The organism is Ideonella sp., assembly GCF_044358605.1.
In the GTDB taxonomy this organism is placed as follows: Bacteria; Pseudomonadota; Gammaproteobacteria; order Burkholderiales; family Burkholderiaceae_C; genus Ideonella.
Genome location: NZ_JBIKNQ010000043.1, coordinates 1 through 46,310 on the forward strand (window position 1 = coordinate 1; position 46,310 = coordinate 46,310).

A 46,310-nucleotide genomic window follows, 5' to 3' on the forward strand; every position below is an offset into this window, starting at 1 on the left:
ATGAAAACCGCACTAAATCGATGAAATTCGGGCTCGATTTCCCGCATCACGAAACGCACTCAACTCAGACTTTAAGTCGGGCGCCAAAGCTGCATGATCAAGGCGGTTTTTCAGCAGCCTGTTAGGGGCCTGGGGCATCTACGCCGGCAGCGACTTCGATATTGAAGGTGCTGTTCGTGTAGCTCGCGCAGAGATTGGCGAGCCAGACCTTGACCGCATCTCGACCCTCAGTGACCTGCAGCCGATTCTGGCCAAGCGCCTGTACCAGCAGACCGGAACCATGCGTTGGTTCAACCGGACGTTGGTACGTCTTGATGGCATCGAGGTCACTGCTGAGTCGTTCAAGCACAAGCCCGGAAGTGTCGGCACGTTCGTCATGTGCCTGCCCTCCCTTGGGACCCGCACAAAGTCTGCTGAACACCGGGTCCGTCACGCCAGTGAAAGTGGCCCGTCGACGCTTCTGCTTGGGACGCCCAAGAACGCAGAGCGCATCGCCGAGCTGAGCCTGGAACTGGCTGCATCTGAGCGAGTCAGCAAGACCCATCCAGAGCTTCACGGAGACCCAGTCGCACGCCGCGAATTGGTTGGCCGCGTAGAAGCCGTAAGAGCTTCTCTAGAGGAAGAGTTGGCTGATGCATTCTCCACCTGCCTCTGGTATCGGGAGGGTGCTTCGGTGAATCCGAAGCACGACAAGCCACTGACGACGCTGGCATCTGAGATTTCGCAAGAGGTCTACTCCAAGACGCCCACCATCTTCAGCGAGCTCATCAATCGCGAGGAGCCCTCCAGCAACTCGGTCAAAGCGCGCAAGGACCTGATGTACCGGATGGTCAGCCATGGCCAAGAGGAACGTCTGGGCTACACCGGATTCCCGGCGGACGCGGGCCTGTACTACACCATCCTCAACAACCCAGGGCTGCATCGCGCGCTTCCAAATGGCGGCTGGGGGTTTACCGACCCCCACACCAGCCAGAAGTGGCAGAGTTTCCTCCCGTGGTGGTTCGCCACTCGTGCTGCCATGCTCGATTCGGGCAAGGTGACCACGTTGGCCAAGCTTTACCAGTTCTGGGCGGATGAGCCCTACGGGTTACGGGCAGGCGTCATGCCCGTGCTCTCGCTAGCCTTCTTCCTTGCGCACAGGTCGTCGCTTGCTCTGTACGTTGCCGGGGCCTTCACGCCAGACCTCAGTGAAGCAGTGGTCGACGAGTGGACTCTCGATCCTCAGCGCATTGCATTCAAGCACGTTGAGGCCTCGAAGGACCAGGTAAAGCTTGTCGACGCACTAGCTGCCTCGATGGCGCAGCGAACGAACTCAAGCATTGAAGCCGCGCCGCTGGATATCGCTCGTGGACTCGTCAGTATTGTCGTTGGCTTACCTGAGTGGACGAAGCGCACGTCCACCGTGTCGGAACGCGCCCAGCTTGTCCGAGCGATGCTTCTAAAGGCAAGCGATCCTCACAAGGTGCTGTTCGCTGACCTTCCAATCTTGTTGGAGGCCAACGATCCGGATGAAATCAACACACGCTTATCAGCTGTGACTGACGAGCTGGGCGCGGCGTACAGCGGAATGCTCGGCAAGGTGCGGCTGCACTTACTTGCAGCGCTGGATCATGAAGACCGTCCCTCGGTCGACTTGCGCGAGCGCGCCGCGTCTGTCAAGGGCATTACCGGTGACCTTCGCCTGGACGCCTTTGCAGCTCGGCTTGAACTCATCGACGACACGAACAGTGTCATCGAGGGGCTCATTAGCTTGGCCGTTAGTAAGCCATCAGCGCAATGGGTTGACCGAGACATCGACGCCGCTATGGGTGCACTAGCTCTGTGGGCTGTGGACTTCCGCAAGGCCGAGGCAATGGCCCCCTTGAGAAACCGTCCATCCACACGAAGGGTGCTGGGGCTGGTGTTTGGAGCCAGCCATGGCATGGATGTCACTGGGTATGTCGATATTGCAGAAAAGGACACACCAGCAGTCGACCGCATGGTGAAGGCTTTCTTCGCGAATACGATGGGCGAACGCCCCGAGGTTATCCTCGCCGCGCTTGCCGAGGCTGGCGCATTGACCTTGGGAAAGTTGGACAAGGAGAAGAGAAATGGCTGAGCGACACGTTCTTGGAATTTCGGGTGGGAAGGACTCCGCAGCGCTCGCCGTGTACATGAGCCTTCATCATCCGGAACGACCCATTGAGTACTTTTTTACCGACACAGGCAAGGAACTGCCAGAGGTCTACGAGTTCTTGGGCAAGCTGGAAGGCTTTTTGGGCAAGCCAATCACGTACCTGAACCCGAATCGGGACTTCGACTTTTGGCTCCGCACGTACAACCATTTTTTGCCGTCTCCACGGACACGTTGGTGCACGCGCAAGCTCAAGCTGGAACCGTTCAAGAACTGGGTGAAGCCATCGCTTGAGGCGGGTGACACGGTCTACAGCTACGTTGCAATCCGCTCGGACGAAGAGCATCGCGAAGGCATGGTTACTCAGCACGAGAACCTCAAGGTCGTCATGCCCTTCCGCGAGAACGGCTTAGACAAGGCTAGCGTCCTGGAAATCCTGGATGCGTCTGGCCTCGGGCTCCCAAAGTACTACGACTGGCGTTCACGTAGCGGCTGTACCTTTTGCTTCTTCCAACAGAAGATTGAATGGGTTCGCCTGAAGTCGACGCACCCAGAGGCGTTTGAAGACGCGAAGGCATACGAGAAGAATGCGCTGGAGCATGGCTCCCCGTTTACTTGGAGTCAGGGCGAGCCGCTGACGGACCTCGAGAAGCCGGAGCGCGTCGCCCAAATTGTCACTGACTTCGAAATCCGTAAGCAGCGAGAGCTTGCCCGTCGAAGGCCAAACCCTCTGAGAGCCATACCCATTGAGCCCATTGACATCGACGACCTCTACCTTGAAGACGAAGGTGGCGGTGCCTGTCTCGTCTGCCACAAATGAAAGTACCGGTCGGACGCGCACTCACTTGGTCGGAGATTGACCTGGCGCCTGAAACGCCGGGGGTCTACGCGTGGTACTCCCGCCTTGTCATCTCAAAGGCTGATATTGACGCCATCGTCAAGAGGGTCAACGAGGCCAAGCTGAGCGGCGACGCGAAGGCACGCGAGGAAGTTGAATACGCGCTGGATAGATTCATCTTCAGCCCCTACCGAGAGACTCCCTACCAAGTGGCGCTTCGCGGGCAGCTTAAGCCAAAGTTCAGCGGTGAGGTCGCCCACGAGCCTAGCAGGTCCGAGTCCTTGGTTGGTCGGCTGGCCGCTAATCCGGAGCGCTTCCGAGCCATCTCCGACATCTTAAAGACCGCTGCACCGTGGTTCACGGCCCCGCTGTACATCGGCATGGCTATCAACTTGCGCAGCCGGTTGAGGCAGCATAGAAATAAGATTGTCGAGCTACGCGACCTGCAGGGGCATGGCGCCATTGAAGACGTTGCCGAAGCGGGTTTTGCCAATCAGGTCGTCGCTCGGAACTTCGACCCCACGAACCTTTTTGTCCACATCGCAGAGGTCAGCGTCGATACCGGTGAGCACAACGACCTCGAGAACATCCTCAATCGAATCAATTACCCAATCTTCGGGAGAAACTGACATGGCAACAACACTCATCAGTGGAGGCAAGAGCGCGCTTGATGTGCACCTGAACGGGACCATCGGCACCTTCCGAGTGAGTTCAGAAGATGGGAAATCTGCAGGAGTTGAAGTCCGGTACCTGCTGACCCACGTTACGCTCTCTGAGAAGCAAGGGCAGGCGCAGTTGCTGAGTATGCTGGCGCCCGTTCGGGAGGTGTTCGACCTCAAGCAGCTCGGCTTCGACGAAATCATGCAGCGAGATATCGATGACGCCCGCGTTTCGCTGGAGCTCATTCCTTACCTGCTCGATACGTCGACGACGGGTCTCATCAAGCTGTTTCCGCCCATCGTGGCGGTTGCGCTCCCGCTGAAACCCAACAGCCGAGTGCCCGACGCGAATTACCGCAAAGTAAATCGCACGCTAGTGGACTCTCAGGAGCATGCTGGAATCAAGGAAGACCGCATCACGGCTGGTGAATTGGGCGAGGAGCAGTTCGAGTTCTTTCAGCACTACCGCAACGACGCTCCCCTTTCAGAGGGAGCTCACATGAGTCTGGCGCGGGACAATTGCACGTTGGCAATCGTTGACGGTCAGCACCGAGCGATGGCACTGCTGGCGCTGTATCGCAACCTGACCGGCGGTTGGTCGGATGCTCGCCGTAGCCCATATGAGGGCTACTACAAGGTCTGGCCAGAAAAGGAAATCCGCTCCTACAACTTGAGCGAACTCCAGCTTCCAGTTCTCATCTGCGCCTTCCCCCAGCTCGACGGGACCATGGCGCAAGACATTGATGTGGTCCGTGCTGCACGGCGAGTCTTCCTTACATTGAACAAGACGGCAAAGAAGGTATCCGACTCACGCAACAAGTTGCTGAACGATCAGGACATCGTCGCTGAATGCCTGCGGGCTACTTTGTCCTACATCAAGCAGTTGGACGCCAAGGACGATACTGGTTTGCGCATTTGGAACGTCGAGCTCGACCAGGAAGGTGACCGGGTCAAAATTGTTAGCGACGCGGCGTTCAGCGGCGTGAGCCACCTCTACCACCTGACGGAGCACCTTCTGATGAATGGCCATGCCCGTGGCATCGAGGCTCGCGGCAAGGTTGGTGCTCCGCGCAAGCGGCTTGACGAAGCGTTCGAACGGCTTGGCCTCAAGGACAATCTGACGTCGGACCAGAAGAACGTCAACACTCGGACCAACTACTCCGACGAAATCGCTGACATCTTCAGGAAGAAGTGGACCGACCTCTACGTGCCGGTCATCGACCGAGTCTTCGGCAAGGTTCACCCGCTCGCCGCCTACGCGCGCGCCACCATCAATCTCAACCAAGAGTTGGTGAGCAAGCGGGATGCTGAATTGGAAAAAATGCTCTTCGACGGCCAGGCTACGTCCCGAACCTTCGATGACTTCCGGGACGGCCTGAACCGTCGTGTGCAGGACAAAGAGCCCAACTGGACCACGCCAGAAATCAAGGAAACACTCGACCGCGTGAACGGGCTGATGGCCAGCCGGAAAGCGACCGTCGAGTCGATGAAGGCGACTAGAGCCCTGTTCATGCTGGATGCGATGAGTGGCCCCGCAAAGAAGCAAGTGATCCATGAGGGGACCGTTGCTAAGCCTGTCCGGGAAGCTATCGACAGGATGTTCGAGAACGTGTTTTCCACTGTTGCCTTCCAGACTGCGATGGTGTGCACCTATGCGGAGGCCATGCAGATTGCATTTGGCGGCATTCAGCATTCCACGCCAGCCTTGCTCGACGAGTACGTTGAAGCCATCAATGGCCTCTTGCGCCCGAAGAACATCAGTGAGCTGAAGGCTCTCATGCACACCTTCGAGGGTGAATTGGTGGTCGAGCCCTATGTGAAGCTGACCAGCGGAGGCCCAACATTCCGCCAAGTGGTGCTCCCAGGCGAATTGCAGCCGACCGAGTGGCCGAAGTACCGCTACTTGCTTCTCGAACTGTGGAAGCCAGCCGCACCGGAACTGCAGGCTGTGGTTGATACTGACCGCGCGCGTGCCCGTGCGTCCGTTGCCCAGGCACTCTACCGTCGCCGCATCGCGGACTACTGCGAGGAGCATCGCAAGGACGAGGCCGACCTTACCAAAGACGTCAAGGCTGAAATTCTTGCGAGGGCGACGGCTATGTACGAAGAGTTCCTCGCTGGCGTCGTCGGGCGCAAGGTTGCCCTCGACAAGGCATTGTTCGAGCCGCCGATTCCCGGCACTACCGCTGCATCGGCGGTGTCTTCTGACAGCGATTTGGGCGAGGCGGAGTAGGCTTGCTGGCGAAGGTGTCGGTCAATGCGGATCCCAGTGAAGTGCACGAAGAGCCCAAAGGTGACACGCGTCGCACCGTCAACTCTTCGCAATCGTGCAAATGATCTCCCGGGTCGTGACAGCTAGTGTCGACGCCTGATGGTTCCGGGAAGCCTTTGGGGTGGTGTCCGCACAGTCCGACGCAGTGCATCAGGTTTGAGTCGCAGCCAACAACACACCAAGCCGCATACTTCGACCGAGTAGCTCTTTGGCGCAGAATGATAGATGGGGCGGCGACTTGATCGACAATCCACCAATGACAAGCAAAAAACCCAAGGGACTCGGCTTGGGCCTCGAAGCCCTGCTCGGCCCCAAAGTCACCGACCTCGACGTCGAGCCGAGCAGCGGCGCGCAAAGTCCGTCCACGCTCAAAGTCTCGCAACTGCAGGCCGGCAAATACCAGCCGCGCACCCGCATGGACGAGGGCTCGCTGTACGAGCTGGCCGAGAGCATTCGCACCCAGGGCATCATGCAGCCCATCTTGGTGCGGCCGCTCAGCGGCAGCGAGGCCGGTGGTGCCGCCCAGTACGAAATCATTGCCGGTGAGCGGCGCTTCCGGGCCTCGCAGCTCGCGGGCCTGACCGAAGTGCCGGTGCTGGTCAAGGCGGTGCCCGACGAAGCCGCCGCCGTGATGGCGCTGATCGAAAACATCCAGCGCGAAGACCTGAACCCGCTGGAAGAGGCCCAAGGCCTGAAGCGCCTGATCGACGAGTTTGGCCTGACCCACGAGGCCGCCGCCCAGGCCGTAGGCCGCTCGCGCAGCGCGGCGTCCAACCTGATGCGCTTGCTGCAACTGGCCGAGCCGGTGCAAAAAATGCTGATGGCCGGCGACATCGACATGGGCCATGCGCGGGCCTTGCTGGCGCTGCCTGCGGCCCAGCAGATCATGAATGCCAACGAGATCGTCGGCAAAAAGCTCTCGGTGCGCGACGCCGAAAAGCTGGTGGCCAAGGCCCTGAACCCCGGCCGCCAGACCCCGCTGCTGCGGGTGGCCAAAGACAAATCCCGCGACATCGTGCGCTTAGAAGAGCAACTGGCCGATGCACTGACGGCCGCCGTGGAAATTCGCGTGCAGCGCAAAACCAAGCGCGGGGAGCAGGGCGAAATTGCCATCCGCTTCAGCTCGCTCGACGAGCTCAACGGCCTGCTCGACAAGCTGGGCGTGAGCGAACGCTGACAAAGTCAGAACTCGCTCAGGGTTTGGTCATGACTTCGCGGCGCCGAGCCGCAACACTGCAGTCCAGGGTGGCCAAGGGCTTAGGCCGGTGCCACCCCCACCTGGATGCTGTTGATGAAAGCCATGACCCTGTCCCATCGCACGACGGCCTCAGCCGCACTGGGCTTGCACGAGCCGGTGTCCTCCCTGTCCCCTGGCGCGCGCTTAGCCCACTTGACCGAGGCCTTCCGGCCCCAAGTTCGTCGGGCTGAGCCCGATGCCCTGTTTCGGCAGTTGACGCGCTCGGCCTTGCCGCCCACGGTGTTGGAGGCCTGGAGCCAACTGATGGGCCGTGTGGCCGACCTGCACGACCAAGTCGATGCCGCCCAAGAGGAGTTGGAAGCGCTGCGCATCGACGAGCAGGAGATTTGCCAAAGCTTGGACACTTTGGTCCATGCCCAGTGGGCCACCTTGCAAGCGCGCTTTGGCCACGTCAGCTTGGCCGCAGAGCCCTTGGGCACGCTCAGGGCAGCGCCCACACTGGCGGCCGAAGTGTGGTGCCAGATGCTGGAGTTTGTGGCCGGGTCCGCCACGCCCGGACAGCCGCGTCGCTTGCGGGTCAGCCGCCGAGACACGCAGCAAGGTTCCGTGTTCGACCTGCATCTGGATGAGCCCACGCGGCCGCCTCAAAGCGCGCGTCCAGCGGCAGACCCCGGCCGTCCACCGGGTCTGGACCAGTTGTTGATTCGCGCTGCCGCCGCAGCCAGTGGCGGCGACGCCCGCATCAGTGACTGCCCACAAGGGGCGCGCATCTTGTACGCCGTGATGAAGCCGGTTGAGCGGGCCCGTCATGGCACGGATTGCGAGGGTCAGGCCGCATGAGCGGGTCCCCCACCGTGGGCGCGGGCCTGGGGCACCAGGAGGAGCCCGCGATCACCTTGCTGCCCATGCTGTGCCCCCGCACCTTGCGGGTCATGGCGGCCCTGCTGCCCGAGGTGGACGATCTGCAAAGCGAGGCTGAGTGGGCCGCGCGGGTTGAGCATCAACTGACGGCCTGCGCCGAGGTCTGGGTGCCGGCCGTGCTGCCCAGCCAGTGGCGGCCTTTGCAGCAGGGCTGGTGGCACCGTTTGCTGGGGCAGTGGGCCCCTGAACAGCGCCACCGGCTGTGCCTCAAGATGTCCTTACCCTCTGCGGGCGCAGCCTTGACGGACGCACGGTCTGCGCAGGCCTGGGCCGATATGCAGGCGTATGGCGTGGGTTTGGTGTGGCATGACCTGGCCTGGCCGCAAGGCTGGCCCGACGCGCTGTGGCGAGACCTGAGGCCCGATGCCGTTGTTTTGGGTGAGCGGGCTCAAGCCCTGCTGCGCCGAGAGCTGGATGACGCGCAAGCAACCAAAGCCTTGGAGCGCCAAGTGCAGGCCATTCGCGCTCAAGGCCTGGCGGTGTGGGCTGGCCCGCTGGCTGATGCCCAAGCCCTCTACCGGGCGCAACAGTTGGGCTGCAGCGGTGTCTGGGGCGATCTGATCATGCAGCCCATGTCGGTGCAGAGCTTCATGCGCTTGCGCCCCAAGGCCTCTTAATCCCACAGGCTGTGGCAGAGCAGGCCCTTGGGCTCGGGCCAGGGCTGCCCTGCGGCGCCAGCGGCCAGGGTTTGGTGCACCCAGGGGACCGGCGCGTCCTGGGCTTGTTTCAGGGCGCGTGTCAGCTCACCCAGTGCGCCAGCCTGATCCCCCTGCTGGGCCAAGAATCTGGCCCGCACCACAATGGCCGGGGGGTACTCGTCGGCATAGTCTTCGACATCGGCCATCAGCCGCTCTAGCGTGGCAGCAGGCTGGGCTGTCGGGTGGCTCATCAGCAACCAAGCCAAGTCCAGCACTGTATCGATGGCCAGCGAATTGCCGGGCTCGCCTTGGCGCCACAACTGTTCCAGCACCGCAATCGCAGTCAGGGGCTCAGCTCGGGCCAGTGCCAGCGCGGCGTCCAAGCGTGCACCGGCCACGCTGTCGCGTGCGTCCATGTGCTGCCTCAAGCGCATGGCTGGGTCGTATAGCCCCTGGCTCAAGAGGTGTGCGCCCACCCGCGACTGGAACTCATGCAGGCTGGTGCGCAGGTTTTCGCACCGCGCTAGCCGAGCCAGCAGCCCCTGCTGTGACTGCAGGCTGGGGCCCTGGTGACCTCGCCGCCAGGCGATCTCTTCCCACAAAAATCCCAGGTAGTCGTCCGCCTGCGGCATGGGCAGCTCGGCGGCCCCACGGGCGCTGAAGTGTTGATCAAGCCGGTCCACTTCAGCGCTGGCGGCATTCAAGGCCCCGGCCGATATCAGGGCCTCAATGTGTGAGAACGCAGCCAAGCAGGCCAAATAGACATTGCCTGCTGTCTCAAACACCGCCAAAGCCTGGCGCGACTGAGCAATGGCCAAGGCAAAGCTCTTGCGTTCCACATGAATGCTGCTGAGCGCCAACAGCACACTGCCTTCGTGCACCTCACTGCGGGTGCGGGCCAGCAATTGCTGGGCCCGCTCCAAGGTCACCATAGCTTGGGTGAGCATGCCTCGGCTTTGCAGCACCCCGGCCAGATGGCAGCGGGCGCGAACCTGCAGCAACAAGTCACGGCTGCTGGCGGCCTGCACCACCGCCAATTCCATCTCTTGCGTCGCGAAGGGCAGCTCATGTTGAAAATGCGCGACCGAGCCACTCAGCAAGGCCCAGCGTGCCGGCCAAATGCTGCCTTGTAGGCGCATGGCCATGTCACGGCCTTCGTCCAGCCAACGCCGGGCAGCGGCCAGGTCTCCACTGATCTGGGCCACGCTGGCCTGCATATAGCGCGCCCGAACCTGCAGCGTCGGATCATGACCTTGCTCGGCCAAGGCCCGAGCTATGTCGGCTTCCTGACGACCCTCTCGGTAGCTCCCCAGTCGCCGCAGAACGTCTGCCAGCTCCACATGCACCAAGGCCGACGCCGGAGCCTGCAGGGCTGCTTGGGCCAGCAAGGTTTGCGCGGTGCGATAGTGGTCGGCCTGCATGGCGTGGGCGGCCCGTGCGAGCAACTCCAGCACGTCGGCGTCCAAGGTCTGCGTCGTCCCTGTCGCGGTGGGGTATTGGGTCAGCCACTGCATGGCATGGCGCGCCAGTTCAGCCACATCCGGGCCTTCCACCAAACCTTGCAGCGGAGCTGCGGGGCCGCGGTCGACGGTGATGCCCAAAGCCAGCAATCCCCCGCCGCCCCGATGCAGGCGCAAGGCCACCACATCACCCAGACCGAGCATGGCCCTGAGGTGCTGGCTGCGCAGGGACAAGGGCAAGTCCGCTTGGTCTGCCGCCCCAATTTGCTGAGCGTCGGCACAGTGTTGCTTGCCTTGCGCGTTGAACAAATGGCCGATCAAGGCCGGTAAGCCATGCAATGTCCAGCCGAGGCTTGCGTCGCCGGTGTCATTGACGGCGGGCAGCAGCCCCAGCAGGCCTGAGTTGACCGTCGCGTGGGGAACGGGGTTGGACTCGGGCAAGACGGCCAAGGGACGGCTGATGGCGGCCACAAAGCGATAGCCCACACCATGGATGGTGCGGATCACCTCGGGCTCGCGGCCATCGTCGCTCAAGGCCCGGCGCAGCTTCATCACTGCGCGCGCCAACACCGAGTCCGACACATGAACGGTGCCCCAAACCTGGGTCAGCAGCTCTTCTTTAGGCACCACGCGCTCAGCATGGTCCATCAGGTAGAGCAGCAGCTCAAAAGACTGGCGTTGCAGCTCTACGCGTTGGTCCTCGCACCACAGCTCGCGGGCTTGGCGGTGAACGACAAAACGACCGAAGTGCAGTGCAGGCATCAGTTCCTCACGGCTTCGGTCAGCAAGCTGCCTGTCTCAGGCCAAGCCTGCTCGTGTTGCAGGGCTTGCACTGCAGCACGCACCAGGGTCAGGGCGGACTCGGCATGCATCTGCATGGCACGGCGCAGCTCGTTCAGGGCGTCTTGGCGTAGGCCTTGGTGGTCCAAATAGCGGGCCCGCACCACGATGGCGGGCAGGTACTCGTCACACTCGTCGTCAATGTGGGCCATCAAGGATTCCAGCTTCAGGGGCAGCCCCTGGGACAGGGCCAGCCACACCAAGTCAATGGCCGCATCTATGCGTGCTGCGGCATGGCTGGGGCCGCTGTTCCAGGCGTCCTGGAGCACTTGCACAGCCCTGGCGGTGTCGTGGGCTGCCAAGGCTTGCATGGCGTCCAAGCGGGCTTGCAGCAGGGCGTCGCCGTCCAGTTGGATCTCTTTGAGCACCCGCGCCGCTTCTGCAGGCCGGTTCAGGGCCAAGCATTGCGAGAAGACGCGCAGCTGATAAGGCAGGAGCACCCCGCGCAGATACTCGGACTTCAACGCGGCCCTCAAGGCCGCCAAAGACTGTTCCAAGCCGCGTGCATGCTCGCCTCGCAGCCACAGAATCTGGCCTAAACGCATGGGGATCAGCAGGTCCACATCGGGCAGGGGCAACGGGCCTTTGTCGTGCCGCTGCAGGGCATCCTCCAGCAGGGCCTGGGCCTCGTTCTCGGCGCGGCTGAGCTGGCCCAGCTCCATCAAAGGCTCGATACGCATGGCCCGGCAGTACCACACGGTGTAGGCATGGCCGACTTGCTCATAGACGGCGCGGACCTGCTCAAACTGGGCCAAGGCCAGGGTGAAGTGGCGACGGCGCTTGTGGAGCGTGGCGCTGAAGAGTTGCACCGACGCCCGCGTAGGCTCAGCCTGAATGCGCGCCAGCAACTGATGAGCGCGCTGTAACAGCTCGGTAGCACGGGTGACCAGACCTCGCTCGCCCAACACATCTGCCAAGCGAAGCCGGGCGCGGACCTGCAGCAGCACATCGTCACTGCCTGCCAGCAGGCTCACCGCAGCCTCCAACTCAGCAATGGACCGGGTGCTGTCACCCATGGACTGAGCCAAGTGACCACTGAACAGCAAGCCCTCGGCACGTTCATGCCGGCCGGGCAAGGCCTGAGCCAGCGGCTCCGCCATGTCCATGAAGTGGCGAGCCCTCTGCAACTGGCCCGCCGCACCGGCCAGCATGGCCTGGTTCAAGCGCACCTTGAAGGCCAGGGCTGCAGGGCGCTCAGCCGGGGGCAGGGCGTGGATCAAGTCCCATGCCCGCTCGGCCGCGGCCTCGGCCAAGGCCAGCTTGCCGGTCAGGCGCAAAACACGCGCCCACTCCAGGTTGACCAAGGGCGACAGCGGGTTCAAACCCTGCGCCTCGTGCAGCAGGGCTTCTGCTTCGGCCAAGTGGCCGTGTCGAATGCTGTGGCTGCTGCGCGCCAACAGCTCCAAGGTGGTGGCCTCCAGGGTCTGTGCATGGCGAGGTGCGTTGGCCCATTGCGCGTTCAGCCAGGCCGCAGCCTGTTCGGCCAGGCCGGGCACGCTGGCGCTGACAAAGTGCTGCTCGGCCGCTTCAGCCAGGTCTGGGTTGGCGTGCAGGTGCAGGCTCAGTGAGCCAGCCGCACTGCCCAGGCGAGCCCGCAGCACCCAGGTGGCGCCCAGGGCCGCTCGCACATTGGCGGCACGCTCTGCCCAGGAGGCTTGGGGCAGGTCGGCCTGCTGCAAGGCCTGGGCGTCCACCAAACGCACATGGCCTTCGGCATCCAGCAGATGGCCTAGCAGGCTGGGCAAACCGTCTTGGGCCCAGGCCAGAGGTGGAGCGTCAGGCATCTCCAGCGGCAGCACGGCCAGGCAGATTTGGGGCGGGGCTGCAGACACGGCAGGCACAGCGGGCGAGCCCTGCGGCTGCGGAGGCACCAGCCAGCGGTAGCCCACGCCATGCACGGTGCGCAACAGGGCGGGGGGCTGCTGCTCGTCGCCAATGGCGCGGCGCAGCTTCATCACCGCGCGTGCCACCACCGAGTCGGTGACCTCGGCGTCCCCCCAGACCTCGCGCAGTAGCTCATCTTTGCTGATGTCCCGCCCCGCGTGGGCCAGCAGATACAGCAGCAAATCCAGCGACAGGCGTTGGATTTCTACGGCTTGGCCGTCGCGCCAGAGCTCGCGGCTGTGCGGATGAACCACGCAGCGGCCAAACCGCAGCGCAGCGTTGGCGGCTGCGGGGGCGGTGACGGAATCCACATGGGGGGCCTGCGGTGGCATGGGTGATCAGTGCGCTTTGCCTAGACGCCGAACCGGCGCTGGCGTGGGAGGGTCATTTTGACCGAGATCAAGCACCGAATTTGCCTGCTTATCGGCGCTTTAGTTGGGCTGCATCAGAGCGATCCTGACATCACAGAGCCGCTGGTGAGTGAGCAAGCAGTACCGCCGGAAAGCTCTGATGGCGCCCGGGTCCAGTACAGCCGGGACGTCATCAGAACTTCCCTGACGCCCCGCAGCTGCCTTGTGTTTTGTTGCGTGGCGCCGTCCTGATCCATCACCCCCAGGAGGCCACCATGGATGTCATCAGCAGTTTTGCCGCCCGCTTTGAGCGCAGCCGCGAAGAGGAAATGTCGCTTGAAGACTACCTCGCCGAGTGCAAGCGCAGCCCGCTGACCTATGCCACCGCTGCTGAGCGCATGCTCAAAGCCATCGGTGAGCCGCAGATGGTGGACACCCGCAACGATCCGCGCCTCTCGCGCATCTTTGCCAACAAGATCATCAAGATCTATCCCGCCTTCGCCGAGTTCTACGGCATGGAAGAAGCCATCGAGCAGGTGGTCAGCTACTTCCGCCACGCCGCCCAAGGCCTGGAAGAAAAGAAGCAGATCCTCTACCTGCTGGGCCCGGTGGGGGGTGGCAAGAGCAGCATTGCCGAGCGGCTCAAGGCCTTGATGCAAGAAGTGCCTTTCTACGCCATCAAGGGCTCACCGGTGAACGAAAGCCCGCTGGGCTTGTTCGATGTGGCCGAAGACGGCCCGCTGTTGGAGCAGGAGTACGGCATCCCGCGCCGCTACTTGAACCGCGTGATGAGCCCTTGGGCCGTCAAGCGCCTGGAAGAGTACGGCGGCGACATCCGGCAGTTCCGCGTCGTCAAGCGCCACCCCAGCATCTTGAAGCAGACCGGCATTGCCAAGACCGAGCCGGGCGATGAGAACAACCAAGATATCTCCAGCTTGGTGGGCAAGGTCGACATCCGCAAGCTCGAAACCTATGCCCAAGACGACCCCGACGCCTACAGCTACAGCGGCGGCCTGTGCCTGGCCAACCAGGGCTTGCTGGAGTTTGTGGAAATGTTCAAGGCGCCCATCAAGGTGCTGCACCCCTTGCTGACGGCCACCCAAGAAGGCAACTTCAAGGGCACCGAGGGCTTTGGCGCCATTCCCTTTGACGGCGTGGTGCTGGCCCACAGCAATGAAAGCGAGTGGAAGGCCTTCCGCAACAACAAGAACAACGAAGCGTTTCTGGACCGCATCTACATCGTCAAAGTGCCTTACTGCCTGCGCGTGAGCGAAGAGATCAAGATCTACGAGAAGCTGCTCAAGGGCTCCTCGCTGGCCGGGGCCACTTGCGCACCAGGCACGCTGAAGATGATGAGCCAGTTCGGCATCCTGACCCGCCTGAAGGAGCCGGAGAACTCCTCGCTCTATTCCAAGATGCAGGTCTACGACGGCGAGAACCTCAAAGACACCGACCCGCGCGCCAAGAACTACCAAGAGTACCGCGACTACGCCGGCGTGGACGAAGGCATGAGCGGCATCTCCACCCGCTTTGCCTACAAGATCATCTCCAAAGTCTTCAACTTTGACAGCACCGAAGTGGCGGCCAACCCCGTGCACCTGATGTATGTGTTAGAGCAGCAGATCGAGCGCGAGCAGTTCCCGGCCGAGACCGAGCAGAAGTACACCGCCTTCATCAAAGAGCAGTTGGCCCCGCGCTATGCCGAGTTCATTGGCAAGGAGATCCAGACCGCGTATCTGGAGAGCTATAGCGAGTACGGCCAGAATATTTTTGACCGCTATGTCACCTATGCCGACTACTGGATCCAAGACCAGGAGTACCGAGACACCGACACCGGCGAGGTCTTTGACCGCTCTTCGCTGAATGCCGAGTTGGAGAAGATCGAGAAGCCCGCCGGCATTGCCAACCCCAAGGACTTCCGCAACGAGATCGTCAACTTTGTGCTGCGGGCGCGGGCCAATAACGCGGGCAACAACCCGGTCTGGACCAGCTATGAAAAGCTGCGCTCGGTGATCGAGAAGAAGATGTTCTCCAACACCGAAGAGCTGCTGCCAGTGATCAGCTTCAATGCCAAGGCCAGTGCCGACGAGGCCAAGAAGCACGAGGACTTTGTCGACCGTATGGTGGCCAAGGGCTACACCAGCAAGCAGGTGCGCTTGCTGTGCGAGTGGTACTTGCGTGTGCGCAAGAGCAGCTGACCCACCTCCACCCGCAGCGCCCCCCGGTCATCGGCCGGGGCTGGTGCAGACCTCATCGTTCGCCCTGAGCATTTGGCAGGGCTTGGGGCCACTCGGCCCGAACGGCGGGCCTGCATCGGGGTGGCGGATCAGTAGCTTGAAGGACTGCAAATCATGGCACTTCAGCAAATCATCGACCGCAGGTTGGCCGGCAAGAACAAGTCCATCGGCAACCGCGAGCGCTTTTTGAAGCGCTACAAAGACAAGATCCGCGAGGCGGTGAAGCGCGCGGTAGACGGCCGCGGCATTCGCGACCTGGAGCGCGGCGAAGAGGTCCACATCCCCAAGAAGGACCTCTCCGAGCCCGTCTTCCACCACGGCCAAGGCGGCCAGCGCGATGTGGTGCACACCGGCAACAAAGAGTATGTGACGGGCGACCACATCGAGCGCCCACAAGGCGGTGGCGGCAAGGGCTCGGGCAAGGGCCAGGCCAGCGACTCGGGTGAGGGTGAAGACGACTTTGCCTTTGCGCTCAGCAAAGAAGAGTTCATGCAGGTCTTTTTTGAAGACCTGGCCTTGCCCCGCCTGCTGCGCACCCAACTGGCCGAGGTGCCCGAGTACAAAACCCACCGCGCGGGCTACAGCAGCGACGGCACGCCCAACAACCTGCACATCGTGCGCTCCATGCGCGGGGCGTATGGCCGCCGCTTGGCTTTGGGCGGTGAAGCTCGCCGCGAGCTGCGTGAGCTGGAGGCCAAAGTCTCTGAACTCAAGCGTTACCACGCCGATGACCCCGTGGCCCAGCGCGAGGTGCAAGAGGCCCAAGTCCGCATCGCCGAGCTGCGCGCGCGGCTGGACCGCATCCCCTTTCTCGACCCGATTGATCTGAAGTTTCGCAGCCGCGTGCGCGTGGCCGTGCCCAGCTCCAAGGCGGTGATGTTCTGCCTGATGGATGTCTCGGGCTCTATGGACGAGCAGCGCAAGGAGCTGTCCAAGCGCTTCTTCATCTTGCTTTATCTGTTCTTGACCCGGCACTACGAGAAGATCGAGCTGGTTTTCATCCGCCACCACACCCAGGCCCAAGAGGTCAGCGAAGAAGACTTCTTTCATGCCCGCGAGACCGGCGGCACCGTGGTGTCGAGCGCGCTGGAGCTGATGGACCAGATCGTGCGCGAGCGCTACAACCCCAGCGAGTGGAACATCTACGGCGCCCAGGCCAGCGACGGCGACAACTGGCACCACGACTCCACCCGCTGCAAAGAGCTGCTGGTGAACCGCCTGCTGCCGGCCTGCCGCTACTACGCCTATGTGCAAGTGGCTGAGGAAGAGCAAAACCTCTGGGAAGAGTACGCCAGCTTGGTGGGCGCGCAGCCCAACTTTGCGATGCGCAAAGCCACTGAGGCCTCGGACATCTATCCGGTCTTCCGCGACCTGTTCAAAAAGGAAGGGGCTACCGCATGACCACCGCTCACACCCCCGCCGACGCCCTCTTGGGTGAGGCCCTGCACGGCCCCTTGGTGCCGCCCAGTGACGAGCCCTTTTCGCAAGATCGCCGCCACACCACGGCCGGCCCCGTGCCCGCCAGCGGCGACCGCCGCAAACCGCGCACCAGCCTGCAAGCTCCGCTGCCCTATCTGCCACGGCCAGACAAACCCTTGCCCGACCCCAGCGACTGGACTTTTGACCTCGTGGAGCAATACCACGACATCATCCAAAAGACAGCCCAGCGCTTTGGCCTGGACACCTACCCGAACCAGTTGGAGATCATCACCGCCGAGCAGATGATGGACGCCTACGCCAGCGTGGGCATGCCGGTGAACTACCGCCACTGGAGCTATGGCAAAGAGTTCATTGCCACCGAGAAGAACTACAAGCGCGGCCACATGGGCCTGGCCTATGAGATCGTCATCAACTCCAACCCCTGCATCAGCTACCTGATGGAAGAAAACACCATGGCCATGCAGGCCCTGGTGATCGCCCATGCGGCCTATGGCCACAACAGTTTTTTCAAAGGCAACTACCTGTTCCGCATGTGGACGGATGCCGCGTCCATCATCGACTACCTGGTCTATGCCCGGCACTACGTGGCCGAGTGCGAACAGCGCCATGGCGTGGAGACTGTGGAGCTGTTTCTCGACTCTTGCCATGCGCTGCAAAACCATGGCGTGGACCGCTACCGCCGCCCGGCCAAGCGCAGCCTGGCCGAAGAGCTGGCCCAGCGCAAAGAGCGTGAGGCCTATGCCCAGCAGCAAATCAACGACCTCTGGCGCACCCTGCCCAAGGCCAAAGAAGACACCGAGGCCACGGCCGCCGCCAAGCGCTTCCCCGCAGAGCCTGAAGAGAACTTGCTCTACTTCATCGAGAAGCACGCACCGCTGCTGGAGCCCTGGCAGCGCGAGATCATCCGCATCGTGCGCAAGACCGCGCAGTACTTCTACCCCCAGCGCCAAACCCAGGTGATGAACGAAGGCTGGGCTACCTTTTGGCACCACAAGCTGCTCAACGAGATGTACGACAACGGCTTCCTCACCGACGGCGTGATGATCGAGTGGCTGACCTCGCACTCCAACGTGGTCTACCAGCCCAAGGTGGGTGACCGCGGCTACAACGGCTTCAACCCCTATGCGCTGGGCTTTGCCATGTACACCGACATCAAGCGCATCTGTGAAGCGCCCACCGAAGAAGACCGCCGCTGGTTCCCCGACATTGCGGGCAAGCCCTGGCTGCCCGTGCTGGAAGACGCCATGCGCAACTTCAAGGACGAGAGCTTCATCGGCCAGTACCTCAGCCCCAAACTGATGCGCGACTTCCGCCTCTTTGCCATCCGCGACGACGACCAAAAGCCCGACATCACTGTCTCCGCCATCCACGACGACGAAGGCTACCGCCGCCTGCGCGAAACCCTGTCACGCCAATACGACCTGGGCACCCGCGAGCCCAACATCCAAGTGTGGAACGTCAACCTGCGCGGCGACCGCAGCCTGACCCTGCGCCACACCCAACACAACAACCGCCCCCTCGACCAAAGCGCCAGCGAAGTCCTCAAACACGTCGCCCGCCTCTGGGGCTTTGGCGTGCAGTTGGAAAGCGTGAATGGCGGCGGTGCAGTGACCGCGCAGTGGGCGGTGCCGGCGCCGCAGGGGTGAGTGGGGCGTGATCTGATGAAGGGATGACCCGCCTAGTGGGCGCCCTGTCTCTTGGTTCGTTCCTGCCGCTATCTGGCTACCGATTCTGCACATAGACTAGCTTCCATCAATAGGGATGGGAGTCAGGACATGAGCCAAGTGAAGCGCTTTGAGGATTACTGCTGGCACGACAACGCCATCCACGCCTTTCGCATGGTTCAGGGTGCAGATGGTTGCACCGGTGATCTTGTCTTGGACATCGACCACATCGTCGAATGGCTGAGCCCACCAGAGAACGCTACGGCGTACCACTTCAGACTTGCTCCGGCACTTCTCACATTTCATGAGGTGTCTGACTTGGTGGTGTCGATCGACTATGGCGCGCATTCTTTGGCTTTCCAGCCGATGGCGATCCATGACATTCGGCGCGAAGAAGTCACCTATCCCAATGGCTACACCTCTTTCGCCTGGACGATCGAGCTCAACATTCCAATGGCTGGGCACATGACATTTCATGCGTCTGGCTTTACCCAAACGGTGAATTCGGAGTCCGTGGTTTCCCGAATGCAGAGCTTGTCGCCCAGCCAGCGCGGGTCTCTCCTCTTGTGAGCAGGCTCGGCGGACAACATTAGTTCTGAACCAGACTTGCGCGTTCGATGAATACCTTCCAATTTTGGCTAGACATCCACTGTGCTGGGTCCCCAGCTTGCACGCTCTTCGGCTCGCTGGATATGCCCGTTCGGCCCCTTGCGGGCGAGCGCATTTCCTTCCATCAGGAAAAGGGCTCGGACCTGCAATTCCAGCACGTTCGTTTCGAAGCCGTGTGTTCCCGCGAGGCAAGTGTCTCCGTTGAGGTGGAGGAGGTGTCGCACTACAGTGTTCGGAGAGACGGCAGGCTGGTGTTCACCTCTGTCATTCGAGCTCACCCGCTGAACGTTTCTACTTTGGATGATGTCCGGGTTGTCCGGGACATTTTGACCAAGCAATGTGGTCTGGCAGTCGATCCTTATGGGATCAACGTCTTTGATGCAGAAGGCTAGTCACGATGTGACGTACCACCGCAACGCCATCAACACCTCTTCCTGCAACACCCCATTCACCAGCATGGCACCAGGCTCGCGGCCAAAGGCCACAAAGCCTAGGCTTTCATAGAGCCGCAGCGCGGCGGTGTTGTGGGCGTTGACGCAGAGGTTGAGTTGCAAGAGGCCCGGTACCTCGCGCGCGGCAGCGATGGCCTCTTGCATCAGTGCGCGCCCCAACCCTCGGCGGCGGGCTGCGGGGGTGACCACCATGCCCCAGATGATGGCCTTGTGTCGCAGCTTGCGCATGCCCTCGCGGCCCAGGCCGACCACGCCCAGCAGCTCGCCTGCCGCATCAAACGCGCCGAACACGGCATGGTCGGGTGATGGGGCCAAGCGCTGGGCCACGGTGTCCAGCGCTTCGTCGCACTCTTCTTCAAAGCTTGAGCTAAAGGCCGTGGGCTCGCGTTGCAGGCCTGCCAAACGCAAGGCTTGAAAAGCGGCGGCGTCGGCCGGAGTCAGGCGACGGATGTGGAAGGGCGCATCAGTCAAAGCGCACCTCCTCAGCCCGCACACAGTGCGTGCGTGGCCCAAAGCTGCTGATCTGGGGCAGCAGGCGGTTGTGGTGGGCGATGATTTGCGGGGCGCTCAGCTCGGCGCTGTCCATCGTGGAGTGGCCGTCGGCCACCAAGGTGACGGGGAAGCCCAAGGCCATGGCGCGGCGGGTGGTGGTGTCTACGCAAAACTCGGTTTGCAGGCCGCAGATCACCACGCGGGCGATGCCGCGCTGGTGCAAGTGGGCTTCTAGCCCCGTGTGCATGAAGGAGTCGGGCGTGGTTTTGCGCACGCGCAGGTCGCCTTCGGCCAAGGTCAGGCCGTCAGCCAATGCCCAGCCTGGGCTGTCGTGTTGCAGGGGGCCGCTGGCGGCCTCGTGCTGAATGAAGACCACGGGGGCGCCTGCGGCACGAGCCTTTTCACTCAGGGTGTTGATGCGCTGGATCAGGCCCGGCACGTCATGCGCGGCGTACTCGCCTTGGCACAGGCCTTGTTGAACGTCGATCACCAGCAGGGCGGAGGTGGCGGGCATGGGGGGTTCTCGCGTCAAGGGGCAGCTGTGGGTGTGGGGGCTGTTTGGGCTTTTGGGGCGGTGAGGGCATAGAGGCAGGTGTCGCGCAGCGCGCCGTCCGGCGCTTTGCGCTCATGCCGCATGGTGGCTTCCAGCACCATGCCCGCACGCTCAGCCACGGCGCGGCTGGGGCGGTTCTCGGCGTCGGGCAGGGCGGTGATGCGCACCATGCCCAGCTCCTGCATGGCCCAGCGGCAAAGGGCGCTCACGGCTTCCGTCACCAAGCCTTGGCCTTGGTAAGCGGGGCGGCACCAGTAGCCGGCCTCGCACTTGGGCGTGTCCCACTCCAGGTGATGAAAACCTGCACCGCCGATGTAGTGGCCGCCGTCTTTGAGGAACATCAGCATGGGCAGCTCTTTGCGCGCCAGGTAGTTGAGGTGGCCTTCGCGGCAAAAGGTTTCAGAGGCCTCGACGGAGGGCTCGAACAGCGCCCAGGGCAGGGAGGCGGGCCAGGCCCGCAGCGCGGCCAAGCTGTCGCGCACGCCCTCGAACACGGCTTGGCCGTCGCCGGGGCGCGGGCAACGGATCAGCAGGCGTGGGGTTTCGATCTGGTCGGCGATGTCGCGCAGCAGGGCAGAGGGCATGATCGGACGCGGTGGCCGAGGTGGCCTTGCATGGTAGACGGCTTTGGCGCGCAGAAAGACCGCAGTTCTTGACCTGTCTGCGTGAACGCAGGGCCTGAGGGCTCAGACAATAGACGCATGGGCACTTTGGGTTTGCGTTCTCCTCTTGCGCTGGGGCTGTGTGCGGGCGGCCTGCTGCTGGCCGCTGCTGCTGCGTGGTGGTGGCAGGGCCAGCGGGCGCAGCAGCAGGCCCAACAAGCCGAGCACGAGAAGCAGGCCCGCGTGCAGCGCGGCCAGGCCTTGTTCAGTGGCGCGGCGGAGTTACAGGGCCGGGTGGTGGGCCATCAGGTGGACCTGCCGGCAGCCGCCGTGGCCTGCATCAACTGCCATGGGGATGCGGCGTCTGAGCGGCCCCTTGTAGCGTCGGCTCAGGCCGCTGCCTCCGGCGTGGCGCCGCGCTTTGCGCCACCTTTGACGTCGCAGCATCTGGCCCAGGCCCGCCCACGGCGCGGCGGGCCGCCCTCGCAGTACGAGGCAGCCAGCCTGTGCCGCTTGTTGCGTGAGGGCCTGGACCCGGCCACCGTGCTGATCCCCTTGACCATGCCGCGCTACCGCATCACCGATGCCCAGTGTGCGGACCTGTGGCAGTTCATGGTGAGCCGCTGAGTGATTGCATGCATGACACAGCCTGAGCCTATGCCCCTCAACACCCCACCCCTGATGCCCCGCCGCTCGGCGCTGCGCTGGGCATTGGCGGCGCCTTGGTGGCTGGCCGCTGCCCCCACGCTGGCCCAACAGGGCGCCGCGGCGGCCAAGCCCCCCGCAACCAAGGTTCACAAATATCCCTTTGGCCCTATCAAGCCGCCGCGCCCCTTGCCCACGCTGGCACTGACCACGCACACCGGGGCTAAGACGGACCTGGTGGCGCTCACGCGCGGCAAGCTCACGGCCATACAGCTGATGTTCACGGGCTGCAGCGCCATCTGCCCCATTCAAGGCGCGATCTTTGCGGCGGCTCAGCGCAAGCTGGCCAAGAGCATGCCCCAGGTGCAGTGGTTGTCGCTCAGCATCGACCCGCTGGGCGATGACCCCAAAGCCTTGGCCGCTTGGTTGAAGCGCCATGGCGCCCAGCCCGGCTGGACGGCCGCAGTGCCCGGCCTCAAAGACGCAGAAAGCCTGTTCGACATGATTGGCCGCCGCAGCAAAGATTTTGCCGGCGACATAGACCGCCACACCGCCCAGGTCTTCATCGCCGACCGCCAAGCCCGCTTGGTCTACACCACCGCCGACATGCCTTCACCCGAGGTGCTGGAAGAGGTGCTCAGGGAAATCGACCCGCTCAAGTTGTGAGCGGATGCGGGCTCACGCCGCAAAAATCTTGCCCGGGTTCATGATGCCCAGCGGGTCCAGCGCCTGCTTGATGGCGCGCATCAGGGCCACGCTGCCGGCGCCGGTTTCTTCGACCAAAAAGCCTTGCTTGTGCAGGCCAATGCCGTGCTCGCCGGTGCAGGTGCCCTGGGCGGCCAGGGCGCGTTGCACCACGGCGTCGTTCAGGCGCTCGGCGGTGTCTCGCTCTTCGGGAAGGGCTGGGTCGATCAGGTAGGCGATGTGGAAGTTGCCGTCGCCCACATGGCCCACCACAAAGTGCGGCAGGCCGGCGGCTTCGGCGTCGGCCAAGGCCGCAGTCACGCCCTCGGCCAGGTGCGAGATGGGCACGCAGGTGTCGGTGGTCACGGCGCGGCAGCCGGGCTTCATCTGCAAGCCTGAGAGGTAAGCGTGGTGGCGCGCGGTCCACAGCCGCGTGCGTTCCTCGGGCGTGGTGGCCCATTCAAAGTCGGCACCGCCCCACTCGGCGGCAATCTCTTGCACGGTGGCGGCTTGCTCTTTGACACTGGCGTCCGAGCCGTGGAACTCCATCAGCAGCATGGGCGCTTCGCGCAGGCCCAGCTTGTCGTGGGCGTTCACGGCGCGCACGGCATGGGCATCCAAAAACTCGCAGCGGGCAATCGGCACGCCCATCTGGATGACCTGGATGGTGGTGTTCACTGCTGAAGCCACATCGGGGAAGAAGCAAACGGCGGCGGCCACGCTCTCGGGCAGAGGATGCAGCTTGAGCGTGACTTCGGTGATCACGCCCAGCGTGCCTTCGCTGCCCAGCATCAGGCGGGTGAGGTCGTAGCCCGCGCTGCTTTTCTTGGCGCGGGTGCCGGTGCGGATGATCTCGCCCGAGGCCGTCACCACCTCCAGCGCCAACACGTTCTCGCGCATGGTGCCGTAACGCACGGCATTCGTCCCCGAAGCGCGCGTGGCGCACATGCCGCCCAGTGAGGCATCAGCGCCGGGGTCGATGGGGAAGAACAGGCCCGAATCTTTGATCTCGCGGTTCAACTGCATGCGTGTCACGCCGGGCTGCACCGTCACCGTCAGGTCTTCGGGGTGCAGTTGCAGCACGCGGTTCATGCGCGAGACATCCAGGCTGATGCCGCCTTGCACGGCCAGCAAATGCCCTTCGAGGGATGAGCCCGCGCCATAAGGAATGACCGGCACCCGGTGTGCAGCCGCCTGAGCCACCACAAAGGCGACTTCATCCGTGGATTCGGCAAACACCACCGCATCGGGTGGCGGCACATCAAAGGGCGACTCATCGCGGCCATGCTGCTCGCGCACGGCCAAGGCGGTGGTGAAGCGGGGGCCGAAGTGCTGGCTGAGGGCTGTGGTGAGCTCGCCGGGCAAACCGGCGGGTCGAAGGTTCAAATCGGGCGCATTCATGCTCACCAGCCCAGGCCCAAGGATGACCACAAAGACTGCCCACTGGCGCTCGTCAGCGTCAGGTCATAGCGCCCGCTGGTTTGGGCTTGCAGTTGCAGCACGTCGCCTGCGGCGTCGCGCAGTTGGCTGCTGCCGCTGCGCATCACGCCGTCGGGCCCGGCCATGAAGACGGCGGTGGAGCTGGCCGCAAAAAGCTGGCCGCCTAGGCCGATGGCACCGCTGAGTTCCAGATTCAGCTGTGCATCGGTTTGTGAGCCGTACAGGTCGTACTGCATCTGCTGCACCTCGCCCGAGGGCAGGGTCAGGCGGGCGTTTTGGTAGCTCATGCGGAAGCGCTCTTGCTGGCCTTCCGTGACCAGCCAGATGCGCACTGTGCCGTTGAGGGTGCCCTCACCCTGCACTGAAAAGTCGCTGAAGGTGGCGGTGGCGTCCAGGTTCAGCGCTGTGCCAATGGGGCTGACCGTCACGGCACTCATGGTCAGGTCGAACCGCCCATTCAAGCTAGGCTCGCCGGGGCCGGTGACGCAGGCGCTGAAGTTGGTCAACACGCTGTCGCCGCTGCTGAGCGTGCCATTGCCGTCCATGTCATCCACGGTCACCGTCATGCGGCCACCATAGGGACAGGGCAGGCTGCTGATGGTGGCGGTGCTGGCTTGGGCCCGCTGTGTGGGCAGCTTGGGGCCGGCTGAATAGAGCGCTTGGCGGGCCAGCAACAAGGGGCTGGGCAGGCCGCGGGCACCGCTTTGGCGGGCCGACAAGGCCTTGGCGCGGGCGGCAGCCGCTGGGCCGGTGACGCCGCCGGTGGCGTCACCACGCAGCGCCTTTGCTAAGCGGGCGCCCACTTGCAAAACGTTGCTGCTGTTGAGGTCCGCACCGGCGGTGGCGGAACCGCCACGCGCCCCACTCGGGAGGGTGACGCTACCCGCAGGGCCGATCTCATCGCCGCCGCCGCCGCAGGCGGCCAAGCCCAAGAGCAGGCTGGCGGTCAAAGGAGAAAGGAAGAGGGTGCGGCGCATGAGGGCTCCGATGAAACAACTTTGAATTTTGAAGATAGCACGAGCGCCCCGCACGAATGTGTCTGGGTGCCTGAGCGGTCGAGGGCGCGTCGGCGGCGGTGATTGTCCACGCCCAAGCCCTGACAGACTCAAGGGTTGCTCTGAAGTTCCTTGGGAGCAGGACGCTAGAGCTGCCTCTACACTGCCGCCATGGCAAATCGACTGACTCAAATTGCAACCCGCACCGGCGACGATGGCACCACCGGCCTGGGTGATGGACAACGTGTGCCCAAGGACCACCTGCGGGTGGAGGCCATGGGCGATGTGGACGAGCTGAACTCCCAGCTGGGCGTGTTGCTGGCCGAACCCCTGCCCGACGACATCCGCGAGCTGCTGGTGGTGATCCAGCATGAGCTGTTCAACCTGGGTGGCGAGCTGTCCATTCCCGGCTTCGAGCTGCTCAAAGAAGAAGCCGTGCTGCGCTTGGACGAGGCGCTGGAGCACTACAACGCCACGCTGCCCCGGCTCAAAGAGTTCATCTTGCCCGCAGGCACGCGCAGCGCGGCCCTGGCCCATGTGGCGCGCACCATGGCGCGCCGCGCCGAACGCGCCGTGGTGCGCCTGGCCGCCAGCGACACCGTGCGCTCGGCGCCCCGCCAATACCTGAACCGGCTCTCCGACCTGCTGTTTGTGCTGGCCCGCGTGCTTAACCGCGCCAACCTAGACGGCTTGGGCGGTGATGACGTGTACTGGCGCAGCGAGCGGCTGGCACGCGAATGACGCTGCGCGACCACTTCCTGCTCGACCCAGACATCGCCTTTCTGAACCACGGCTCCTTCGGAGCCTGCCCTCGGGAGGTACTGGAGGCGCAACAGCGCTGGCAGTGGGAGATGGAGCGCAACCCGGTGGACTTTCTCGGCCGCCGCTCGGCCGCTTTGCTGGCCGAGGCGCGCGACGCCCTGGGCACCGAGATCGGCGCGGCGGGCGCAGACCTGGTGTTTGTGCCCAACTCCACCACCGGGGTCAATGTGGTGGCCCGCTCCATCTGCCTGCAGGCGGGCGACGAAGTGCTCTCCACCAACCTGGAATACGGCGCTTGTGACGCGACCTGGCTGCGGGTGTGTGCACAGCAGGGCGCGCACTACCGGCAGGTGGAACTGCCGCTGCCCCTGCGCCCTGAGCAGGTGGTGGCCAGCCTGGTGGCCGCCATGGGCCCGCGCACGAGGCTGGTGTACCTGAGCCACATCACCTCCACCACGGCCTTGATCCTGCCGGTGGCCGAGGTCTGCGCCGCCGCCCGCGCGCGCGGAATTCCTGTGTTTGTGGATGGGGCGCACGCGCCGGGCCAGATCCCGCTGGACCTCTCGGCCCTCGGTGCTGACTTCTATGTTGGCAATTGCCACAAATGGCAGTGCGCGCCCAAGGGCTCGGCCTTTTTGCACGCCCGCCCCGAACACCAGCCCCTGCTGGACGCCACCGTCACCAGCTGGGGTTATGCGGCAGACAGCGGCGGCCATTCGGGGTTTGACGCCTACCTGGGCCGCAGCTTGTTTGAGCGCCGCATGCAGTGGCAAGGCACGCGCGACATCAGCGCGTGGCTGACGGTGCCCGCCGCCTTGGCCTTTCAGGCGCGGCACGACTGGCATCAGGTGCGCCAACGCAGCCACGCGTTGGCAGCCCAGGCGCAGCAGGCCTTGTGCCAGCGATTTGGCTTGGCGCCCATTTCGGGCGACGAGGCCTGGGCGCAGATGGTGGCCATCCCCGTGCCCCCGCAAGACCCCGAGGCCTTGCGCCAGCGCCTGTGGGTGGAGAGCCGCATCGAAGTGCCCATCACCCAGCATGGGGGCCAGACCTTTGTGCGGGTGTCCGCCCAGGCCTACACCAGCGAGGCCGACATCGAGCGGCTGTTGGCGGCCCCGGCCTTGCGCTCGCCCTGAGGGACGGCGCCCGCCATGCTGTCATGGCGCCGGGTGTAAGGTTCGGGCTTGGCCGCCGACTCACGTTCTCAGACACGCACACCTCACGCCCATGCATCCCACCTTACCTCTGTTGGTTCACACCGAGTTCCCCGCCTTGCGCCGCGGTGTCATCGAGACACTGCAAGTCAACCTGGGCTACCGCTGCAACCAGAGCTGCCTGCACTGCCATGTCAATGCGGGGCCGAATCGCACCGAGGAGATGTCGGCCGACACGGTGGATTTGGTGGTTCAAACCCTGGCGGCCAACTCCAGCCTGCGCACTCTGGACTTGACCGGCGGCGCGCCCGAGCTGAACCCACACTTTCGGCGTTTGGTGGTGGCGGCGCGGGCGCGGGGCGTCAAGGTCATCGACCGCTGCAACCTCACCATCCTGGAAGAGCCCGGCCAAGACGGCTTGGCCGAGTTCTTGGCGGCGCACCAGGTCGAGGTGGTGGCCTCGCTGCCCTGCTATCTGGAAGACAACGTCAACAAGCAGCGCGGCCAAGGCGTGTTTGACGCCAGCATCCGCGGCCTGCAGCGCCTGAACGCGCTGGGCTACGGCCAGCCCGGCAGCGGCCTGGTGCTGAACCTGGTCTTCAACCCCCAAGGCCCCAGCCTGCCGCCGCCGCAAGTGGCGCTGCAGGCCGACTACCAGCGCCACCTGGGCGAGCACTTTGGCGTGGTCTTCAACCAGCTCTTCACCTTGGCGAATATGCCCATCCAGCGCTTTGGCTCGACCTTGGTCTCCAAGGGCCAGTTCAACAGCTATATGCAACTGCTCAAGAGCGCGCACAGCGACGCCAATGTGCCCGGCGTGATGTGCCGCAGCCAACTCAGCGTGGACTGGCAGGGCTATCTCTACGACTGCGACTTCAACCAGCAACTGGGCTTACCGCTGGCGCATGAGGGCCAAGCACGCCAACACCTCAGCGAGCTGGTGTGCAGCGAGCTGGAAGACGGCCCCATCCGCGTGGCCGACCATTGCTTTGGCTGCACGGCGGGGCAAGGCTCCAGCTGCGGCGGCGCGTTGAACTGAGTCCGTATGAGCACCCTTCACCGCCGCGCCGCGCTGGCGCTGCTGGCCGCAGCCAGCGTTTGCACCGCGCCCACCGCTTGGGGCCAAGACAAAGTCTTGCGCTTTGGCGTGGGCCTCTATCAGCCCGACAAAGAAAAGAACGATGCCACCTACCGCCCCTTGGCCCAGCACTTGGCCAAGCAGTTGGGCCGCGAGGTCAAGCTCTACACCGTGGACAGTTGGGAAGGCCTGGCCAAGTCTTTGGCGGCTGGTGAGACCGACATCGCGCTGATGGGCCCTTGGGGCTATGTGCTGGCCAACCATGTGGCCGGTGCCCAGGCCGTGGCCACCATTCTTTATGACAACAAGCCCGAGTACCACGCCATCATGGTCACCCACCCCGGCTCGGGCATCCGCAGCGTGGCCGACCTCAAGGGCAAGACCTTTGCCTTTGGCGACAAGGGATCGACCTCGGGCTACCTGATCCCCTATCACCACTTTCAGAAGCAGGGCCTGGAGCCCGAGACCTTTTTGGGCAAGGTCCTCCACACCAAGCACCAGGCCATTGAGCTGCAGGTGACCCGCCGCGAGCTGGATGCAGGCGCCGACTACAACCGCAACCGCGACGCCATGATTGCCGAGGGGCTGATCAAGGCCTCCGACAGCGTGGTCTTCTGGACCTCGGACCCGCTGCCCAATGACGCGGTGGCCGTGCGCGCCGAGTTGGCCCGCGATGCCGCCTTTGTGGCCCAACTTCGCGCCGCCCTGGCCAGCGTGGGCCCCGCGCTCAAGGCCAACCCGGCGCTGCTGCCCCCGCGCTACAGTGGCTTTGTTCCCAAAGATAACGCGTTTTATAAGCCGATCCGCGACGCAGGCCTGGCCACCGGCAAGCTCAACACCCGATGAGTTCTGGCCTGTCCTTGGTGCAAGCCTGGGCCTGGCGTTGGGCGGCCATCGGCTTGGTCGTGGTGAGCGCCTGGACGCTGGCCCAAGAAGGCGAGCTGGGCTGGGGCCGCAAGCCCTGGCAGAACCTGCAAACCACGGTGGCCGAGCTGGCCCAGCCGAGCTGGCTCAAGCTCTGGTTTGGCGACCCGGCCCGCGAGCTGCGCAATGAAGACGGCGAGCTGCTGCGCGTGATCAACGAGCCCGAGGTGGAGGCCCGCTACCTGGCCGGTGTGGGCCGTGCGCTGTGGACGACGCTGCGCATGGCCACGCTGGGCACGGTGGCCGCCATGCTCTTGGCCCTGCCGCTGGCGCTGCTGGCCGCGCGCAACCTGGGCGCACCCGCGCCCTTGCGCTGGGGCGCCAAGGCGGTGCTGGACGCCCTGCGCGCCGTGCACACCCTGGTGTTTGGTTTGTTCCTGGTGGGCATCGTGGGCCTGGGCGCCACGGCCGGCATTCTGGCCATTGCCCTGCACTCGGCCGGCTCGCTGGGCAAGCTTTGGGCCGAGTCCATCGAGTCGCTGGACATGGCGCCTGTGGACGCAGTGCGTGCCACCGGCGCCCGCCCGGCGCAGGTCTTTTTCTTGGGCGTGTGGCCGGCGGTGCTGCCGCAAGGCTTGTCGCAAGCGCTCTATGTCTGGGAGTTCAATCTGCGGGACTCCACCATCCTGGGTTTGGTGGGCGCCGGCGGCTTGGGCCTCTTGGTGTCCGAGGCCATCTCGCTGTTCCAGTGGGGCCGCTTGGCCACGCTGTTGATGGCCATTGTCGTGTTGGTGAGCCTGGTGGACGCTGCCAGCCGCCGACTGCGCCAGAGGCTGCTGTGATCCACGCCGAGCACCTCGGCTTGCAGGCTGCAGGCCGCCCTTTGCTGCAAGGCCTGAACTGGCGCGTGGCGCCCGGCCAGCGTGTGGCCGTGCTGGGCCACAACGGCGCGGGCAAGTCCACGCTCTTGCGCAGCTTGGCCGGCTTCATGCCGGTGGCCCAGGGCCAGCTCAGCGTGATGGGCACGGCGCTGCACGACAAACCCTCAAACTCAGCGTTAAGTGCTTTGCGCGCTCAAGTGGCCCAGGTCCACCAAGGCGTGCATTTGGTGGGCCGCCTGAGCGCTTTGGACAATGTCTTGATCGGTGGCGCGGCGCGCTACACGTCCCCCATGAGCTGGCTGCGCCGCTGGCCCCGCGCCGAGCAAGAGGCCGCCCGCGCGGCACTGGCCCGTGTGGGCTTGGGCGATGCCGCCCTGCGCCGGGCCGACACGCTCTCTGGCGGCGAGCGCCAAAAAGTGGCCATGGCCCGCGCCCTCCACCAGCGCGCCCGCCTGCTCTTGGCCGACGAGCCCACCGCCGCCCTGGATGTGCGCGCCGAGGACGAACTGCTGACCCTGCTGGACGGCCTGGTGCGCGAGCAAGGCCTGACCCTGATCAGCGTGGTGCATGACCTGCGCCTGCTGCCCCGCTTGGCCGACCGCGTGCTGGTGCTGCGCCAAGGCCGCGCCGTGCTGGACGCGCCCCTGGCCGACGTGACCCCCGACACTTTGAGTGAGGCCTTGCATGCCCCCTGACGCCCCCGCCTCGCCACCGGGCCGAAGCTGCCCGCTGCGCTACCACTACGGCCCCCGCGCCATCGCCCAGGCACCGCTGCAAACCGCCCACACCCTGTATGTGGCCGGCGGCCTCTATGGCAACACAGCCGCCCTTGCCGAGCTGCTGCGCATGGTGGCGGCTGAGCCCGGTGCCACGCTCATCTTTAACGGTGACTTCAACTGGTTCAATGTGCGCGACGCCGACTTTGTGCACATCAACCAAGCCGTGCTGCAGCACCACGCGCTGCAAGGCAATGTCGAGGCCGAGTTCCACACCCCCGGTGACGAGGCTGACTGCGGCTGCGCCTATCCGGCAGCCGTGGACGACGCCGTGGTGCAGCGCTCCAACGCCATCCACCGCCAACTCAAAGCCACCGCACGCCGCCACCCTGAGTTGCTGCATCGCTTGGCCGCCCTGCCCATGGTGGCCCGCTTCCAAGTGGGCGAGGCCCGCGTGGGCATGGTGCATGGCGACGCCCAATCCCTTGCCGGTTGGGGCTTTGACGCTGAAGCCCTGCAGGCCGCAGACGCCGCACAGCGCTATGCGCCCTGGTTTGAGCAGGCCGAGGTCGAGCTCTTTGCCTGCAGCCACACTTGCGCACCGGGCATGGCCGTCTATGGGGCTCAGTCGCCACACGCGTTTCACCCGCCTCACGCCGGTGATCGTGCCATCGTCAACAACGGGGCCACCGGCATGCCCAACCGCGCGGGCGACCTGCGCGGCTTGGTCAGCCGCATTGCGCTCAAGCCCTCACCCCACCCGGTGTGGGCCGAGCGGCAAGCCACAGGCGTCTATGTCGCCCTGCTGCCCGTGGCCTACGACACCGTCGCGTGGGCGGCGGACTTCAGCGCGCAATGGCCGGAAGGCTCAGCGGCCGCTTTGTCTTATGGGCGGCGCATGCTGGAAGGCGCTTGAGGCCGGGGTTGGCCTCGATCTATATTGCATGGCTTGTCCGTGCTGCCGCCAGGTTTCGCAGCAGAAGACCGCCACAGCGTCTTTTCCTATCCCATCCCTTCGCTTGCCGAGGAGCCCGACCCATGACCCCCGCCCAGACTCAGCGCTGCACCTTGCTGCTGTCCACCATCATTACCCTGATGGCATTGACCACCAGCCCGACAGCCAGCGCCGCTGACACACCGCAGACGGAAGTGGCCACCAGCGATGCCTTGGCCCCCGCAAGAGCCTTGATTGCGCAAGGCAAGTGGCCGGAGGCCGTGGCCGCGCTTCAGAAGGTCAACGACAGCGGCAACGCGGATTGGAACAACTTGATGGGCTACAGCCTGCGCAAAGGCAAGACGCCTGATTTGGCCGGTGCCGAGCGCTTCTACAACGCTGCTTTGCGCATCAACCCCAAGCACCGCGGCGCCTTGGAGTACAGCGGCGAGCTTTATCTGATGCTGGGCGATTTGCCCAAGGCCGAAGCGCGCTTGGCCGAATTGGAAAAGGCCTGCCGCTTTGGCTGTGAAGAGTTGACCGACTTGAAAGATGCGGTGGCGCAATTCAAAGCCAAAGGCAGTGCCGCCGTCGTCAAGCCCTGAGCAGTCAGCTCGTTCACCATCGTCATTGCGACCACACACCATGCACATCACCGGCCATTGCCATTGCGGCCAGATCAGCTTCACGGCCTTGGTGGACCCGAGCCGCGTCATCGCCTGCCATTGCGAGGACTGTCAGCGCTTTTCCGGCGGGCCGTTTCGGGCGGTGCTGCCCACCCCGGCCGATCAGGTGCAGCTGACGGGCACGCCGCGCCACTATATGAAGGTGGCCGACAGCGGCAACCGCCGCGTCCAGGCCTTTTGCGGTGAGTGCGGCACGCAGCTCTACGCTTGCGAGCCCGAGAACCCCAGCGTGCTCAACATTCGGCTGGGCTGTGTGGACCAGCGGGCGGAGCTGCCCCCTCAGGTGCAGATCTGGGGCCACTCGGCCATGCCGTGGTTGGCGGGCTTGGCAGAGGTGCCCCTGCATGAGAAGGGCTCGGGCAGCGCCCGCGGTGCCTACCCAGGGCAGCAACTGCCCTGATCACCCACCCCGCTCGGCACTTACCCGCGCCAGCAGTGGCGCCAGCCGTGCCCGGGTGGCCTCGGGCATGGCGGCGGGTGGCGTCACCAAGGCAGCGCTCAGCGCCGTGTGGGCGGGGCTGGCGGGCCAGCTTTGGGCCAGGCGTTTCACCACTTGGGTGACCAGGGTTTGGGCGCGCTGGGCGTTTTGCTGCAGGTTGGCGATGGCCATCTCTGCGGTCACGCAGGCCTGATTAGCGCGCCAGCAGTCCCAGTCGGTGGCCAGGGCCAGGGTGGCATAGGCGATTTCGGCCTCGCGGGCCAGGCGAGCCTCGGGCATATTGGTCATGCCGATGATGCTGGCGCCCATGCTGCGGTACCAGTGCGACTCGGCCCGGGTTGAAAACGCCGGGCCTTCAATGCAGACATAGGTGCCGCCTTCATGCAGGCGCACCGCGCTGTCGTTCAGCTCGCCCCAAGCCTGGGCCACCGTCTGGCGCAGGACCGGGCACAGTGGGTCGGCTAGGGAGACATGGGCCACGGCGCCGTCGCCAAAAAAGCTGCCTGCGCGCTGGCGGGTCAGGTCGATGAACTGGTCGGGCAGCACCAAGTCCAGCGGGGCGATCTCCTCGCGCAGCGAGCCCACGGCCGAGACGGACAGGAGATACTCAACCCCCAACTGTTTCAAGGCATGGAGGTTGGCCCGGAAGGGCACTTGGCTGGGAATCAGGTGATGGTGGCGGCCATGGCGGGCCAAAAAGACCACGGGCACACCGCCCAACAAGCCCTGCATCAGGGCGTCAGAACACGGGCCATAGGGCGTGTCCAGGTGCAGCTCTTGCAGCTCGGTCAGGCCTTCCATGCGGTAGAGGCCGCTGCCGCCGATGATGCCGATACGAGGGGAATCCATGGTTTTCTCCGTCAAGGTGTAAGGAATCGTGCGCCTCGTACGCCTAATGGAGGCGTCGTGAGATTCCGGCGTGCAGTATGTAGGCGAATCATCATGAAACTGAACGCGAAGTGGTGGGCCCTGGCGGCCCTGGTGGTGGCGGTGGGCCTGTTCCAGGCCCTGGGGGGTAGCCAATATCTCAGCTTAGAAGCCATCAAGAACAGCCAAGCCGCTTTGCAAAGCGCCACGGCAGCCCAGCCGTTGCTGGCGGCGGCGGTGTACTTCGTGGTGTATGTGCTGGCCACAGCCTTGTCGCTGCCGGGGGCCACGGTGATCACCCTGGTGGGGGGCGCCTTGTTTGGCCTGGGTTGGGGGCTGTTGATCGTCTCGTTTGCGTCCAGCCTGGGGGCGACGCTGGCCTTCTTGGCCTCGCGCTGGCTGCTGCGCGACACCGTGCAGGCCCGGTTTGGCGACAAGCTGGCCGCACTGAACGAGGGCGTCAAGAAGGACGGCGCCTTCTACCTGTTTGGCCTGCGCCTCGTGCCGCTGTTCCCGTTTTTCATGATCAACCTGGCCATGGGCCTGACGCCCATCCGCCCCTGGACGTTCTATTGGGTCAGCCAAGTCGGCATGTTGGCGGGCACGGCGGTGTATGTGAATGCGGGCACTCAACTGGCGCAGATCAATAGCCTGTCGGGTTTGGCATCGCCCAGCCTGATTGCGGCCTTTGCACTGCTGGGCGTGTTCCCGCTGCTGGCGCGCAAGCTGATGGATGCGCTGCAGGCCCGCAAGGTCTATCGCGGCTTCGCCAAGCCCAAGACCTTTGACCGCAACTTGGTGGTCATTGGCGGCGGGGCGGCCGGCTTGGTCACCTCCTACATTGCCGCAGCAGTGAAGGCCAAGGTCACGCTGGTGGAAAAGCACAAGCTGGGCGGCGACTGCCTGAACACCGGCTGCGTGCCCTCCAAGGCGCTGATCCGCTCGGCCAAGTTCGTGGCCCAGGTCAAGAAGTCTCCCGACTGGGGCATTGCGCGCGCCCACGCAGAGTTTGACTTTGCCGAGGTCATGGGCCGCGTGCACCGCGTGATCGGCCAGATCGAGCCGCATGACTCCGCCGAGCGCTATCGCGGCTTGGGGGTGGACGTGGTGCAGGGCGCGGCCCGCATCGTCAGCCCCTGGGAAGTGGAGATCACCCACGACGACGGCACGGTGCAGAGCCTGACCACCCGCGCCATCGTCATTGCCGCCGGGGCTCGGCCCTTTGTGCCGCCCATCCCAGGCTTAGATCAAGTGGAGGTGCTGACCTCCGACTCGCTGTGGAGCCTCAAGACCTTGCCGCGCCGCTTGCTGGTGCTGGGCGGTGGCCCCATCGGCAGCGAGCTGACCCAGGCCTTCAACCGCCTGGGCTCGCAAGTCACGCAGGTGGAGATGGCCCCGCGCCTGCTGGCGCGTGAAGATGCGGATGTGTCTGAAGCGGTGATGCAGCGCTTTGCTCAAGAAGGCGTGGACGTGCGCGTGGGCCATGCGGCTAAGCGCGTGGTGGTCGAAGGCGGCGAGAAGTTCTTGGTGGCCGAGCATCAGGGCCAAGAGGTGCGCATCGCCTTTGATCAGATCTTGGTGGCCGTGGGCCGCCAGGCCAACTTGCAGGGCTATGGCCTGCAAGAGCTGGGGGTCACCACCGGCCGCACGGTGGAGGTCAACGGCTATTTGCAAACCAACTTCCCCAACATCTATGCGGCGGGCGATGTGGCCGGCCCCTACCAGTTCACCCACACGGCGGCCCACCAGGCGTGGTATGCGGCCGTCAACGCCTTGTTCGACCCGATCAAGAAATTCAAGGCTGATTACCGGGTGATCCCCTGGGCCACCTTTGTGGACCCTGAGGTGGCGCGCGTGGGCCTCAATGAGCAAGAAGCTCAAGCTCAAGGCGTGCCTTATGAGGTGACGCGCTACGGCATTGACGACCTGGACCGCGCCATTGCCGACGGCACTGCCCACGGCTTTGTGAAGGTCTTGACCGTGCCCGGCAAAGACAAGATCCTGGGCGTGACCATCGTGGGCGATCATGCCGGTGACCTGCTGGCCGAATACGTGCTGGCCATGAAGCACGGCCTGGGGCTCAACAAGATTTTGGGCACCATCCACACCTATCCCACGCTGGCTGAGGCCAATAAATACGCGGCGGGCGAGTGGAAGCGGGCGCATGCGCCACAAGGCCTGCTGAGGTGGGTGCAGCGCTTCCATGCTTGGCGGCGGGGGGCTTGATCATGAGCACGCTCAGCATCATTGTTCCCGTCTTGAACGAGGGCAGTCACCTCGCCCGCAAGCTCAGCCTCTTGCAATCCATGCGTCGCCGTGGGGTGGAGGTGGTGGTGGTCGACGGCGGCAGCCGTGACGACACCCTGGCGCAGGCCCACGACTGGGCCGATGTCATCCTCACAGCCCCACGCGGCCGCGCCAGCCAGATGAATGCCGGAGCGCGGGCAGCTTCGGGCCAGATCTTGCTGTTTTTGCATGCCGACACGGTGTTGCCGCCATGGGCCCACGAACGGGTGTTCGAGGCCCTGGCGCCCTTCACCCACGCTTGGGGACGCTTTGATGTCTGCATCGAAAGCCCCTTGCTGATGCTGGAGGTGGTGAGTTGGGCCATGAACACCCGCTCGCGCTGGACAGGCATGGCCACGGGTGACCAAGCCCTGTTCATGCACCGCAGCCTGTTCGACCGCGTGGGCGGCTTCCCCGACCTGCCCTTGATGGAAGACATTGCCATGAGCAAGTTGCTCAAGCAGCAGGTGCGACCCGTGTGCTTGCGGGAGTGCGTGCGCACCTCGGCCCGCCGCTGGGAGCAGCATGGCGTTTGGCGCACCATCTTCTTGATGTGGCGTTTGCGGGCGGCTTACTTCTTTGGTGCTGACCCCCGCGGTTTGGCACGCGCCTATGGCTACCAACCGCGCGACACCTGCCATGAGCGCTGAGCACCCTGTCTGCCTGGCCGTGTTGGCCAAGGCGCCCACCCCGGGCTTGGCCAAAACCCGCTTGATCCCGGCGCTGGGCGCGGTGGGCGCAGCCCGCTTGCAACGTCACTTCACGCAGCGCGCGCTGCGCACCGCCGTGGCCAGCGGCCTGGGGCCGGTGACCTTGTGGTGCGCGCCCACGGTGTCGCACCGCTTTTTTCAGGCCCTGCGGCGCGCGGCGCTGCCGGTGGCCCTGCGCACCCAGCCCGAGGGCGACTTGGGGCTGCGCATGTTGACGGCGCTGCAGGCGGGCTGCGGCCAGGGGCCCACGCTGCTGATCGGCACCGACTGCCCGGCGCTGAGCCCTGCTCATCTGCAGGCGGCCGCAAGGGCCTTGCATCAAGGTGCGGAGGTGGTGTGCCAGCCCGCCGAGGACGGTGGCTATGTGTTGATCGGCATGCGTGCGCCCCAGCCCACCTTGTTCACCGACATGCCCTGGAGCACCGCCGAGGTGATGCCCCAAACCCGCGCACGCGCGCAAGCGGCGGGCTTGCGCCTGCACGAGCTGCCGCCCCTGTGGGATGTGGACAACCCCGAAGACCTGCCGCGCTGGCAAACCCTTTTTGAAAGTGACGCATGATGCAACGACGTTTATTAGTGACGGGCGGCCTGGCGGCAGTGGGGGCCAGGCTGCTGACCGCGCCGCACGGGGCGCGGGCCCAAAGTGGGTCGGCCGCTTTACCCAGCCAGCCCACGCCGTTCTCCAAAGCCGCCCCTGGCACCGCACTGCCCGCGGGCTGGAAGCACCAGGTGCTGCCCAAGGTCAAACAGGCCAACCGCTTTGCCCTGGTGGCCGACGAGGGCGTGACGGTGTTGCAGGTCAGCTCCAAGGCCAGTGCGTCGTCTTGGCTGGCGCCTTTGAATGTGCCGGCTGCCCAAGCCACCACCTTGCGCTGGCGCTGGAAGGTGTCGCAGTCCTTGCCGGCGTCCGATCTGCGCAGCAAGGAGGGTGACGACTATGCGGCCCGCCTTTATGTGACCTTTGACTTGCCGCTGGAGCGCCTCTCCGGGCTGGATCAGTTGCGCATCGAATCCGCACGGCTGATCTCGGGCACCGAGATCCCCGCTGCGTCCATCTGCTATGTGTGGGGCCATGCCCAGCCCGTGGGCGCGCACGGCCCCAACCCCTACACCGACCGCGTCCACATGAAGGTGCTGGACAGTGGGCCTGAGCATGCTGGCCAGTGGCGTGAGCTGCGTGTCAACCTGGCGCAGGACTGGGCCCAGGCCTTTGGCGGCCCCATGCCGCCCATCAACGGCATTGCCTTGAGTGCGGACACCGACAACAGCGGTAGCAGCGTGCAAGCTTGGTTTGGCGATGTGCGCTTTGACGCTTAACGCGATATGAAGCGACTGGTTTTGCTGGGGGGCGGCCACGCCCATGTGGGTGTGCTGGCGGCCCTGGCCCAAGCGCCGCTGCCGGGCTGGCAGGTGGAGATGGTCACGCCTTTTGCGCGGCAGATCTACTCGGGTATGTTGCCCGGCTGGCTGGCCGGGCAATACGGCTTGGACGAGTGCGCCATCGCGCTCAAACCCCTGCTGTGGCGTGCTGGTGTGACCCTGCGCCAAACCGCTGGCGTGGGGCTGGACCTGGACGCTCAACGCGTGCGCACCGCAGACGGCCAAAGCCTGCCCTACGACCTGCTCTCCATCGACACCGGCCCCATGCCGGCCCTGCACAGCCTGCCCGGTGCCCGCGAACATGCCCAGCCCGTGCGCCCCATCGAAGACTTTGTGGCGGCTTGGCCCCCTTTGGCGCAGCGCATGGCCCGCTCACCGCGCTTCAGGCTGCTCATCTTGGGGGCCGGTGCGGCCGGTGTGGAGCTGGCTTTTGCTCTGCACGCCCGCGCTCAGCGAGAGGTCTGGCCCCAGCTTCAGGTGGCGATCTGCGGCAGCGACGAGCTGCCCCTGCCCGGCCTGCCCGGCAGCGCCCGCCGCCGCACGGTCCGCTGGCTCACCGAGCGCGGCATCACCTGGCTGGGTGGGCGGCGCGCCAGCCGGGTCGAGCCCGGCCAACTGTGCTTTGAAGCGCACCCTGCCGAGCCCTTTGACGCCTGCTGGGTGGTGACGGGTGCCGCCGCCCCCACTTGGCCCGCCGCCAGCGGCTTGGCCGTGGACGAGCGGGGCTTCATCGCAGTCGGCCCCACCCTGCAAAGCCTCAGTCACCCGCAGGTCTTGGCCGCGGGTGACGTGGCGGCGCTCATGGCCAGCCCGCGCCCCAAATCCGGCGTGTTTGCCGTGCGCGCTGGGCCGGTGCTGGCCCGCAATCTGCGCGCCCTGGCGCTGGGCACAGAGCCCGAGCCCTGGCAGCCCCAACGCCGCGCCTTGTACCTGCTGAACACCGCCCAAGACCACGCCCTGGCCACCTGGGGGCCACTGGTGGCCGATGGGGCTTGGGCGTGGCGGTGGAAAGATCGGATTGATCGAGGGTTTATGAAGCGGTTTGGGGCAGACCTTGCCGGTGCGCGACGCGATTGAGGTCGCTCAACAAGCAAGGTTCACTCTCGCTGCAACGAGAGACGCCCCACCGCCGTTTCAGGCCGAATCTAGCGCTGGGAGGGAAATTCGACATGGGCATAGGGGAGCATCCCACGAGACCACCAGCTCAGCTTCACGGCTCGGTCGTTGATGAAGAGCACATCAAAGTGCTCTTCCAGAGGGTTGCGGCTGGGCGGATCTTCTAGTGACCAATAGGACTTCGAAGACGTAGCACCGGGCGCAACGATATTCGCTGAAAGCTTCGGTCCTCGGCTAAACGGCGCGTACCCCAAGCGTTCAGAAATCTGCGCTTCTGTTGCGCCGGGAGGAACCACTTGTATGACAAGCTTGACGCGCGCTTGCTCGTCAGTGGACAGCTTCCCCCAGCCGAATTCGCAATCACCCAGCGCCTTGCATGTTCGAATGCTTGGTGCCGAGTCAGGTGATTCCGCAGACGCGACGCTGCAAACAGCCAAGGCAGAAACAAATGCACAAGCGAGTTGAAGCTTCATGTGGATCAGCTTTCAGTCAAGTTCTGCTCTGCAAAGGCGTTCAGCGCAGATCATGAAGGAGCGGCGCTCGGTGCAACAAAAGCCAAGCATGCCATTACTCATAGTGCGACCACATGCGCAGCACTTTGACCGTGTTCTGAGCGGGCAGCACTTCATAGACTAAACGGTGCTGAATGTTGATGCGCCTGGAGTAAGCGCCCGCCAAATCGCCCACCAGCTTTTCGTAGGGAGGTGGGTTTTGGAAGGGGTTCTCCCTCAAGATGCTGAGCAGCTCTTGGGCTTTGGCCTTCAGGCCGCCGGCCGCCAGCTTTTGCGCATCCTTCAGGGCGTGTTTGGCGAAGACCACCACCCACGTCACCAGTCCAACTCCTTGGCGCAAGTGTCTAGAGGTTCAGCCATGCCTTCCTTGATGGACTCGCGCATGCCGGGTACCGACAGCAAGTAGAGCGTTTCCTGGATGGCATGCCAGTCTTCAGCCGACACAAGCACCGCGTCGTGACGTTTGCCGGCGATGGTGATGGGCTGGTGCGACTCGGCGGCCTGGTCCATGAGGCGGTACAGGTTGGCGCGGGCTTCGCTGGCGGTGAGGGTCTGCATAGTGGCTCCTTAAGACCTGAGCGTACGCTTAGAAGTACGTTTAGTCAAATCCACAAGCCCACAGCCCCTGGCCTCACCCCCTGCGCGCCTTCACCGCCGCGCTCAGCACGTCCAGCACCTTCACCGAGTCGTCCCAGTTGATGCAGGCGTCGGTGATGCTTTGGCCGAAGGTTAGGCTGTTTGCATCATCTTTGCCCGGGGTGAATTTCTGGGCGCCGGCGATGAGGTGGCTTTCGACCATCGCGCCGAAGATGTGGCGGCTGCCGCTGCTGATCTGCTCAGCGATGTCGGTGGCCACATCGACTTGGCGCTGGTGTTGCTTGCTGGAGTTGGCGTGGCTGCAATCGACCATCAGGCTGGGGGTCAGTTTGGCGGCTTCCAGCTCTTTACAGGCGGCAGCCACCGACACACGGTCGTAGTTGGGCGTCTTGCCGCCGCGCAGTATGACGTGGCAGTCTTTGTTGCCCTTGGTCTCGACGATGGCCACCTGGCCATTCTTGTGGATGGACAAGAAGTGGTGCGGTTTGCTGGCGGCTTGGATGGCGTCGCAGGCGATCTTCAAATTGCCGTCGGTGCCGTTCTTGAAGCCCACGGGGGCGGACAAGCCGGAAGAAAGCTCACGGTGGACTTGGCTTTCGGTGGTGCGCGCACCAATGGCGCCCCAGGAGATCAGATCGCCGATGTATTGGGGGCTGATCACGTCCAAGAACTCGGAGCCGGCCGGCACGCCCATGCGGTTGATCTCCAGCAGCAGCTGGCGGGCAATGCGCAGGCCTTCGTCGATGCGGTAGCTCTCGTCCAAGTAGGGGTCGTTGATCAGGCCCTTCCAGCCCACGGTGGTGCGGGGCTTCTCGAAGTAGACGCGCATCACGATCTCCAGCGTGTCGGCGTACTTGTCACGCTCTACCTTTAGCCGGCGGGCGTACTCCAGCGCGGCGGCTGGGTCATGGATGGAGCAGGGGCCGATCACCACCAGTAGCCGGTCGTCCTTGCCGGTGACCAACTTGCGGATGGTCTGGCGCGTGGCATTGATGAGCTTTTCAATCGGGGTGCCTGCCACGGGGAAGAAGCGGATCAGGTGCTCGGGCGGCGGCAGCGGGGTCACGTCTTCAATGCGCTGGTCATCGGTTTCGCTGGTGCGCTCACTGAGCGACAGGCTGCTGCGCAGGTCACTGGCGGGGGTCACAGACTTGGCGTTCATCAATAGCTCCTAGGGCGGGTGCAGGCTGGATGGCGGGCAAAAAAAAACCGCCGGGAGAGCCGGCGGTTTCTTCGAGGGTTTGTTCGCTTGTATCAGGTGCGCACGTTTGCCTCTTGAGCCGCCTTGAAGGGCAAGAACCAAAAATAGGCGAAAAAGAAAGCGGGTGCACGCATGATGGGCGGACTTTAGCATGGGCTGGCTGGCGGGAGGCTGACAGGCGTGGGAACCGTGGGGGTCGCATAGGCTTGAGGCAATTGGTATCCTTTTGCACCCTTGACATAAACCAAGAACATCATGAAGAGACGCACACTTTTGCAAGCAGCGGGCATCAGCGCCACAGTGTTGGGCTGTGGCGGCGGAGCCGGTGAAACAACGCCACCACCACCACCACCACCGCCATCGGGTGGGCGGAATATTTTGTTGATCTCTATCGACGACCTCAACGACTGGGTAGGGTTTTTGAAGGGGCATCCGCAGGTCAAGACGCCGAATCTCGACGCCTTGGCGGCGCGTTCGACCGTGTTCGAGCGCGCCTATTGCACGGCACCCACATGCACGGGCTCACGGGCTGGTGCATTGACGGGCTTGTCTGTGCAGTCCACCGGTGTCTGGGATCTGAATCACACCTTCAGGGCACTGAATCCAGGCAAGCCCATGGTGAACGACATGCTGCGCAGTGCAGGTTTTGCCGTTCAAACCATTGGTAAGGTGGATCATGTGTTTCAGTTGGGTGATCAGCCACTGCCTGACACCATTCCCTATGCCAACAAGATTTGCTCGAGTGCGGCCACACTTGGCGTGGGTGCGTTTGATTGGGGCCCCACCTTGGGTCCGGATAGCGGCCAGCCTGACTATCGCTTTGCCCAGGCCGGCATTGACTTTCTGGCGAAAGCCTCGACCACCCGGCCCTTTTACTTGGCAGTGGGCCTAGTGCGAACCCATGTGGGCTGGTACGTACCGAAGCGCTTTTTCGACATGTATCCGAAAGAGACCCTGGTGCTACCCAACCCTCCTGCGGACGATTTGGATGATCTTGGTCCTGCCGGTAAGGCCATGGCTTTGAAGTTCAACTTCCACGATTGCATTACCCGCCAGAACCTTTGGGCTGATGCTGTGCAGGCCTATCTGGCCAGCATTTCTTGGGTGGACGAACAAGTAGGCCGTCTGATCGCTGCCCTTGACGCAAGCCCGCATGCCGCCACGACCAATGTGGTGCTTTGGAGTGACCACGGCTTCCATTTAGGTGAGAAGTTCCATTGGCACAAGCAAGCGCTATGGGAGCGCAGCACGCGAGTTCCATTCCTCTTCAAGCCTGCCACTCAGAGTGTTGGAACGACAGTGAGTGCTTGCGTCAGCTTGAGGGATATGGTTCCTACTTTGCTGGATTACGCCAATGTGAGTCCTGCCTATGCCATGGATGGCCGCAGTCTCCGGGGCTTGGTGGAGCAGCCCAGCCGAGCCTGGAATGTGCCGGTGTTGACCACTCACCAGCAGCATGATCATGCGGTGCGTACCGAGTCTTGGCGATATATCCGCTATGCCAATGGCGAGCGCGAGTTGTATGACGTGCGCCTAGACCCGGACGAATACCGCAACCTAGCGCGCCTCAGTGGCTATGAAGCGGTGATGGCGGAACTGGATGCGCTCATGCCCGCTCGGCCAAGCTGACCTTGACTTAAGCCCAATCTGCCAGCAAACCTCCCTGCTGTTTACGTTCATGCATTGACCTGTCCCTGCCGAAACCCTAGCCATGCGTGGCCAGGTGTGCCACGCCTTGGCAAGCGGGGGCAGGCATGGTCGGCACACAGTCATTTTTACGGCAACGCAGTGGGCTCACTGGCGTGCAGCGGGCCGGTCGTTTCGGTGCCACCTTGTTGGCAGTATGGGCGCTGGTGGCTTGTGGCGGTGGGGGGGGTGAGGCCCCTGCAGCGGTCACGCCACCGACAGAGCCGCCTGCAGGTGGCGGCCCCGACAACGGGCAAAGCACTGGACCGGCCTTGAACCTGAACGCCGAGAGCTTTCGCTTTCAGCCCACGGCGGCGGCGGCCCAGACTGGCGCTTTGGAGAGCGTTGTTGATCAGGGCTCACTCTTTACTGCTTGGAATCCAAACGATCACAACACGGCGCTCAAGCCAGGCATGAAGGTGATGTTTTTTGGAACAGCTCAGGGCTGTGCGGCGGGCACTCAAGGGCCTTTGTTGCCCATCCCTAAGGCTCGCCTAGACGAATTGGCCGATCTGACAGGGTTCCCAGCAATTGCAGTGTTGGACAAGCTGACATGGACCCCTTCGGGCAATGCCGAGGGCTGCGATGGCAGCACGCGCAGCCGTTCAGGAGGGTCGTCGGTCTTCATCAACGCTGATGATCAGCGCGGTGCGGTGGCGATATTGACCACCTCCGGACCGCAGTCAGATGGCGTTGCCCCTTTCTTGGGGCCGTTTGACGCCAAAGGACAAAACGGGACTGGAGCCAATGCCCATATCATGGGGAGTTTCGTCAATTTTCGTCATGCTTGGTGGAAGGCGGACCCCCTCCAACCTTGGTTGACCAACGGCGTGGCCCGGCTCCAGAGTGTTCAGAGTATTGGAGTCCTGCGCGTTGCTGCCGCATCAAGTGTGACCGCGCAAGTCAAGCAACAGATGATGGCGACCTTCCTGAACACTACTTGTGCCAAAGAGTTGGGCAGTCAGGGCAAGCCTTGCCAAATCCAGTACCTGTTCAACACTGGCATTCAGCGCACGGGTGTCAGTGACTGGTCGACAGTCGACTGGTTCAACAAGCCAGGCATTTGGTTTGACCCTGCGCAGGGCAACATTCCCGTGGTAGATGGGCCCGTGCCCGTATCCGGTCAGACTGCGGTGGAACCTGCCATGGGCGTCGCTCTGTACACCTCACAGGGCAGTAGCACCCAACACAAGGCCTTCACGGGGCGCGTGTTCGATGTGGCCATTACCTTCGCCCAGCTTCAGCATGTCTTGAGGTACACCACAGCCAAAGCGACATCCTCTCCGGTCTCAAGCGTATCGGAATCGCAATTGCAGCGCGAGTGGGGCAGTGAATGGAACCAGCCGTCTGCGTGGGTCCTGCTGTCGGCGGACATTGGTCAAGAGGTCTACAACCCCGACACTAACACTCGCGTTGAAATAGCGGGTGGCTTCACCTCCATTTACGCAGGCGCCCAGTAAACTGGCCGCATGTCACTCAACATCGTTGCTTTCGAACCGCTGCTTCGGGTGATGGGCGTCGCCCCCTCGCTCGCTAGATTTGCTCCCAAGAGTCGCTTTCACACTCTGAAGACCATCCTCTTGCGGGACAGCCCTCTTATCCAAGGCATGAAAGCAGAGTTTGACGAGACCTGCTTCTTGACACTGCCGGAAGAAGCAGACCACAGGTCATTCTGTGCCCAGGTGACCCTACAAGGGCATGGTGGCAAGGCCCATTACAGCGGCGTTCATTTGGCCATACTGACCCCGCGAGCCGTGATGAGCATAGTGCTCGGCGACGACCATCTCAAAGTGGTCATTGGCTCAGACTGCGTCATTCGGGGAGGTTGGCAGCTCTTTGGACGCGCCACAGTATTTGTTGGCGATCACACCACTATGGGCCAAGTCCGCCTGATTGGAGCGCGTGCAGATGTCGTGATTGGTGATGACGGGCAATTCTCGGACGAGGTGATTTTGCAGTCCAGCGACCAGCATCCCATCTTTGACTTGGACACAGGCCAGGCCGTTAACGCGCATCGCCGCAAGATCTGGATCGACCGACACGTGTGGGTTGGGAGGCGTGCCATGGTCATGCCCGATGCCCGCATTGGAGCGGGCAGCATCGTGGCTGCAGGATCGGTGGTGACTCAAGAGGTGCCCAAAGAGTGCCTCGCCGCAGGCGTCCCAGCTCGGGTCATTAAGGAGCGTGTGGGCTGGGCGCGGGAATTCGGCCAAGCCCCGCCCGGTTTGAGCGCTTAGGATAATTGAGCATCTAGCGGCGCGAAATCCCCCCGTCAAACAATATCGGCGCGCGCCCGTGTTCGTCCATGTCCGCCAAGGCGTAATGACGGCATGAGAACCCGTCGCCTGACGGCATCAGGTGCTCGTGATAACCCGAACCAATTCGGGTCATGTAATTGGCTTTGACGCTCTTGGGTGCAAAGTGCAGCACATAGCTGCGGCGTGTATGAAAATTGCTGATGCGGGTTCCGCCGTGGGGCAGGTCGGCATGCCACAACAGAACGTCACCTTTCTTGGGTAGAAAGGTCTCCAAACTCATGCCTGAGACCTCAGCGCGCTCCCGCAGTCCTTTCAAATATCGTTGGTGCTCCTCAGTGCCATCTTGCGACTGAATCCAATGCTTGCGGGTGCCCCCGAAGAGATGATGAGGAAGTCGATGTCCTCCAGGGTAGTAGCAAAGCTCGCCAGTGCCCGGTTGGACATCTTCCAAAGCAATCCAGATGGCCGCCAATGCCAGCGGCTTTCTAGAGACCACATAGGCGGTGTCTTGGTGAACGGCCTGCTGTGAACCGTACTCAAAATACAGCGACTGAATCGCCAATGCGGGCTCGCCAAAGACCAAATTCAAGAGCCGCGAAGCCCTGGGGGTGAAGACTGCTTCACGGGCCGCCTGCGAGACGGCATACAAGTCGATGATGCGGTGGCCCAAATGAAACTCTCCCATCTGGGCGGGGTTGATATAGGCCCCCTTATCTCGTACTACATAGTCTTCAGGGTATGCCCGGACGCGATGAGCGTCTGCCACGATTTGGTCAGCGAGATCCTCAGAGATGGCCTGAGGAATCACCAGATAGCCTTGGGACATGAACTGCCTCAAATCCGTCTCAGACTGGGCGTCGAGCCCCAAGCTTGACACCTTATCCTGCGCATTTTCTTGGTCGATCCACAACTCACCTAGCGCTGAATCTTGCGCCTGCGGGACTTGGATCGATGCCACTGTTTGATTCGGGGGCGATGCGAATTCGCCCCCCTGCTTCTTCAAAAATCCAAACACGTTTGTCCTCCTCGGGTCCTTGTTAACAAGCTTTCGTTGATGTGCTCACGCGCAGGCCTAACAGGCTGCTGAAATACCGACCGGTTGTGATGGTCGAGCGAGGCGCAGCGAGGACAATGTGAGCATCTCGATCTGAGAGAGACCTATGCGCGGCGCCGACACCTTCACCGAGAGCCTGTTCA

44 protein-coding genes are annotated in these 46,310 nt (G+C 63.6%); 31 read left to right on the forward strand and 13 right to left on the reverse strand.

Annotated features, from left to right (window positions below; all coding sequences use genetic code 11):
• Window positions 1-280: 280 nt before the first annotated feature.
• The 7 genes from ACIQ3Q_RS15070 (at window position 281) to ACIQ3Q_RS15100 (ending at window position 8,618) form a co-directional block, all read left to right on the forward strand.
• On the forward strand, window positions 281-2,098 hold the full coding sequence (locus tag ACIQ3Q_RS15070; protein ID WP_396269969.1) for a hypothetical protein: 1,818 nt from the start codon (window positions 281-283) through the stop codon (window positions 2,096-2,098).
• Window positions 2,091-2,933 (forward strand): phosphoadenosine phosphosulfate reductase family protein, encoded by an 843-nt coding sequence (locus ACIQ3Q_RS15075; protein WP_396269971.1) that lies wholly within the window; start codon window positions 2,091-2,093, stop codon window positions 2,931-2,933. The genes ACIQ3Q_RS15070 and ACIQ3Q_RS15075 overlap by 8 nt, the downstream gene beginning before the upstream one ends.
• Entirely contained in the window at window positions 2,930-3,580 is a 651-nt protein-coding gene (locus ACIQ3Q_RS15080) for a GIY-YIG nuclease family protein (protein ID WP_396269972.1), read from the forward strand. The genes ACIQ3Q_RS15075 and ACIQ3Q_RS15080 overlap by 4 nt, the downstream gene beginning before the upstream one ends.
• 1 nt (window position 3,581) lies before the next feature.
• Window positions 3,582-5,843 carry a hypothetical protein gene (locus ACIQ3Q_RS15085; RefSeq protein WP_396269973.1) on the forward strand — a complete coding sequence of 754 codons (2,262 nt, stop codon included), beginning with the start codon at window positions 3,582-3,584 and terminating at the stop codon, window positions 5,841-5,843.
• Window positions 5,844-6,138: 295 nt separating this feature from the next.
• A complete protein-coding gene (locus tag ACIQ3Q_RS15090) occupies window positions 6,139-7,059 on the forward strand; it encodes a ParB/RepB/Spo0J family partition protein (protein ID WP_396269975.1) in 921 nt (306 codons plus the stop codon).
• 123 nt (window positions 7,060-7,182) lie between these two features.
• Window positions 7,183-7,920, forward strand: a complete 738-nt coding sequence (locus ACIQ3Q_RS15095) for a hypothetical protein (RefSeq protein ID WP_396269976.1) — start codon at window positions 7,183-7,185, stop codon at window positions 7,918-7,920.
• Window positions 7,917-8,618, forward strand: coding sequence for a hypothetical protein (locus tag ACIQ3Q_RS15100; protein WP_396269977.1), 702 nt, complete (start codon window positions 7,917-7,919; stop codon window positions 8,616-8,618). The genes ACIQ3Q_RS15095 and ACIQ3Q_RS15100 overlap by 4 nt, the downstream gene beginning before the upstream one ends.
• Here ACIQ3Q_RS15100 and ACIQ3Q_RS15105 read toward each other — a convergent pair.
• Both ACIQ3Q_RS15105 and ACIQ3Q_RS15110 read right to left on the reverse strand, forming a co-directional pair.
• Window positions 8,615-10,861: a winged helix-turn-helix domain-containing protein gene (locus tag ACIQ3Q_RS15105; RefSeq protein WP_396269978.1), complete on the reverse strand. Its 2,247-nt coding sequence runs from the start codon at window positions 10,859-10,861 to the stop codon at window positions 8,615-8,617. The genes ACIQ3Q_RS15100 and ACIQ3Q_RS15105 overlap by 4 nt on opposite strands.
• Entirely contained in the window at window positions 10,861-13,155 is a 2,295-nt protein-coding gene (locus tag ACIQ3Q_RS15110) for a winged helix-turn-helix domain-containing protein (RefSeq protein WP_396269979.1), read from the reverse strand. The genes ACIQ3Q_RS15105 and ACIQ3Q_RS15110 overlap by 1 nt, the downstream gene beginning before the upstream one ends.
• A 293-nt stretch (window positions 13,156-13,448) precedes the next feature.
• Between ACIQ3Q_RS15110 and ACIQ3Q_RS15115 the strand changes: the two genes are divergently transcribed.
• The 5 genes from ACIQ3Q_RS15115 to ACIQ3Q_RS15135 all read left to right on the forward strand — a co-directional run bounded on the left by ACIQ3Q_RS15115 (window position 13,449) and on the right by ACIQ3Q_RS15135 (window position 19,515).
• Window positions 13,449-15,371, forward strand: a complete 1,923-nt coding sequence (locus tag ACIQ3Q_RS15115; RefSeq protein ID WP_396269981.1) for a PrkA family serine protein kinase — start codon at window positions 13,449-13,451, stop codon at window positions 15,369-15,371.
• 153 nt (window positions 15,372-15,524) lie between these two features.
• A complete protein-coding gene (locus ACIQ3Q_RS15120; protein ID WP_396269982.1) occupies window positions 15,525-16,811 on the forward strand; it encodes a YeaH/YhbH family protein in 1,287 nt (428 codons plus the stop codon).
• Window positions 16,808-18,496, forward strand: a complete 1,689-nt coding sequence (locus ACIQ3Q_RS15125; protein ID WP_396269984.1) for a SpoVR family protein — start codon at window positions 16,808-16,810, stop codon at window positions 18,494-18,496. The genes ACIQ3Q_RS15120 and ACIQ3Q_RS15125 overlap by 4 nt, the downstream gene beginning before the upstream one ends.
• A gap of 129 nt (window positions 18,497-18,625) precedes the next feature.
• Window positions 18,626-19,084 carry a hypothetical protein gene (locus tag ACIQ3Q_RS15130; protein WP_396269985.1) on the forward strand — a complete coding sequence of 153 codons (459 nt, stop codon included), beginning with the start codon at window positions 18,626-18,628 and terminating at the stop codon, window positions 19,082-19,084.
• A 47-nt stretch (window positions 19,085-19,131) separates the two neighbouring features.
• On the forward strand, window positions 19,132-19,515 hold the full coding sequence (locus ACIQ3Q_RS15135) for a hypothetical protein (RefSeq protein WP_396269986.1): 384 nt from the start codon (window positions 19,132-19,134) through the stop codon (window positions 19,513-19,515).
• Here ACIQ3Q_RS15135 and ACIQ3Q_RS15140 read toward each other — a convergent pair whose 3' ends face one another.
• The 3 genes from ACIQ3Q_RS15140 to ACIQ3Q_RS15150 are packed head-to-tail and all read right to left on the reverse strand — an operon-like array spanning window position 19,516 to window position 21,204.
• Window positions 19,516-20,046 (reverse strand): GNAT family N-acetyltransferase, encoded by a 531-nt coding sequence (locus ACIQ3Q_RS15140; protein ID WP_396269987.1) that lies wholly within the window; start codon window positions 20,044-20,046, stop codon window positions 19,516-19,518. It lies immediately after the preceding gene.
• Entirely contained in the window at window positions 20,039-20,581 is a 543-nt protein-coding gene (locus ACIQ3Q_RS15145) for a cysteine hydrolase family protein (RefSeq protein WP_396269989.1), read from the reverse strand. The genes ACIQ3Q_RS15140 and ACIQ3Q_RS15145 overlap by 8 nt, the downstream gene beginning before the upstream one ends.
• Window positions 20,582-20,595: 14 nt before the next feature.
• A complete protein-coding gene (locus ACIQ3Q_RS15150; protein ID WP_396269990.1) occupies window positions 20,596-21,204 on the reverse strand; it encodes a GNAT family N-acetyltransferase in 609 nt (202 codons plus the stop codon).
• A 117-nt stretch (window positions 21,205-21,321) separates the two neighbouring features.
• Here ACIQ3Q_RS15150 and ACIQ3Q_RS15155 point away from each other — a divergent pair, with 117 nt between their 5' ends.
• Both ACIQ3Q_RS15155 and ACIQ3Q_RS15160 read left to right on the forward strand, forming a co-directional pair.
• A complete protein-coding gene (locus ACIQ3Q_RS15155; protein WP_396269991.1) occupies window positions 21,322-21,849 on the forward strand; it encodes a hypothetical protein in 528 nt (175 codons plus the stop codon).
• A 30-nt stretch (window positions 21,850-21,879) separates the two neighbouring features.
• Complete coding sequence (locus ACIQ3Q_RS15160) at window positions 21,880-22,533, forward strand: SCO family protein (RefSeq protein WP_396269992.1); 654 nt, start codon at window positions 21,880-21,882, stop codon at window positions 22,531-22,533.
• A gap of 12 nt (window positions 22,534-22,545) precedes the next feature.
• Here ACIQ3Q_RS15160 and ACIQ3Q_RS15165 read toward each other — a convergent pair whose 3' ends face one another.
• Complete coding sequence (locus ACIQ3Q_RS15165; protein ID WP_396269994.1) at window positions 22,546-23,952, reverse strand: FAD-binding oxidoreductase; 1,407 nt, start codon at window positions 23,950-23,952, stop codon at window positions 22,546-22,548.
• Window positions 23,953-23,954: 2 nt separating this feature from the next.
• Window positions 23,955-24,968, reverse strand: coding sequence for a hypothetical protein (locus ACIQ3Q_RS15170; protein ID WP_396269995.1), 1,014 nt, complete (start codon window positions 24,966-24,968; stop codon window positions 23,955-23,957).
• A gap of 189 nt (window positions 24,969-25,157) precedes the next feature.
• On the opposite strand from ACIQ3Q_RS15170, the gene ACIQ3Q_RS15175 reads away from it, so the two are divergent.
• The 9 genes from ACIQ3Q_RS15175 (at window position 25,158) to ACIQ3Q_RS15215 (ending at window position 32,461) form a co-directional block, all read left to right on the forward strand.
• Window positions 25,158-25,727, forward strand: a complete 570-nt coding sequence (locus tag ACIQ3Q_RS15175) for a cob(I)yrinic acid a,c-diamide adenosyltransferase (RefSeq protein WP_396269997.1) — start codon at window positions 25,158-25,160, stop codon at window positions 25,725-25,727.
• The gene (locus ACIQ3Q_RS15180; protein WP_396269998.1) at window positions 25,724-26,884 is read left to right on the forward strand and encodes an aminotransferase class V-fold PLP-dependent enzyme; all 1,161 of its coding nucleotides are present in this window, start codon (window positions 25,724-25,726) and stop codon (window positions 26,882-26,884) included. The genes ACIQ3Q_RS15175 and ACIQ3Q_RS15180 overlap by 4 nt, the downstream gene beginning before the upstream one ends.
• A 91-nt stretch (window positions 26,885-26,975) precedes the next feature.
• Entirely contained in the window at window positions 26,976-27,941 is a 966-nt protein-coding gene (gene arsS / locus ACIQ3Q_RS15185; RefSeq protein WP_396270000.1) for an arsenosugar biosynthesis radical SAM (seleno)protein ArsS, read from the forward strand.
• Window positions 27,942-27,947: 6 nt separating this feature from the next.
• Window positions 27,948-28,826: a phosphate/phosphite/phosphonate ABC transporter substrate-binding protein gene (locus ACIQ3Q_RS15190; RefSeq protein ID WP_396270001.1), complete on the forward strand. Its 879-nt coding sequence runs from the start codon at window positions 27,948-27,950 to the stop codon at window positions 28,824-28,826.
• Window positions 28,823-29,686, forward strand: a complete 864-nt coding sequence (phnE, locus tag ACIQ3Q_RS15195; RefSeq protein ID WP_396270002.1) for a phosphonate ABC transporter, permease protein PhnE — start codon at window positions 28,823-28,825, stop codon at window positions 29,684-29,686. The genes ACIQ3Q_RS15190 and phnE overlap by 4 nt, the downstream gene beginning before the upstream one ends.
• Window positions 29,683-30,420, forward strand: coding sequence for an ATP-binding cassette domain-containing protein (locus ACIQ3Q_RS15200; RefSeq protein ID WP_396270003.1), 738 nt, complete (start codon window positions 29,683-29,685; stop codon window positions 30,418-30,420). Before phnE ends, ACIQ3Q_RS15200 begins: the two co-directional genes overlap by 4 nt.
• The gene (locus tag ACIQ3Q_RS15205; protein WP_396270004.1) at window positions 30,410-31,357 is read left to right on the forward strand and encodes a hypothetical protein; all 948 of its coding nucleotides are present in this window, start codon (window positions 30,410-30,412) and stop codon (window positions 31,355-31,357) included. Before ACIQ3Q_RS15200 ends, ACIQ3Q_RS15205 begins: the two co-directional genes overlap by 11 nt.
• Window positions 31,358-31,479: 122 nt before the next feature.
• The gene (locus ACIQ3Q_RS15210; protein WP_396270005.1) at window positions 31,480-31,980 is read left to right on the forward strand and encodes a tetratricopeptide repeat protein; all 501 of its coding nucleotides are present in this window, start codon (window positions 31,480-31,482) and stop codon (window positions 31,978-31,980) included.
• 40 nt (window positions 31,981-32,020) lie between these two features.
• Window positions 32,021-32,461, forward strand: coding sequence for a GFA family protein (locus ACIQ3Q_RS15215; protein WP_396270006.1), 441 nt, complete (start codon window positions 32,021-32,023; stop codon window positions 32,459-32,461).
• Here ACIQ3Q_RS15215 and mtnP read toward each other — a convergent pair whose 3' ends face one another.
• Complete coding sequence (mtnP, locus tag ACIQ3Q_RS15220) at window positions 32,462-33,349, reverse strand: S-methyl-5'-thioadenosine phosphorylase (protein WP_396270008.1); 888 nt, start codon at window positions 33,347-33,349, stop codon at window positions 32,462-32,464.
• 93 nt (window positions 33,350-33,442) lie between these two features.
• Between mtnP and ACIQ3Q_RS15225 the strand changes: the two genes are divergently transcribed.
• The 5 genes from ACIQ3Q_RS15225 to ACIQ3Q_RS15245 are packed head-to-tail and all read left to right on the forward strand — an operon-like array spanning window position 33,443 to window position 38,820.
• The gene (locus ACIQ3Q_RS15225; RefSeq protein ID WP_396270009.1) at window positions 33,443-35,593 is read left to right on the forward strand and encodes an FAD-dependent oxidoreductase; all 2,151 of its coding nucleotides are present in this window, start codon (window positions 33,443-33,445) and stop codon (window positions 35,591-35,593) included.
• 2 nt (window positions 35,594-35,595) lie between these two features.
• Window positions 35,596-36,303 (forward strand): TIGR04283 family arsenosugar biosynthesis glycosyltransferase, encoded by a 708-nt coding sequence (locus tag ACIQ3Q_RS15230; protein WP_396270010.1) that lies wholly within the window; start codon window positions 35,596-35,598, stop codon window positions 36,301-36,303.
• Complete coding sequence (locus tag ACIQ3Q_RS15235) at window positions 36,293-36,922, forward strand: TIGR04282 family arsenosugar biosynthesis glycosyltransferase (protein ID WP_396270012.1); 630 nt, start codon at window positions 36,293-36,295, stop codon at window positions 36,920-36,922. Before ACIQ3Q_RS15230 ends, ACIQ3Q_RS15235 begins: the two co-directional genes overlap by 11 nt.
• Complete coding sequence (locus ACIQ3Q_RS15240) at window positions 36,922-37,680, forward strand: DUF3047 domain-containing protein (protein WP_396270013.1); 759 nt, start codon at window positions 36,922-36,924, stop codon at window positions 37,678-37,680. Before ACIQ3Q_RS15235 ends, ACIQ3Q_RS15240 begins: the two co-directional genes overlap by 1 nt.
• A 6-nt stretch (window positions 37,681-37,686) precedes the next feature.
• Window positions 37,687-38,820: an FAD-dependent oxidoreductase gene (locus ACIQ3Q_RS15245; RefSeq protein ID WP_396270014.1), complete on the forward strand. Its 1,134-nt coding sequence runs from the start codon at window positions 37,687-37,689 to the stop codon at window positions 38,818-38,820.
• 68 nt (window positions 38,821-38,888) lie between these two features.
• Here ACIQ3Q_RS15245 and ACIQ3Q_RS15250 read toward each other — a convergent pair whose 3' ends face one another.
• The 4 genes from ACIQ3Q_RS15250 to ACIQ3Q_RS15265 all read right to left on the reverse strand — a co-directional run bounded on the left by ACIQ3Q_RS15250 (window position 38,889) and on the right by ACIQ3Q_RS15265 (window position 41,130).
• A complete protein-coding gene (locus tag ACIQ3Q_RS15250; protein WP_396270015.1) occupies window positions 38,889-39,332 on the reverse strand; it encodes a hypothetical protein in 444 nt (147 codons plus the stop codon).
• A gap of 94 nt (window positions 39,333-39,426) precedes the next feature.
• Window positions 39,427-39,690, reverse strand: coding sequence for a Txe/YoeB family addiction module toxin (locus ACIQ3Q_RS15255; protein ID WP_396270017.1), 264 nt, complete (start codon window positions 39,688-39,690; stop codon window positions 39,427-39,429).
• Window positions 39,687-39,929, reverse strand: coding sequence for a type II toxin-antitoxin system Phd/YefM family antitoxin (locus ACIQ3Q_RS15260; RefSeq protein ID WP_396270018.1), 243 nt, complete (start codon window positions 39,927-39,929; stop codon window positions 39,687-39,689). The genes ACIQ3Q_RS15255 and ACIQ3Q_RS15260 overlap by 4 nt, the downstream gene beginning before the upstream one ends.
• A gap of 73 nt (window positions 39,930-40,002) precedes the next feature.
• Window positions 40,003-41,130 carry a 3-deoxy-7-phosphoheptulonate synthase gene (locus ACIQ3Q_RS15265; RefSeq protein WP_396270019.1) on the reverse strand — a complete coding sequence of 376 codons (1,128 nt, stop codon included), beginning with the start codon at window positions 41,128-41,130 and terminating at the stop codon, window positions 40,003-40,005.
• A gap of 294 nt (window positions 41,131-41,424) precedes the next feature.
• Between ACIQ3Q_RS15265 and ACIQ3Q_RS15270 the strand changes: the two genes are divergently transcribed.
• The 3 genes from ACIQ3Q_RS15270 (at window position 41,425) to ACIQ3Q_RS15280 (ending at window position 45,092) form a co-directional block, all read left to right on the forward strand.
• Window positions 41,425-42,798, forward strand: coding sequence for a sulfatase (locus ACIQ3Q_RS15270; protein WP_396270020.1), 1,374 nt, complete (start codon window positions 41,425-41,427; stop codon window positions 42,796-42,798).
• Window positions 42,799-43,127: 329 nt separating this feature from the next.
• Complete coding sequence (locus ACIQ3Q_RS15275) at window positions 43,128-44,315, forward strand: hypothetical protein (protein WP_396270021.1); 1,188 nt, start codon at window positions 43,128-43,130, stop codon at window positions 44,313-44,315.
• A 9-nt stretch (window positions 44,316-44,324) separates the two neighbouring features.
• Entirely contained in the window at window positions 44,325-45,092 is a 768-nt protein-coding gene (locus ACIQ3Q_RS15280; RefSeq protein ID WP_396270023.1) for an acyltransferase, read from the forward strand.
• A 13-nt stretch (window positions 45,093-45,105) separates the two neighbouring features.
• On the opposite strand, the gene ACIQ3Q_RS15285 is transcribed toward ACIQ3Q_RS15280, so the two are convergent.
• Entirely contained in the window at window positions 45,106-46,128 is a 1,023-nt protein-coding gene (locus ACIQ3Q_RS15285; RefSeq protein ID WP_396270024.1) for a phytanoyl-CoA dioxygenase family protein, read from the reverse strand.
• Window positions 46,129-46,310: the final 182 nt, after the last annotated feature.

What these genes read in the sequence shown, in the direction of transcription:
- ACIQ3Q_RS15070 (WP_396269969.1), top strand. Translation starts at nt 281, where the DNA reads ATGCGTTGGTTCAACCGGACGTTGGTACGTCTTGATGGCATCGAGGTC.
- ACIQ3Q_RS15075 (WP_396269971.1), top strand. Translation starts at nt 2,091, where the DNA reads ATGGCTGAGCGACACGTTCTTGGAATTTCGGGTGGGAAGGACTCCGCA.
- ACIQ3Q_RS15080 (WP_396269972.1), top strand. Translation starts at nt 2,930, where the DNA reads ATGAAAGTACCGGTCGGACGCGCACTCACTTGGTCGGAGATTGACCTG.
- ACIQ3Q_RS15085 (WP_396269973.1), top strand. Translation starts at nt 3,582, where the DNA reads ATGGCAACAACACTCATCAGTGGAGGCAAGAGCGCGCTTGATGTGCAC.
- ACIQ3Q_RS15090 (WP_396269975.1), top strand. Translation starts at nt 6,139, where the DNA reads ATGACAAGCAAAAAACCCAAGGGACTCGGCTTGGGCCTCGAAGCCCTG.
- ACIQ3Q_RS15095 (WP_396269976.1), top strand. Translation starts at nt 7,183, where the DNA reads ATGACCCTGTCCCATCGCACGACGGCCTCAGCCGCACTGGGCTTGCAC.
- ACIQ3Q_RS15100 (WP_396269977.1), top strand. Translation starts at nt 7,917, where the DNA reads ATGAGCGGGTCCCCCACCGTGGGCGCGGGCCTGGGGCACCAGGAGGAG.
- ACIQ3Q_RS15105 (WP_396269978.1), bottom strand. Translation starts at nt 10,861, where the DNA reads ATGCCTGCACTGCACTTCGGTCGTTTTGTCGTTCACCGCCAAGCCCGC.
- ACIQ3Q_RS15110 (WP_396269979.1), bottom strand. Translation starts at nt 13,155, where the DNA reads ATGCCACCGCAGGCCCCCCATGTGGATTCCGTCACCGCCCCCGCAGCC.
- ACIQ3Q_RS15115 (WP_396269981.1), top strand. Translation starts at nt 13,449, where the DNA reads ATGGATGTCATCAGCAGTTTTGCCGCCCGCTTTGAGCGCAGCCGCGAA.
- ACIQ3Q_RS15120 (WP_396269982.1), top strand. Translation starts at nt 15,525, where the DNA reads ATGGCACTTCAGCAAATCATCGACCGCAGGTTGGCCGGCAAGAACAAG.
- ACIQ3Q_RS15125 (WP_396269984.1), top strand. Translation starts at nt 16,808, where the DNA reads ATGACCACCGCTCACACCCCCGCCGACGCCCTCTTGGGTGAGGCCCTG.
- ACIQ3Q_RS15130 (WP_396269985.1), top strand. Translation starts at nt 18,626, where the DNA reads ATGAGCCAAGTGAAGCGCTTTGAGGATTACTGCTGGCACGACAACGCC.
- ACIQ3Q_RS15135 (WP_396269986.1), top strand. Translation starts at nt 19,132, where the DNA reads ATGAATACCTTCCAATTTTGGCTAGACATCCACTGTGCTGGGTCCCCA.
- ACIQ3Q_RS15145 (WP_396269989.1), bottom strand. Translation starts at nt 20,581, where the DNA reads ATGCCCGCCACCTCCGCCCTGCTGGTGATCGACGTTCAACAAGGCCTG.
- ACIQ3Q_RS15150 (WP_396269990.1), bottom strand. Translation starts at nt 21,204, where the DNA reads ATGCCCTCTGCCCTGCTGCGCGACATCGCCGACCAGATCGAAACCCCA.
- ACIQ3Q_RS15155 (WP_396269991.1), top strand. Translation starts at nt 21,322, where the DNA reads ATGGGCACTTTGGGTTTGCGTTCTCCTCTTGCGCTGGGGCTGTGTGCG.
- ACIQ3Q_RS15160 (WP_396269992.1), top strand. Translation starts at nt 21,880, where the DNA reads ATGCCCCTCAACACCCCACCCCTGATGCCCCGCCGCTCGGCGCTGCGC.
- ACIQ3Q_RS15165 (WP_396269994.1), bottom strand. Translation starts at nt 23,952, where the DNA reads ATGAATGCGCCCGATTTGAACCTTCGACCCGCCGGTTTGCCCGGCGAG.
- ACIQ3Q_RS15170 (WP_396269995.1), bottom strand. Translation starts at nt 24,968, where the DNA reads ATGCGCCGCACCCTCTTCCTTTCTCCTTTGACCGCCAGCCTGCTCTTG.
- ACIQ3Q_RS15175 (WP_396269997.1), top strand. Translation starts at nt 25,158, where the DNA reads ATGGCAAATCGACTGACTCAAATTGCAACCCGCACCGGCGACGATGGC.
- ACIQ3Q_RS15180 (WP_396269998.1), top strand. Translation starts at nt 25,724, where the DNA reads ATGACGCTGCGCGACCACTTCCTGCTCGACCCAGACATCGCCTTTCTG.
- arsS (WP_396270000.1), top strand. Translation starts at nt 26,976, where the DNA reads ATGCATCCCACCTTACCTCTGTTGGTTCACACCGAGTTCCCCGCCTTG.
- ACIQ3Q_RS15190 (WP_396270001.1), top strand. Translation starts at nt 27,948, where the DNA reads ATGAGCACCCTTCACCGCCGCGCCGCGCTGGCGCTGCTGGCCGCAGCC.
- phnE (WP_396270002.1), top strand. Translation starts at nt 28,823, where the DNA reads ATGAGTTCTGGCCTGTCCTTGGTGCAAGCCTGGGCCTGGCGTTGGGCG.
- ACIQ3Q_RS15205 (WP_396270004.1), top strand. Translation starts at nt 30,410, where the DNA reads ATGCCCCCTGACGCCCCCGCCTCGCCACCGGGCCGAAGCTGCCCGCTG.
- ACIQ3Q_RS15210 (WP_396270005.1), top strand. Translation starts at nt 31,480, where the DNA reads ATGACCCCCGCCCAGACTCAGCGCTGCACCTTGCTGCTGTCCACCATC.
- ACIQ3Q_RS15215 (WP_396270006.1), top strand. Translation starts at nt 32,021, where the DNA reads ATGCACATCACCGGCCATTGCCATTGCGGCCAGATCAGCTTCACGGCC.
- mtnP (WP_396270008.1), bottom strand. Translation starts at nt 33,349, where the DNA reads ATGGATTCCCCTCGTATCGGCATCATCGGCGGCAGCGGCCTCTACCGC.
- ACIQ3Q_RS15225 (WP_396270009.1), top strand. Translation starts at nt 33,443, where the DNA reads ATGAAACTGAACGCGAAGTGGTGGGCCCTGGCGGCCCTGGTGGTGGCG.
- ACIQ3Q_RS15230 (WP_396270010.1), top strand. Translation starts at nt 35,596, where the DNA reads ATGAGCACGCTCAGCATCATTGTTCCCGTCTTGAACGAGGGCAGTCAC.
- ACIQ3Q_RS15235 (WP_396270012.1), top strand. Translation starts at nt 36,293, where the DNA reads ATGAGCGCTGAGCACCCTGTCTGCCTGGCCGTGTTGGCCAAGGCGCCC.
- ACIQ3Q_RS15240 (WP_396270013.1), top strand. Translation starts at nt 36,922, where the DNA reads ATGCAACGACGTTTATTAGTGACGGGCGGCCTGGCGGCAGTGGGGGCC.
- ACIQ3Q_RS15245 (WP_396270014.1), top strand. Translation starts at nt 37,687, where the DNA reads ATGAAGCGACTGGTTTTGCTGGGGGGCGGCCACGCCCATGTGGGTGTG.
- ACIQ3Q_RS15250 (WP_396270015.1), bottom strand. Translation starts at nt 39,332, where the DNA reads ATGAAGCTTCAACTCGCTTGTGCATTTGTTTCTGCCTTGGCTGTTTGC.
- ACIQ3Q_RS15260 (WP_396270018.1), bottom strand. Translation starts at nt 39,929, where the DNA reads ATGCAGACCCTCACCGCCAGCGAAGCCCGCGCCAACCTGTACCGCCTC.
- ACIQ3Q_RS15265 (WP_396270019.1), bottom strand. Translation starts at nt 41,130, where the DNA reads ATGAACGCCAAGTCTGTGACCCCCGCCAGTGACCTGCGCAGCAGCCTG.
- ACIQ3Q_RS15270 (WP_396270020.1), top strand. Translation starts at nt 41,425, where the DNA reads ATGAAGAGACGCACACTTTTGCAAGCAGCGGGCATCAGCGCCACAGTG.
- ACIQ3Q_RS15280 (WP_396270023.1), top strand. Translation starts at nt 44,325, where the DNA reads ATGTCACTCAACATCGTTGCTTTCGAACCGCTGCTTCGGGTGATGGGC.